This window comes from Rothia nasimurium (assembly GCF_928391935.1).
Taxonomy (GTDB): Bacteria; Actinomycetota; Actinomycetes; order Actinomycetales; family Micrococcaceae; genus Rothia; species Rothia nasimurium_D.
Map to the genome: position 1 here is coordinate 399,906 of NZ_CAKMTD010000001.1, position 57,671 is coordinate 457,576.

Below are 57,671 nucleotides of genomic sequence, written 5' to 3' on the forward strand. Positions count from 1 at the left end.
CTAGAGGAAGGGGGCCTTGGCGAAAAAGCTAGGTTAGGGTGTTACAGCCTATGCCTCGTCTGACAGGGTCAAAACACCATAGGACCAACCCTTTCGACGGTAGACCGCCGCAGGTGAACCTGTCTCCTTATCGACATACAGGAAGAAATCATGTCCCACCAGCTCCATACGATCAACAGCCTCTTCAGGGGTGAGATGGTCAGCAGGGAAAGTCTTCTTGCGGATCTCCACGGGCGAATAGGCCTCTTCATGGAGGTCATAGTCCCCTGAGAAAGCCGCTTCTTCAACCGGCACATCATTCACATGAATTTCTGCAATCGATGAGCCTTCTGCAATGACAGGCAGGGAACCTGTTGCCTCTGAGACTGACACGGGGTTCTTACCACCAGCCCGACGGGTCTTACGACGGTCACGGGCCCGACGCAAACGCTCAAGAAGCTTGACGTAGGTTTCATCAAAGACGGCAAATTTATCTTGACCGGTTGACTCAGCTCGAAGGATAGGCCCCTTACCAACAACAGTAATTTCTACCCGGATGACAGCCGGACCATTATGGCCCTCCTTGGTGAACTTGACTTCGATGTCAGTGACGTTGTCGCCCAGGGCTTCGAACTTGGTGATTTTACTTTCGACGTGTTCCTGCAGGCGTTCGCTGACTTTGACGTTGCGACCGGTGACGTTGAGTTCCACGGTTCCCTCCATTCTCAGGGGGTGTAAATACCAGGCTGCGTGAAGGCCAGATATTGGGGATTCCCTCTTCTGGGATTCCTTAAGGTAACTGTACGCCCTTTTGTGTCCTAAGTCATTAGTTTCAGCCAATGTCGAACAAGGCCAGCCGATACTTGTTTTAGGCACACAACGAGGTCTATTCTGTTGACTAATCCTGCTTTCGCTTGGGAACATAGGCTACAGTTGCCCCAGAGAGCACAGTTGCTCCTGCCTCCGTCAAAGCCCGCTTGGCCTCAGCCATAGAAGCCCCGGTTGTCACAACATCATCTGTCAGGACGCAGGGCAGCCGCGCAAGGTCGTACGTCCGGCCCAAAAAACCAAACCGGGGGCTTCTCACCGTGAGCTGCCCCTTCATTCTGGCAAAGCGGTCATGCCTGCCCAGGGCCTTTTGAGACCGTCCCCTCCCCCACGGCGTCGGCCTAGATAACCAGCTGACAGGAGTGAGGGCGTCCAGATAATACACGGGGTACCCCATACCCTGAAGCTGTTTCACGGAGTAGCGAGTTAGCTCCGGCGCTGGAGCATAGCCACGCCTACGGGTTGCTGCCCGGGTCGACGGCAGGGGAACCACAGCAATGTCAGCGTTCGAGAGATCAAGCTGATCCAGGGCCAGCTGCAGTGACCTTACCAGGGCAGGTGCTACATATTTGATGAGGTCTGTCCGGCCTGAATTCTTAAAGGCAAGCAGACACCTGGCCACTTCGTGCTCGTAGCGGGCTGCCGCAAAGACCGGAAAATCCTGCCTCTCCATACCGACAAGAGTTGGGCGGACGGTCGCCAACCCCAGCAAACGCCGACACAGGGAACATAAAGCGGACGCTCCCGTCATCGGCTCCCCATAGGCGCCACAGCTAGCGCACACCCGGGGAAAGACCAGCTCGATGGTCTGGCTGAGCGAAGAAAGAACAGTGGACCTCATGCCACCAGGGTGCCCCGAAAAACAACAGAGAGGCAAACCCTGTGGATAACCTCTGCAAACCAGGTGTTCAGCCCCGAAACCGGGTTACCTCTAGCCTGAGTAATTGACCTCGCGCAGGGAAGACTCAATACGGGTCCACCCACGACCAGCAACAATATAGAGGCCACCGTCACTCGTCATGGCAAGAGCCTGATCGACGCCATTGCCGGTCACAATCCTGTAAATGCCCTGCAAGGAGTCATACTGGGTATCGACGCCAGACAGGGAAACAATTTCAGTCTGTGACGTCTCAACGTTCCACAGAAAGACCTCTTGGTCGCTGTTCCACTCAGCACCCTGCGGGTTGATGTCGGAACCAATGCGGATCGGCTCTAGCAGCTCAGTTGGGGCGCCCTCGTCGTCCCTACGAATAGCTGACACCCAGGCAGCATAATTGGCTTCCCCAATCGAGGTAACCATCAGGGCCCTACTGCCATCGCGAGAAACGCTCAAGCTGTGTAAGGTTTCCTCCCTCAGCCAGGTATCAATCTCCCTGAGTTCACCGGTGTCCTGGCCCACCGGGTAGGCCCGAACCGTTCCAGCTCTTTCAGCAACCCACAACCAGTTCTGGTGATCAAAACTTGAGGTAAGAATCCCTTCACCCCGGAAAATCGAGCGCGAACCACCAGACGTCGCCAACCAGATTTCTGACCGAGAGTCATTACTGTAGGCGAAGAAGGTCTGGGTGTAGTTCATCGCCGGTTGGACGATACGCGCCTGGGGTGACACCTCAACCACCGTCTGCTGGCTACCCACGTCATCAAAATTATTACGGGTCACCAAACGGTTATTTTCTATTGCCACAACATAGGTGGGCATCGGTGGGTTAACCGCAGGTTCCCGATAGTTTTCAAGGGCCTGGGCATCAACAGCCTGATCATTGATGCTCAGTTCCACCTCGCTCACCGAGGGAAGGGAGGTCAGCACCTGTTTTAGCTGGGTACGCAGCCTCTCCAGGGCCAGCGCACTCGCGGTCGTGAGGGCTACCCCACCCGTCAGCTGTATCTCAGCAGTCCCGTTATTGATGGGCACGGAATTACGGGACAGGCGGGTATCTGCAGGAATAGCGGTGACAACAGCCCCTTGCAGGTAGCTGGCAGGCCCCTCAAGCAGGACACGAATCAGGGAGGTCGCTACAGTCGTTCGCTCTGCAAACCACCTGACATCAGGTACAGCATAGGTGAAGGTCGGGTCGTAGAAGTAGAGGGTATAGGGGTTGAAGATATCAGTGAACTCAGTACGGCTGAGCACGGTACCGTCCTGCACCTCAGCAATACGCCATTCCCCATCTACCTGGGTCAGTTTGACGTCAATATCCGTGTCTACCACCGTGGTATAGGAGGTCGCCAAACCCCGGTTATCAATGACGGTGTTGGTAGGAATGGTGAGAGTGAAATTCCCCCCGTCACGGTCTGTCACTGAATAGGCTGAGTTGTAAACAAGCGTCCGGCCATCAGGACGCCAGGACTCAGCTTTTTCAGGGGTCAGATACTCCCGGGCCACCTTATAGTCATCGCGAGCGCCGACACCTGCATGAATAAAACCATCGATGATTTCGGCCGGGCTAGCCCCTGGCTGGGGGCCAGAAATAGACTGGTCTGCCACCACGGGGGTTCCAGTGGTCTGGGGGTCGGCGTAGTGGTTTACTTCTCCCTTGGTGGGGATGGTGGCGCAGGCAGACAGGCCGGCGACGAGGGAGGTGAGGGAGAGCCCTAGGGCGGTTCGACGGGTGACTTTAGACATCGGTTTGCTCCTGGGCTTCTTGGGCGGTGGGCAGGGCCAGGGGACTGGAGGCAGCGATGGCTTGAGGTTCTGCAGGTACCGGCTCACCACTGATCAGCACGGGGGATTCTCCCATGGGAAGGTCCTGGTCAACGGGGATTGTCATGCGGAAGCAGGCCCCCTGCCCCTTGATTCCCCACGCTTCCAGGGTTCCCTGGTGGAGGCGGACGTCCTCAGCGGCGATGGAAAGGCCCAGACCAGTGCCTCCCAGGGTGCGTTTGCGGGAGGTATCTGCCCTCCAGAAACGGTTGAATACCTGTTCTGTTTCCTCAGGTGACAGGCCAATACCGTGGTCGCGGACAGCAATACCTAAGGTGGTATCTGTGACGTCGACGTACACGTCGATCGGCTTGCTTTCAGAGTGTTCTACCGCGTTGAACAGGAGGTTACGAAGCACTCGTTCGATACGCCGGTGGTCCATATCCACCATGATTTCTGTGTGCTCGGTGTGGACTGTCAGGGTGGTGTTGGTGCGTACTAGGTGGGGTTCTACCCCCTTCAGGACCTCGTCCAGCACGGCCATGAAGTCGCCCGAGACAATTTCAAGGGTCTGGGATCCGGCATCGAATCGGGAAATTTCTAGCAGGTCTGCCAGGAGGGAGTCGAAGCGATCGACCTGGTTATAGAGGAGCTCTGTGGATCGCTTATAGAGGGGCTCCATGTTCTCCCGGTTATCGTGCAGCATATCAGCGGCCATGCGCACGGTCGTGAGCGGGGTGCGCAGCTCATGCGACACGTCTGAGACGAACCGCTGTTGCATGGTTGAGAGCTTTTCCAGGCGGGAAATCTGATCTTGCAGGGAGTCAGCCATGCGGTTGAAGCTCATGCCTAGACGGGCCGTTTCATTTTGGCCCCGAACTAGGACTCGCTGGTCAAGGTCACCGGCGGCCAGTTTCTCGGCCGTAATTGCGATGGTTGAGATGGGCCGGACCACGAACCGAGAAATCCACCAGACGATGGTCAAGACAACGATCCAAAGGACACTAAAACCGATCCAGATGATGAGGTTGATGTACTGGACTGTGCTTTGGGACCGGCTGAGGTCGTAGATGAGGAAGAGGGTGTACTCGGGGTTCTGGGGAATCGACACCTTGGTGCCAACGACGAGGATGGGGTGGGGGCGTCCGTCCGCCCCTGTGGTCCGTGAGGACTGCCAGTAAATACCGTTCCCCTCACTCACGCTCGATACCAGGGTGGCTGGGACGTCCCCCAGGCTGACGGCTGCCCCCTGGGTCTGCTCAGCGATAAAACCCTCCGTGGGGGCATTGGGGTCTTTAAGCAGGACCCAGTGCCGGTTGGCGTCACTGGTGCTGGTTTCTAGCACGGTCAGGAAGCGGGCCACCTCTCGCTGAATTTCCGTGCGGCCGGTTGCGTCTGAACCGTTGATGAGGGTCTGGACGTTGCTGAAACCAGCTGCAGATTCTTCAAGGGCCTGGTCTAGGCTATCGCGGAAGAGTGAGTTTGCGATCTGGTGGGAGATGAAGGTTCCAGCGAAAATAAAGGCGCAAAGGAGCAGGCCGGCGGCAGCGGCAACAGCACGGAACTGTAGGGACTGTTTCCATAGCCTCCTCGCCCCGCCAAAGACGTGGCGGGGTTGAGGTCCTGACGCGGGTGAGGACGGGGTCCCCTTGGGTTTGGTCACGGTTTAGCGGGTTCCTGACGGGGCAGCCTTGTAGCCGACACCGCGCACAGTCAGCACGATTTCGGGGTTTTCGGGGTCGGTTTCAATCTTGGCGCGTAGTCGCTGAATATGGACGTTGACCAGGCGGGAGTCCACGGTCTTTTCGTAGCCCCAGACGTTTCCGAGCAGGGCCTCACGGGTCATGACCTGGCCGGGCTGGCGGGCCAGGTTGGCCAGGAGTTCGAACTCTAGCGGGGTCAGGGGAATAACCTGCCCATCGCGGCTGACGGTATGGCCAGCCAGGTCAATGACCAGGTTGCCGATGCGGAGGGGCTCGTTTGCACGGTCTTCACGGGGACGCAGGCGGGCCCGCACACGGGCGAGGAGTTCAGCGGGTTTGAAGGGTTTGGTCATGTAGTCATCGGCACCCGCTTCAAGGCCTTTGACGACGTCTTCGGTGTCGCCTTTAGCGGTCAGCATGATGATGGGCACCTCGGATTCAGCTCGAATCTGGGTGCACACCTGGATTCCGTCCATTCCCGGGAGCATGAAATCCAGCAGAATGAGGTCCGGGTGGTGAGTGACAAAAGCGTCGAATGCTCGATCACCAGCATCGCAGAAGACTGTTTCGTAGCCTTCCTGGGCTAGGACGATACCCACCATCTCTGACAGGGCATCATCGTCGTCTACGACCAGAATGGTTTCTTTCACGCTGGGCTCTCCTTCGTGGGGTGAGGGCAATCTTTGACTAGTTTAGCGGTTTTTGGTTAGCTGTCTTGGCCAATCTCAGACAGGGCACGGGCTGTTTCAGTCAGGTGGTTCAGGACGGTGGTTGCCCGGGGTGGGTCTGTGTCGGCCAGGTTGCCTCGTTCGGTGAGTACCAGCTGGTTGAGGAGGTTCTTCCCCAGGCCGAGGTCCCGCCAGGTGGTCCAGAGGGTCCGGGCGATGGTTCCGGCACTGGTTTTATGGTGGACGTCGACGACCGGCAGGTAGAGGCTGCAGCCGGTTTCGAGGTGGGCAGCGAGCGGTTCCCACGATGAGGTCGCCAAACCGGTGACGTCGATGAGGGGGGTGTCGATTACCGCCTGCACTTCGGGGTGAAGAGCCAGGTAGTCAGTTGAGATCAGGGGGCTTGCCCCCATTTCGTGTACCCCGGTGTGCAGCTGGCTGTAGGTGGATACTAGCTCGTGGCGGGGTAGGTGGCGGATGGTTCGGTAGCCGCTTGAGGTCTTGATGGTGCCTTGAGCAGCGGGTATGAGATGGGGTTCCTCGAATTGCACCAGGAGGGTGGAGCCAGGTGCAGCCTCCCGGAGTAGGCCGAGTAGGCTGTGTAGACCAGCAAGCTGGGATTCGGCCAGGTCCCTGCGGGCACCGTGGTCAGATAGAGCCCTCTCCCCGTTTGTCAGGTAGGTCTGCACCGCTAGGCTGACCGGCCCCAGCAGGCGGATCTTGAGGGTTCCGGTAGGTGTCCCCTTCTCCCGGCCCACTACATCGGCCAGGGCATTGATATCCGATGCCAGCAGGCTGGTGGCGTAGTCCCCTTCCGCTGAGTAGCCCCGGGTGAGACGCCAACCGGCGGCGGTGCCGTCCGCGCTCAAGCCCTCAAGGGCGGCAATCGACCGGGCCAGGAGGGTTGCCCGGTAGCCCCGGTCGGCCAGTTCCGGCAGGTAGCTCAGGTGGGGGTCCCCCAGTTCCCCGCGTACCCGGGTGATGGCATCCACGGGATCCTTCCCCGCCCAGGGGCCCAACCCTGTTGCCCGCACGGTGACGTGGGGGTCAAAGGTAAGGGGCTGCTCAAAGTCCTGACGGGCAGCGAGCATTTCAGCGTCGGTGGGCAGGTAGAGTTCAGGACGCGGACGGCGGGAGCGGGCGGGCACAGCTACCTTTCGTTAGGGCGGGGGCTGGTAAACGAGTTTATCCTTGAGCTTCAGCCTTAATCTGTTCGTGGTGGCGGATAACCTCAGAAATGATGAAGTTGAGAAACTTTTCAGCGAATTCAGGGTCCAGATGGGCAGCTTCAGCCAGCGAGCGCAGCCGCTTAATCTGGGCTTCCTCCCGGCCTGGATCCCCGGCGGGTAGGTTATGGGTTGCCTTGAGGTGGCCTACCCGCTGAGTGGCGCGGAAACGTTCAGCCAGGATATGAACCAGGGCCGCGTCCATATTGTCGATGGTCTGCCGCATGGTGAAGAGTTCTTCAAGGACAGCCGGGGCGACTCCGGTCATTGAGGTTGCCCGGGTGTTGAAGTCGGCGTGGGCCTGGATGTCGTGGGTATCGCTGTTGGTGCTCATGTGTTTAGTCTAAAAACCTCGGTCGGTGGTGCTCACACTTGAGCGCCAGAATTTCACGCTGTGGACTAACCGGCTGTTATGTCAGCCCGGTCCAGGTTGTAGGCACGGGCGATGGTGGACTGGCCCAGTACGCGGGTGCCCTGGTAGATCACCATGGTCTGGCCAGGAGCCACACCGCGCAGTTTCTCGTGCAGGCGCACCACGGTTTCCAGGCGCAGGGCACCGGGCTCAGCGGCTTCATCGTCAATTACCCATTCCAGGTGGGCGGTCGAGGGAACGGGGTCTGCGTGGGCTCGTACCTGGGCGGTGACGTCAAAGGACGCCGAACGGGCACCTTCTACGGGCTCTTCGGATAGGAAGGCTGCAGCTTCTTCTACGGGTAGACCGGCCCAGGTTTCGCGGATACCGCGAATCTCGTCAATTTCGAGCAGGTCCTTACCGCCCACGATGACCTCGTTGGTCTTGGGGCGGATTTCTAGTACGAAGCGGGGCTTACCGTCGGGGGCAGGGTGCCCAATGGCCAGGCCCTTGCGCTGCCCCACGGTAAAGGCCTGGGAGCCGCGGTGCTTGCCGAGCACGCGTCCGTCCGTGTCCTTGATATCACCCTCGGTCATGTCGATGTGCTCTTCGAGCCACTCGCGGGTATCGCCCTCGGGAATGAAGCAGATGTCGTAGGAGTCGGGCTTCTTCGCCACCGAGAAGCCGCGTTCGGCGGCCTCGGCGCGCACCTCGTCCTTGGAGGGGGTATCAGCCAGGGGGAACCAGGCGTGCTTGAGCTGCTCGTGGGTCAGCACGCCCAGAACATAGGACTGGTCCTTGGCCCAGGTTGCCGCCCGGTGCAGCTCCCGGTTGCCGTTCTCGTCCGTGATGACCTTGGCGTAGTGGCCGGTAACAACAGCGTCAAAGCCCAGGGCCACGGCCTTCTCTAGCAGGGCGGCGAACTTGATCTTCTCGTTACAGCGCATGCAGGGGTTGGGGGTGCGGCCGTGCTCGTACTCGGAGATAAAGTCATCAACCACATCTTCCTTGAACCGTTCGGAGAAGTCCCAGACGTAGAAGGGAATCCCCAGCTGGTCGCAGACCCGGCGGGCGTCCATGGAGTCCTCAATGGTGCAGCAGCCGCGGGAGCCGGTGCGCAGGGTGCCGGGCATGCGGGAGAGCGCCAGGTGCACGCCGACTACCTCGTGGCCAGCCTCAACGGCGCGGGCGGCGGCAACGGCCGAATCCACTCCCCCGCTCATAGCAGCAAGAATTTTCATGTGTTTGTCCTCAATATCGATAAAAGTTTGGTGGTGGGCTCGGCAGGACGCGGCCCCGACCGCGACCCTCTCGCTCCTCGCCCTGGGGGCTCGTCGCGATTCACGCCAGCCCCGAGCCAGCGGTCGGTCAGCCGCGTCCTGCCCTCGCCCAGCCGGGTTTAGTTCCAGCGTGCGGCGTCCGGGGCGTGGCCCGCCCTCGCCCGTCCGAGTTTAGTTCCAGAGGGTCCCGGCCAGGTGCCTGCCCGGCCCGCCGTCCTGCCCAGCATTCCCAGCGGTCGGTCAGCCGCGTCCTGCCCTCGCCCAGCCGGGTTTAGTTCCAGCGAGCGGCGTCCGGGGCGTGGCCCGCCATACCTGCCTTTTTGGCTTGGGCCCAGGCGGCGGGCAGGGCAGTAAGAAGGGCGGTGACGTCGTCCTCGGTGCTGGTGTGCCCCAGGGTAAAGCGTTGGGCGCCACGGGCCTCGTCCTCGCTCAGGCCCATGGCCAGCAGGACGTGGGAGGGGCGGGGCACCCCGGCATTGCAGGCTGAACCGGTGGACGACTCCACCCCTGCCATATCGAGCAGGAAAAGCAGGGAGTCTCCCTCGCAGCCGGGGAAGGTGAAGTGGGCGTTGCCCGGTAGGCGGCTAAAAGTGCCGGTTGCTCTCTCCTGGGCGCTTTCGGGGGCGGCCCCGCGTAGCTGGGCTTCAGGTATAGCTGCTAGGACGCCCTCGATCAGGCGGTCCCGTAACTCAGCCTGGCGGCTGGCTTCGGCGAGCAGGTTCTGCCCTGCTTCGGCAGCTGCTGCGCCAAAGCCCGCGATAGAGGCAGCATCAATGGTTCCTGAACGCACGGAGCGTTCCTGCCCCCCGCCGTGGAGGACTGGCATGAGCTGGGCGCTACGGGTGGCAATGAGCGCCCCGATACCCATGGGCCCACCAATTTTATGGGCTGAGATGGCCATGGTGGTGGCACCGGATTCCTTGAAGTTCACCGGCAGGGTGCCAAAAGCCTGGACGGCATCCGTGTGAAAGGGAATTCCAAATTCTGCAGCTACAGCGGCGATTTCTGCGACGGGCTGCACGGTACCCACCTCGTTGTTGGCCCACATGACGGTCACCAGGGCAACAGTCGCTGGGCTCTCACCCACAGCCTGCCGAACCGCTTCGGCGCTCACCACACCGAGGTCGTCCGGAGCGACCCAAACAACCTCAGCCCCCTCGTGATTTTCGAGCCACTCAACAGCATCACCGACAGCATGGTGCTCAATACCCGAGACAATAATGCGGGTAGCCTCCGGGTGAGCCTCTTGGCGTTTCCAAAAAAGACCCTTGACCGCCAGATTGTCAGCTTCAGTACCGCCAGAAGTAAAGATAATCTCAGCGGCATCGCACCCGGCAACCCGCGCGATACGCTCGCGGGCGTACTCAACAGTAGCGCGGGCAGAACGGCCCGCTGAATGCAGGGACGAAGGGTTGCCGCCGATTTTCATCTGCTCTACCACAGCATCAATAGCCTGAGGGAGCATGGGGGTGGTGGCGGCGTGGTCCAGGTAGACCCGGGGCATGGGCGCTGGCCTTTCCGTGGCGATTGGTCAAAACAATTCAGCCTTCCATCATACTCCCCTGGTTGCTGGCGGGGCTATGGACTGCTTCACCTTCTCAACAGCGCCCACCGCGCTTTTATTTCGCGGCGGGCGCGTACACTGGTGGGGTGTTCAAGATTCTTTTTTATACCCCTGAGATTCCGGGGAATACCGGTAATGCGATTCGTCTAGCTGCGATTACGGGTGCTGAGTTGCACCTGGTCAAACCTTTGGGCTTCAACTTTGAGGACGCCAACCTGCGCCGGGCGGGCCTGGATTACCACGATTTGGCTGTGGTGACGGTTCACGAGACTCTGGAGGACGCCTGGGAGGCCCTTGCCCCGGCCCGCGTCTTTGCCTTCACCACCACCGCCCAGAAAAATTTTGCAGACATTGAGTACCAGAAGGGGGACGTACTCATGTTTGGCCCCGAGTCGGTGGGCCTCCCTGAAGACGTCCAGAGCGACCCCCACATCACGGAGAGGGTCAAGATTCCCATGGTTCCGGGCCGTCGGTCCCTGAACCTGGCCAATAGTGCCTCGATTGCTGTGTTTGAGGCCTGGCGGCAGCACGGTTTTCCAGGGGGTAAGATCTAGGGCCACGGTGGCTTAAAACAGCCTGCCGGTAGCTTCCAAGTGAGGAAGCTACCGGCAGGTTTTTCTTGTGTATGAGGTTAGGAGTCTGCCTGGCCCAGGGTGACCTTGATGTCCTGGGTTTGGCCGTTGCGTTGAACGGTGAGGGTGACTTCTTCACCGGCAGCTGCCTGGCGGACGGTGGCGGTGAGCTCGGTAGCGTCGGTGATAGCCCGGCCGTTGACGGCAACCACCACGTCGTTGGCCTTAAGACCGGCCTTTTCTGCTGCTCCCCCGCTGCTGACTTCGCGAATCAGGGCGCCGTCGCCAAAGGCTTCGGAGGAGTCGTTGTTGGCCGGGGAGGTGGTGACGGTGGCACCGAGGAGGCCGTGGGTGGCTGAGCCGTTGTCGATGATTTCCTGGGCGACGCGTTTGGCGTAGTTGATGGGAATGGCGAAGCCCACGCCGATACTGCCGCTGGTGGAGGTGCTGCTTGAGTCGGTGGAGGCAATGGCCACGTTAATGCCGATGACTTCACCACTGGCGTTGATGAGGGCGCCACCGGAGTTGCCGGGGTTAACCGCAGCGTCGGTCTGGATCACGTTGATGGAGATAGTGGAGCTAGCTGTGGTGCTCTGGCTCTGCTGGCCGGGGATTTCGAACTGGAAGGGGGAGGACCCAAAAGGATCAGTAGACCCGGTGTCGGTTCCCTCAGGTGCAGCAGAAGAAGCCACTTCAATGGTTCGAACCAGGTTAGAAACCACACCGGTTGTGACGGTGTTAGACAGGCCCAGGGGTGCGCCAATGGCGACGGTGGTATCCCCAACGTTGAGGTTGTCTGAATCGCCCAGAGTGGCGGGGGTGAGGGTCAGGCCGCTGATGTCGTCCAGCTTGATGACGGCGAGGTCACTGGTGGGGTCAGTTCCGACGACGGTGGCGGTGCGGACGGTGCCGTCAGCCAGCTGCACTTCGATGGAGGCGTTGGCTGTAGCCCCGTCGAGGGTGACGACGTGAGTGTTGGTCAGAATGTGGCCCTCCCCGTCCAGGATCACACCGGAGCCTGAGCCGGAGGCGCTGCTGGATGCGGCGGAAATGGTGACGGTTGAGGGGGTTGCCTTAGCGGCGGCAGCCGTCACCTCATTGACTGAATCGGTGTTATTGACGATGGTGGTGCCCGAGGACACTGAGGCCAGGGTGCTGAAGCCGCTGGAGGTTGCTGAAGTAACGGCACCACCCACGCCACCGCCGATGAGGGCAGCGAGCAGGGCCAGGCCCACCAGGGTGGCGGTGGAGTGCTTCTTTTTGCCCTGTTCGGTGTAGTAGACCGGGGCCCCGTAGGCTAGGGTCTGGTCGGGGTTCTGGGTGGGCTGCTGTTCCTGGTAGAAAGAGGCCCCTGCAGCCTGCTGGTAGCTGGCTGCTGCTGCCGGGTAGGCGGCCTGGGCAGGCTGGGGATGAACGCCAGCCTGGATCTGCTCATAGGACGCGGACGCGGCAGCCCTACCCTCCTGCTGGGCCGGGTTGTAGGTGCCCATCAGCGACTCAGAGCCAGCAGGCTGAGCGGCCCCCTCGGTGGCAGCCTCAGAACCCCCTGTCGCAGAAGCCCCTGTAGGAGGGGTCTTCTGGGCGGGGAAAGGGACGGTCGGGTCGTCGGCGGCGTTTGAGGGCTGGTCCCAGGGGTTCTGTGTCATCGGGAGGTCACTTCTTTCAACTCACAGGTGGCTACTGCCAATCTTGATTTTCTCTGTAGATAACTATGCTCCACCGGTCTGTGTCTCAGATGTAGCAAAGCTGAGTGTTTGCTGTACGTGCCCTCGGTGGCCTACCCCACCGCGTCCTACCGGCCCTGTGCCCAGGGTGAACGCCCCCCACACGAAAAGCCCCAGCCCAGCTTATCCCCCGATAGAATAGGCTCACACAGTGCACCTACCACGAAGAGGTATTGATGAAACGCACACCGGCTTTGACCGCGGCCGTCCTTGCCGCCCTCAGCCTGGGAATCGCAACCCCAGCCCTTGCCGAAGAACCGTTCGACCTTGACCCCGGCGTCCGAATCAGCGACACCACCGGGGCCCTCGGCAACACCAGCCAGCTCAGCGAATCCCTGGCAGACCTCACCGCCAGCCGGCAGGTAAACCTCTTCGTCATCACCATCGACGAGTTCGAAGACCCCACCAGCTCCGCCGACTGGGCCACCCAGTTCGCCACCCTCAACAATATGGGCAGCAACGACGTCCTGCTCGTGATCGCCACCGAAGCCCGCCAGGCCTACTTCATTGCTGGGTCCACAGGCCTGCTCTCAGCCTCCCAACAAGAAGACATCTACCAGAACTACATCTTCCCCAAGCTGGCAGACTCCGACTACCTCGGGGCAGCAGAGGCAGCTGTCACCGGGATTAACGAGACGCTCTCCTCCTCAAGTGGCACCGCCGCGGCTGTGGCGGGCCGGGCCACTGAAATGGTCGGAGGGGCCGCCACCCTCCTCGGGGTTGCCGCCGTCGCAGGTGGCGGGGCCTATGTACTCTCCCGCTCCCGCAAAACCAAGCGCACCCCCGGCCCCCAGGGCCGCCCCCGTCCTACCACCGGGCCAGCAGGCCCAGCCCCCAGCCTAGAGCAGCTCCGCACCCAGGCCGGGCACCTGCTCGTCCAGACCGACGACGCCATCGCCCACTCCCTGCAAGAAGTCGAGTTCGCCCGCCTCCAGTACGGCGACGCTGAAGTGGCGCCCTTCGTCCGAGCTATCGAACAGGCCAAGGCCCACATGCAGCGATCCTTCCAGCTCCAAAAACAGCTGGACGACGAAATCCCCGATACCGAGGCCGACCAGAGAGCCTGGCTCACCGAAATTATCGGACGCACCCAGGACGCCCAAAAAGCCTTGTCAGAACAGGTAGCTAACTTCACCAAGCTCCGCAAGCTCGAAGACAACGCCCCCACAGCCCTAGCCTCCCTCCGCCAGCAGATCACCGCCGTCGAGGCTCTCTTCCCTGCCGCCCAGGCCGCCCTGGACCGGCTCGGGGCAACCTACGCTCCCACAGCCTTCGGGGTAGTAGCCGACAACGTCACCGAAGCCCGCAACCGCCTCAACTTCGCCCAAGAATCAGCCCAGGAGGCCGAGGGCCACCTGGCAAGCAATCGCAGTGCAGCCATCATGGAACTTCGCGCAGGCGAAGAAGGAATCGGGCAGGCCAAGGGCCTCCTAGAAGCCGTACACAAGGCTGAAACCGACCTGGGCTCCATGTCCGCCAGCTTGGACAACGCCCTCATCATCGCCGACCGCGACGTCGCTACCGCCCGGGAGCTGGCCCGCACCGGAGCCCCCAACAGCCCCCAACTTTCAGCAGCAGCCGCCGGGGTACAGGCCGTCCTGGGGCAGATCAGGTCAGAACGCTCCTCCGGACTCATCGACCCCTACCTGCTCAACACCCGCCTCCACGAAGTCAGGTCCGACCTCGACGCCGCCCTGGGAATCGTCCGGCAGGAACACGAAACGGTTCACAGCGCCCGCGAATCCCTCTCCCACGCCCTCGTCTCAGCCCAGGCCCAGGTATCAGCGGCCTCCGACTATGTGTGGGCCCGACGCGGAGGGGTCAAGTCAGAAGCCCGCACCCGCCTCCGCGAGGCCGAACGCAACCTCTCAGAAGCCCAGAAGCTGCAGACCACCGACCCGGTAACAGCCCTAGCCCGCGCCAACGAGGCAATCCGCCTGGCAAGTGACGCCCAGAGGATCGCCCGCTCAGATGTAGATTCCTTCAACCGCCGCAATTCCTACCGGCCCGGCCCTGTATCCGGGGGTAACTTCAACTCCGCCATGTTGGGAGGTATCCTGCTGGGCACCCTCCTAGGGGGTAACAACAACTCCAGCTCCTCTGGCGGAAGCTGGGGTGGAGGAACCTTCGGCGGAGGCTTCGGCGGAGGTGGCTTCAGCGGCGGGGGCGGCTTCGGCAGTGGCGGCGGCGCAGGAGGAAACTTCTAAGCCAAGCACTTTCGCTCACAACGTAGCACCCGCCGGTGTTTCGCACCCCCACTTTCACTTTTACTTGCCACAATAAACCTCAAGAGGTCCCAGCAATCCCGCTGCCGAACCTCAACCACCGCACCGAAAGGTAAACCCCATGGTAAAGCAGACCATCTTTAGCCGTATCGCCCAGCTCACCAAGGCCAACATCAACGCCCTGCTCGACGCAGCAGAGGACCCCCAGAAAATGCTGGATCAGATGGTTCGTGACTACACCAACAACATCGCCGAAGCTGAGCAGGCCGTAGCCCAGACCATCGGCAACCTGCGTATGCTCGAAGCAGACTACGCAGAAGACACCCGCGAGGCCACCGAATGGGGCGCCAAGGCCCTGGCCGCCTCAAACAAGGCTGACGAGTTCCGCGCAGCAGGCGACACCGCCAACGCTGATAAGTTCGACAACCTGGCCAAGATTGCCATAGGCCGCCAAATGCAGGCAGAGAACGAGGCTGCTGCTATTGCTCCCCAGATTGAGGTTCAGACCAAGGTTGTTGACCAGCTCAAGAACGGCCTGACCCAGATGAAGGAGAAGCTGGTTGAGGTCAAGCGTAAGCGCGATGAGCTGGTAGCCCGCCAGAAGACCGCTGCCGCCCAGTCCCAGGTCAATGATGCCCTCAAGTCCTTCAACGTCATGGACCCCACCAGCGAAATTGCCCGTTTTGAGGACAAGGTCCGTCGTGAAGAGGCCCGTGTCATCGGCCAGCAGGAACTTGCTGCCTCCTCTCTGGACGCCCAGTTCAACGACCTGGAAGAACTTGGCCGCCAGTCTGAGCTGGACGCCCGCCTGGCCGCTCTCAAGGCCGGTAAGTAGGCCCTAGCCGTCCTGCCCGGGGCTCTCCCCTGGGCCCACGAAAAACCCCACTGCCCAGCTGGTGCTGGCAGTGGGGTTTTTTGTTCAGTCCTGGTTCCCGGTTAGGAGGTGGGCAGGTCTAGGTGGCCGGTGATCCGGTGGAAGAGCATGTCGAGGGCTACGAGGTTGACGCCTTCGGGAATGATGATGTCTGCATGCTTTTTGGAGGGCTCAACGTGGAGCTCGTGCATGGGCTTGACGGTGGTGAGGTACTGGGCTTCGACGGATTCGATGGTTCGGCCTCGTTCGATGACGTCGCGGCGCAGGCGGCGCAGGATTCGGACGTCGGCGTCGGTATCGACAAAGATTTTGATGTCGCAGAGGTCCCGGATCTCGGGTTCTACGAAGATGAGGATCCCTTCGAGGATGATAATGGGCTGGGGTTCTACGATGAGGGTGTCGTCTGACCTGTTGTGGGCGGAAAAATCGTAGACCGGGGTTTCGATGGTCTGTCCGGCAATCAGGGCCTTGAGCTGGGTGATGAGCAAGTCGTTGTCGAAGGCTTCTGGGGCGTCGTAATTGAGCAGTTCGCGTTCCTCGTAGGTGAGGTGGTCGTTCCGCTTGTAGTAGTTGTCGTGGTAGATGACCCCGACCTTGCCGTCGAATCGTTCGATGAGGGTGTTGGTGAGGGTGGTTTTGCCGGAGCCGGTGCCACCGGCGATACCGATAATGAGGGGTTTCACGAAGCCATGCCTATCAATTGAGGATCAAGTAATTAAGCCACCCTAAGCTTACCGTTCTGGGCTGGTAGCTGAGGCAAAACCCGGCGTGAGCCTCGGCTCCCTCTCGGGCTTTCCCCCTCACTTTGGACCATCTCGAGGTCATTTTGGGGCCTGTTTTAGCAGGTTTTTGAGCTGGTTATGGTCCAAATCTAGATTGCCCCGCCAGAACTCTCAGCCACCGCAGCTGCGTTGAGGTCTGTTGTATGTCGAGAGTGCCTTCCCCCTCTGCTCCGAATCAAAAGGGCAAGAAAAAGTCGTCCCGATTGGATTCATTCCAATCGGGACGACTTATCACATAGTTGCGGGGATGGAGCAGATTTTTTCCGAGCGAGGAAGTAAAAAATCTGCGGAATGACCTGCCCCGCCCCTGGAATGTTTAAACGAAGAAACCCACTCTTTCGAGTGGGTTTCTTCATATGAGTTGCGGGGGCAGGATTTGAACCTGCGGCCTCCGGGTTATGAGCCCGGCGAGCTACCGAACTGCTCCACCCCGCGGCGACTCATTCAACTATACGCATCTTGATGGCGGTGCGCAAGCCCAGAGGGGCATTTGTGAGTGAGAGCATATTTTCTGGTGGTGGGTGTATGGGGCGGCGCCCCTCCCCTGGGTGTGGGGAGAGGCGCCGTCTGTCGATCCCTAGCCGGTGTTAGCTGGACGGGGTGGGGCTGGGTTCAGTGGAAGTTTCGCCTGGTGTGGTGTTTGTTTCACCGTCCAGGCCTTCAGCCTCGATTGCCCGCTGGAGGGCTTCGTTGAGACGTTTCTGGGCATCCCCGTAGGCTGTCCAGTCCCCGGACTTCATGGCGGCGTCGGCGTCCTCCATGGCCTTGCGGGCGTCTTGGAGGGCCCCGGTGAGGCTAGTGTCCATTGATGCAGCTGCATCTGCAGCTTGGGTATCGTCGACGCCTGCGTCCGCGGCCGTTTCAGCGCCGGATGAGCCGCTAAAGAGCTCGTTCAGGGCTTCTTCCAAGGTGGGGGCGAAGCCTACCTTTTCACCGAAGCCAACCAAGACACGGCGCAGGGAGGGGTAGGCTGCGTCGCCAGATGATTGGACATAGACGGGCTGAACGTAGAGGATACCGTCACCTACCGGCAGGGTCAGCAGGTTTCCGTTGATGACGTTCGAAGCACCCTGGCGGAGGAGGTTGAGCTCAGTGGATACGGCAGTATCTGAGTTAAAGACGTTCTGGGCCTGGCCTGGGCCGGGGACTACCGATGAACGCGGTAGCTCCAGCAGGGTGAGCTTGCCGTAGGTGTCAGCCTTCTCGCCGTCCTTGCCGGTACCTGCGTCACCGTTGGCGGCCAGGAAGCCGTACATGACGTTCCGGGAGTTGCTATCTGACTGCTGCGGGATGAAGCTGGTGGTCAGTGAGAACTGGGCTGAGTCTTCCCCCGGCATTTGCAGGGACATATAGTAGGGAGGCAGGGGGCGGCCGCTGTCGTTGGTCGGGTCGTTGGGGATGGACCAGCGGTCGTCACCGTTGTAGAGGCTGTTCGCGCTCGTTACATGGTAGGAGTTGAGGATCTCGCGCTGGACCTTGAAGAGGTCCTGCGGGTAACGCACATGCTCTATCAAGGAGGCAGACATTTCGCTGTAGGGACGGACAGTCTCAGGGTAGACCTTCTGCCAGCTCTTGAGCACCGGATCCTGGTCGTCCCAGGCGTAGAGGGTCACCGAACCGTCGTAGGCATTGACGGTAGCCTTGACGGAGTTTCGGATGTAGTTGACCTGGGTGTTTGGCAGGGCCTGGGCGGCACCGGTAGCCGTATCAGAATCTGCTGTCGCAGAGTCCAGGCGGGCAGCCTGGGAATAGGGGTACTGGTTGCTGGTGGTGTAGGCGTCGACGATCCACAGCACCTGGCCATCAACAATGGCCGGGTAGGGGTTGCCGTCCACGGTGAGGTAGGGGGCTACCTTCTTGACTCGCTCGGAGGGGTTGCGGTCGTAGAGAATCTGGGATTCAGGACGGACAGCGTCCGAGAGCAGGATGTCTGATGACTGGAACTTGATGGCATAGGACAGTCGGTTGAAGGCGTTGCCGATGTTCGGCCCTCCGTTGCCGCTGAAGGTGTACTTGGCGTCTGAGCCTTCCTTGTCATCGGCGGTCTGGGGGCGATCAAGTTCGAGGGGTTCGTCCTCTGCGCTTCCGCCGACGATGGAGTAGAGCGGGGAGCTCTGGCCAAAGTAGATACGGGGCTCGTAGTCCTCGCTGATAGCACCCGTTGCCCGGATACCGGATTGGATGAACTTGGGCTTACCGTCGGCTTCCACCTGGTTGCCGTAGGCGGCGATGACGCCGTAACCGTGGGTGTAGACCACGTGCTGGTTGACCCAGGAGGATCCTTCATTCTGGGCGGGGTTCAGCTCGCGGGCAGCGATGACAGTATCGGTTTCAACTCCGTTGATGGAGTAGCGGTCCACGGAGAGGTTCTTACCGAACTGGTAGTAGGGGCGGAACTGCTGAAGCTGGGCGAATGCCCCTGACACGACGTTGGGGTCGAGTAGACGGATGTTGGAGATGGTTTCGCTTTCGCCCCTCAGGGCTCCTGCCTGGGTGCTGGTGGTGGCGTCATAGTTCTGGACGTCAATCTGGTCAAGGCCGTAGGCCGCCCGGGTAGCGTCGATGTTGCGCTGAATGTAGGGGGCTTCAGTGGCTTGTTCATTGGGGACGACCTGGAACCGCTGGATGACCCAAGGGTAGATTCCACCGGCCACCAGGGAGGCAATCACCAGTACGGCTGTGCCAATGATGGGCAGGCGGAAGTTACCCTTGATGGCTGCAAAGATAAAGAGAGCAGCCACGAGCAGGCTTGCGATAGCCAGGATAGCGTTGACAGGGATAATGGCGTTGACGTCACTATACATAGCACCGGCCCAGGAGCCAGATTGGTCCTGGGTAGCGTTGTAGCGGGCTAGCCACAGGGTGACGGCACGCACCAGAATGAAGGCTGCACCGAGGAGGGCAAAGTGACGGCGGAAGTGAATCGTTGTGGTGATGCCCTTCTCCCCCACCACGAGACCACCGTAGAAGTAGTGGATGGCGAGGGCGGCCATGGCTGAGAACATGATGATGGTTGTCAGCAGGCCAGTAATGACGTTGAGGAAGGGCAGGGTAAAGATAAAGTAGCCTAAGTCCTTGCCGAATTCAGGATCGGTTGAGCCGAAGGTTTCTCCGTTGAGGAAGAGCAGGACGGTCTCCCACTGGGACATTGCACCAACGCCGACGAAGGCACCGACGAGGATGGGAACTACCACCAGCATGGCCTTGCGAACCTTTTCGACGCCCTGACGGTAGCGTTCCATGTTCTGGTTGAACATGTCCTGGAACTCGGCGTAGGGGTCTGGGATGGGGTTTCCGTCCGAGTCGATGCGGGGTGGGGCAGGACGGCGGGGCCCCGGGGTGGGGGGTGTTCCGTGCTTGTAGGCGTAGAAGATACTTGCCCAGACGGCTAGGCCGGTTAAAAGGCCTGCAGCCAGGAACACAGCCCCCTTGGTGAGGTTCTGGGTGATGAATACCTTGAGGTAGCCTAGCTGGTCGTACCAGAGGATGTCGGTGTATACCTGGGTCACGAACACAAAGACAACAACGAGGACGGCGATGATGGCCGCGGTGATGCCAAGAGGGGTGTTGCGGGGACTCCGAGGAGGCGTGGAACGGGGAGGGGTACTCGCGGTGTTCACAGGTTTCCTTCAGTGATGGAGAGTGGTGCTGCAGTGTGCGCACATTACTCCACCATTGTGCCAAAGATTACCTTGAGTTTCGAGGGTGCCCCCTGGGTTTTACGCTCTGGGCAGGGCCTTTGTGATAGCCCAGGGTGCCCGGAGTTCCGGGCCTGTGGCTTGGAGGGAAGCTACTGGTCTTCAGGGAGGGGGCAGGAGGCGAGGGTAGCGGGGTCAGTACCCTGACCGATGGCGGTGACGGCAGCCGCAGCTTCGTCCAGGGTAGATACCCCAATGACTGTTAGCCCCTCGGGGATGTAGCCTACGACTTCATTGCAGTTTTCAGTGGGGGCTAGGAAGACGGTTGCTCCGGACTCCTGGGCCCCATACATTTTCTGGCGGATGCCACCAATTCCGCCCACGCGTCCGTCAGAATCTATGGTGCCGGTGCCTGCAAAGTGCTTTCCGCCAGTCATCTCACCTTCAGTGATTTCGTCCATAATGCCCAGGGCAAACATCATGCCAGCGGAGGGGCCACCTACTTCTTCGAGGCCGTAGGTCACCTGCATGGGGAAGTCGAAGGAGCGGGAGAGGTAGAGCCCTAGAACGTATCGGTCGAGTTCGTCATTATGGACGGGGGTGACGGCAACCTTGTGGGTGATGCCGTCCTTTTCAAGGGTCAGGGTCACTTCTCTCCCCTTGCCCTGGTTCAGAAGGTCGACAAGTTCTGCGTAATTTTTGAGGGGGGTATCATCCAGGGCGGTGAGGATTTCACCTTCAGAGATGAGGCCTGCGCTGGGGCCGCCCTCGACTGTTCCCGAAACCTTCAGTTGTTCCCCGTACTCAATACCGAGTTGGGTGAGGGCAGCAGCTTGAGCGACCTCCTGGGAGTTGGTCATATCGGCACTATTTTGAGCACTAACGGCTTCCCGGGTCAGGGTTGGATCATAGATGAGATCGCTGGGAAGGGCAGTGGTGGACGAGCCCAACCAGGCGCTGAGGGCCTGGAAGGCTCCCATGCTTGAGTTGGGGCCGCCTGCGACTGATACCGTCGTCATATCAAGGTTGCCACTCACGGGAAAAGACTCAACACCTTCAATTTCAATCAAAGGTTTACCATTGTAGTCCCCAATCGTATTGAAGGTAGGACCGGGAGCCTCTGTCACAAAATCAACCGGAATAATAAAAGCCAGCAGGCACAAGCCCGTCGTACCCACAGCACTCACCCGCCGCATATCAAAACGACGAGAGGGCTGGACGGCAGTTTCATTCCGGCGAGAAAAAAGCATGCTACTAGATTACAAGCAAAACCACACCAGAACCTCCCCTACCCCAAGAATCAAGCAAACTCCCACTTGGCTCACGGCAAAAGCCAGAACAAGCACCCACCAAAAACAGTAGGCTAGAACCTAAGACCTAACGCGCCCCGGTGCGCCCCGGCCACATCAGAGGAACCTATTACCGTGTCACACAACCCATTTGACCCAACGTCAGGCCGCGACCCCCTCGAAGAATTCATCAAAAAACTTCGTGAACAAGGCTTCGACCCCTCAAACCTCGGCGGATCAGCCCCATTCGATGCCAACTCCTTCAACACCATGGGTTTCCCCATGGACCCCAGCATGGTATCCGGCATCTTCGCCCAGATGAATTCCATGATGAACGCCCAGCCTACCGACGAAGCTGTCAACTGGGAGATGGCCAAACAACATGCCCGTCAGGTCGTAGCCTCCGGAGATGACCCCTCCATTACCTCCACCCAGGCAGGAGCCGTCCGCGACGCCTCAGCCCTGGCAGACCTCTGGCTTGACCCCGTCACGGTCTTCGACCGCCCCAGCTTCAGTGTAGAAGCCTGGTCAAAAGCCGAATGGGTTGAAAACTCCTTCTCCACCTGGAAAGACATTTCTGGCCCTGTCGCAGAAGAGGTATCCCAGGCCATGTCAACCTCCATGCAAGGGCAGCTGCCCGAAGAACTCTCAGGCCTCCTCGGGGGCAGAAATATCTTTGCCGGAATCGGTGGGATGATGTTCGGCATGCAGATGGGCCAGGCCATCGGAAACCTCGCTGAGGAGGTCGTGTCCTCCACAGACATCGGTATCCCCCTCTCCCAAGGACGCTCTGCCCTCCTCCCCGGAGGTATCGCAGCGTTCGGCGAAGGCCTGGAAATCCCCGCCCAGGAAGTCATGCTGTATCTGGCCGTGCGCGAGGCCGCCCTCATCCGCTTACACAAGACCAACCCCTGGCTCCGCGAAGACATCATTGACCTCATCAAACGGTTCTCCCGGGGTATCCATGTTGATATGGAACGGATGCAGGACGCCGCCCAAAACATCGAGTTTGACCCCTCCAACCCCGAATCCATGATGGAAGCCCTCTCCGGAGACATGTTCAAGCCCCAGCACACTGACGATCAGAAGCTGGCCCTTGACCGCCTAGAAACCCTGCTAGCCCTCATCGAAGGCTGGGTCAGCCTCGTCACAGAACAAGCCACCGGCAACCTCCCCAAGGCCCCCCAGCTCGCTGAAACAATGGCCCGCCGCCGGGCAACCGGTGGCCCCGCCGAACACGCCTTCTCCCAGCTCGTCGGGCTCGAATTACGCCCCCGCAAGATGCGCGAGGCCCTGGCCTTCTGGCGCCACTACGACGATTCCCACGGCTTCGAGGCCCGCGACGGGCTCTGGTCCGGCCCCGAAACCCTCCCCACCAGCGAGGACCTCAACGATCCGGCCGGATTCGCCTCCCGTAGGGCCCTCCTCAACGCCAGCGAGGACGAATTCGATGCAGCCCTCGAGAAGCTACTGTCCGGCGGCTACGACGAGCCCCAAGACCAGGACCAAGCATAAATAACAAACCAGCGGTGGACCTCCCGTCCACCGCTGGTTTTCATATGCCCCACAAATTGCACCCTAATTTTGCGTGTGCTCAGCAAACTCAAGCCCCTGAAGGAAGGCCCGGGCCCGCTCCAGGTGGGGGTAGCGGGCCTCCAAGGCCCGGAAGGCCGCCGAATGGTTAGCCTGTACCAAATGGCAAAGTTCATGGAAAATAACGTAATCCACCACATACTCAGGTGCCCCCACCAGTACATTACTGACACGAATCGTCAACTGAGCAGGGGTGGCAGACCCCCAGCGACGCTTCTGGTTAGCAACCCAGCGGATTGACACCGGCTCCCGCCCCTCAGGAAGATATTCCTTCAGCAGAAAGGCCGCTCGATTCATGAGGTAATCTTCCGACAACATACGATTCCGGCCAGAATTTTTGTGAGCTTTCTGAGCCACAACCCGGGGGACGAGATCCTGGATATGTTGTTCGAGCTGGGAGTCCGACAGCAGGTCTGGAACCAGCAACCTCACCCGGCCATCAGGCAAAGACTGGGCTGCCACCGTCCTCTTCCGACGAGACGAATACACAATCTCAAGCTCAGGGTAGGACCCCGAAGCCGGTCGAATTACTCTCCTCTGGGTCATCACAAACCCTTGGGGGCAATATCGTCAAGGAACCTGGACCGTTTCCGGGCCCCCCGGCCCCCTGGCGTCCGCGACTTAGACCAGGTCAGGGTCAGATGGGTACGAGCACGGGTGATCCCCACATACAAGAGACGACGTTCCTCATCGACCTCATCAGCAGATTTCGCAAAGCTAATCGGCATGAGCCCCTCCGAAAGCCCCGCAAGGAACACAGCATCCCACTCCAGGCCCTTAGCCGCATGCAGGGAAGCTAACGTCACCCCGTTGAGGGACGGGGCGTCCTTATGCAAGGACCGCTGGTGGAGCACAGAAGCCAACTCAAAAAGCGTCAGGGCAGGAGGTAGCTCGTGGGCCCCGTTAGCCTGGGCCCTAGCCCGTTCAGCCTCCCGGTCAGCAATCAAACGGTCAGCCAAATGAACAAGGGTTTCAAGGGACTCCCAACGGGCCCTTTCCTGGCCAGAACGCTGGGGGGCAGTAGGCTTCCAGCCCAGGCTCTTGAGATTATCCCGCACCAGCTGACCCACCGAATCGGTACTATCAGCCCCCTTCGCAGCACCCTGCAACATACTCATGGCAGCCCGGACCTCAGCCCGGTCAAAGAACTTCTCGGCCCCCCGCAGCTGGTAGGTAATACCGGCAGCAGACAGGGCCTCCTCAAGGGCAGCAGACTGGGAGTTGGTCCGGTACAGGACGGCAATATTCACAGGATCAAGGCCATCCTTCTCCACCAAATCCTTGATGTCTTCAGCAATGCCCTGGGCCTCTTTTTCGTCGTCTGCATACTCAAACCATTCCGGCTTAGGGCCGCTCTTCCGCTGGGAGACCAGCTCAAGCGGCGGCGCCCAGGAGTAGGCAGTAGAATCGGCCCGAGGACGACGCGCAGCCAACAAGTCGTTGGCTAAATCAACAATCTCGGGGGTTGATCGGTAATCCCTGACCAACTTGACCACGGTAGCGTGCTCGTAGGTCCGGCGGAAATCAATGAGATGACGGCTCGTCGCACCGGCAAACGAATAGATGGTCTGGGAGGCATCGCCCACCACGCACAGGTCATCCCGGGGGCCAATCCAGGCCTGCAGTAGCCTTTGCTGGAGGGGGCTGACGTCCTGGTATTCGTCCACCACAAAGTGCCGGTACTGTTCCCTGATTTGGGCTGCGATGAGATCATTTTCCTCAATAATCGCAATGGTGAGTAGGAGGATATCTTCAAAGTCAATGACGTTACGTTCGTCTTTGAGCTCCTCATAGGTGCGGAGCAGACGGACGATATCAATGGCAGTGTAGCCGCTGGGAAGTTCCCTGCCCTTGAGACGGTTTTTCAGGGAGTCAGGGGTCAACAGATTGACCTTGGCCCATTCAATCTCGCTGGCAAGGTCTCTCACGAGCGCCCGGTCAGTGGGCAGGCCCAGGCGTCGGGCCGATTCGATGATGTACTGGCTCTTGTTCTTGATGATGTTCGGTGTGGATCCGCCGATAGCCACCGCCCAGAAGTGACGCAACTGGGCTAGGGCAGCTGAGTGGAAGGTGCGGGCCACCACACCGACAGCCCCAAGCTCCCTCAGACGCACCTTGAGCTCTTCTGCTGCCCTCGTGGTGAAGGTGAGGGCCAGGACGGCGTCGGGCCGGTACCGTCCAATAGCTATCCCGTAAGCGATTCGGTGGGTAATAGCCCGGGTTTTACCGGTTCCGGCACCTGCCATGACGCACATGGGGCCAGCTAGCTCCGTGGCAACCCGCCGTTGTTCGGGGTCAAGCCCCTCCAAGATAGCCTCAGGGTTGGGGGCAGTGGGGGCAAGGGGCTGGGCCCTCATAGCAAAATTCTGCAACCGTTTTATCCCCTTCCCAAAAATGCTGCTCTACAGCTCCCCCAGATTGTGGGCAACCGGCCCTACCAGTGTACCGGCTCGGGGCACTGCCCGTTCCCCACCCCGTCCCTCCTGATGAATCACAGGCTAGGGCGGTGCAGACCAGCAACGCAGATGAATGGCTGACTCACGATGGATCCGCAATCTAACAGTGGGTATTGATGTTACTGTCAGCAAGGATGGAGTTTCGACCTACCTGGGCAAAAGAACAGTACCAAATTGTGGGTCAAATCATGATAGGCTGCACAAGTAATAACCATGCTGAAGCCATAAGTCTAAATGTTCTTAGCAATTGGTCTTAGCAAGGCTACTCCCCGGCGTCCAGGGGGCCTCCCAACCAGTATTCAATCAGGCGGCGGGAGATGGATGCCTGCCCCGGTAGCTGCACTTCCTGAGACCGATGGGCCTCAACCAGCTCCTCTCTCGTAAACCAACGGATTTCTTCAATTTCCGCGCCATCTGCCTCAACGGCCTCTGGATTTGAAATCTCAGCAAGGAACCCACACATGAGCGAACGAGGAAAAGGCCAAGGCTGAGACCCCAGATACCGCTGGGACATCACCAAGCCACCACATTCCTCATACACCTCCCTCAGGACAGCACCTTCCAAGGACTCACCAGCGTCCACAAAACCGGCAAACGTTGAATACCGCCCCTTCCCCCACGCCCGGGCCTGGCCCAGCAGGATCTTCGGAACACCATCCACCGTAGCTGTCACAGCAGTAATGACGGCAGGATCAGTGCGGGGAAAAAGCTCCCGGCCCCCGTCCGTCACCCGAACCCAGCCGCCCCTCACAACGTAAGTAGGGGCGCCCGTCCTCTCATCAAAACCTGACGACTCGTGCCAGGCAGCCAGGGCCCCGGCTGCGGCCAGCACCTCACCCCAGCTCGACCTGTCCCCTGGCCCCACAAACCCGTGAGCAACGACGTCCCTCAACCCCAACCAGGACCCACCGGTTCGCGCCGCCAGAACATCAGCAACGGTCTGCTCCTGATTCTCAAACCCCTGAAGATTCAAGGGATCAACCCCAAAATCAAGGAAATCAGCAAACTCCCCCACCAGGGCAAGGACGGGCTGTTCACCCGGGGCAGGACAAGAGGCAGGTGCCGTCCCCTCCGACAGCTCCACCACCCGAGTCCCCGCAAAAATCAGCGACGGCCGGGTGACATCCTCGGCGGACGTATACGCCAACACTGCCTGCCGATGCAAAGCCATGCTCTGGGCAAGGTCAAGGGGAACCAAACTGTCATCCACCAAAACCCGGCCCCGATCAACCGCAATCAAGGCAGGAGCAACCCGCCAGGGATACAACCTCTCATCCAGGTCGTCCTCCCCCACCAGGGCCTTACCCAGGGAAGCAAAAAACCCCGGCAACTCCCTCAAGGTACCGGCCGTCCGCACCCGATCCGTCACCAGAGGAACCCGCCCCAAGGGCGAAAACCAGTCAGAGCTGGCCTCCACCACAGGCTCCGATAAACCCGACCCAGAATGTGGGCTGGTCGACAGTTTACTGGGATTTGAGGTAACCACCTTAAAACACCCCTTGAACTCTTGTAGGCTTGAATACGTGACTTCAACCCCGCTTCAACTTGCCGCCATAGTATCAGCTGGAGTGCCCGGCCTCTACCCCGTCGCAGCCCTCCCCTCAGCAGACGACACCCACGACTTTGACTCGGCGATCATCATCGACTCAGCCAACAAGCGGTGGCGGGTCCGCGCCCCCAAACACCCTGAAGCCAGTGTCCGCCTCGAAGCAGAGCATGTCATACTGCAATCCTTCACCCCGGGCCTACGCGCCCGCCTCCCCTTCCTCGTGCCCACCATCGTCGGCACCGTCACCCTCGATGGCCGCCAGGCCTTCATCTACTCGCATATTCCCGGCAAACTCCATGACATCGACGAGCTGACCGACATTTTCTACAGCTCCACTCCCGGCAAGCCCGGCCTTGTTCAGGACCTAGCCCACGCCATAGCAACGATTCACGTCTTCCCCACCACCATCGTCGAAGATGCTGACCTGCCGGTCTACACCTCCCAACAGGTCCGGGAACGGCGACTGGCTGAACTAGACCTGGCCGTTGCCACAGGCAAGGTCCCCTCAGGCCTGCTCAGCCGTTGGGAGCAGCAACTGACCAACCAGGATCTGTGGGACTTCCGCACCAGGGTTATTCACGGGGACCTCAACGAAGACAACCTGGTCCTGGAAAAGAAAAAAATCGTTGAGATTACCGGCTGGTCAGAAGTCTGCGTCGGTGACCCAGCCCAAGACTTCGCCTGGCTCCTGGCCTGTGAAGACCCCTCCCTCCGAGAAAAAGTTTTTGAAGCTTACCGCAAGGAAATGCCGCAGGAACCAGACCGGAACCTAGAAGCACGCGCCAACCTCTACGCAGAATTTGCGTTAGCCCAATGGCTGATTCGAGGTGTAGAGCTTGATGACCGGGTCATGATTTCCGAAGCAGTCTCCATGCTGAATCACCTCGAAGAGGAACTCACCTCAGCAGGCATGTTGCAACCACACACAACCGAGCAAAAGCCAGAACCAATCGAATAAACCAGTAACCTCCCAGAAAATACCCGATGACGGGGCTTGTACCACCTAGCCAGGTAGGCCAAGCCCCTTTCGTCGTAAGGTGCTACCCCCTGACGGGGAGCTACCCACTCAAGGGTGAAGGATTCGGGAGGCAGCCTTGCCCAGTTTCTCCGCCCGCCTGAGCTTTTTCTCCAGCTGGTCCACCTCTAGCGGCCGGTCAACCTGCTTGGTTTCACCTGTTGAGGCGTAGAAGAAACATGCCTCAACCTGCTCTTCCGGTATTCCCAGCAGGCGGGCAAAACCAATACGGTACAGGGCCAGCTGAACGGAACGGTCCTTGAACTCCTTGTCGGTGCGGGGAGGCTGACCGGTCTTCCAGTCAACCAGCTCATAAAAGGTGGTTCCGTCCTCGCTCTGGCGGGAAAAAATCGCATCCACCCGGCCGCGAATGGTAACTCCACCAATCGGAGTTTCAAGCGGGTACTCCAGGGCCCAGGGTTCACGGTTGGCCCAGGAGCTCTTCAGGAAGTTTGCCTTCAGGCCAGGCAGATTCAGCTCTTCATCGGTGTCCTCATCCTCGTAATCTTCAGCCAGTTCCAGCATGCCCAAGGTTCCAAAATGGTCCTCTACCCAACTGTGGAAGACCGTACCCTGACGGGCGGCGATACTGGGCCTTTGGGGCATGGGACGACGGATATTATCGATGACGTCCTGGGGTGAAGCCACCATGGCGACAAGCTGGGAGGCTGACAGGTGGGTCGGCAGCTCGAAGTCTTGGTGTTCAGACGGGTGGGCCAGGAGCTGGAGCAGTAGCTCTGTTTCCTCTTCCCAATCCGCAATTACCTGCTGGACTTCGGGGGCTGACTCTAGGTCTGGATGCGATAGGGCGGCGAGGGCAGCCTGATAATCAGCCTCTGTCAGACCTCCAGCAGTCACATTCAAGGCAGCCCGTTGCACAACCTCGCGGGGGGTAAGCCCCGTTTTTCTCCCCTGAGGCGCACGTGAGGCCTCCTTCATCTGCGTTTCGGTTACCTCATTGAGTTCTTCTGGTGAGGACCAGCTCAGAACCTGCGGGCCGTCAAAGGGATCAAACGGCCACAGGGCAGTTGCAATCGCCACAGCCTGGGGGTTGCTGTCACCAATCACCTCAGGGGCTATCGTGGAGACTACATCAAGCAAGGCTGCAGAGGTCAGTTCCTCTAGGAAACTGGAGAGGCCACGAGGTTTAGCCCCGGTCCCCTTCCACACAGAAGTGGACATCATGAGCTTGCTTCGGGCTCGTGTAAAAGCCACATACGCTAGGCGGCGCTCTTCATTTCGTCGGTAGGAAATTGCATCGTCCTTCAGCAGGAGCATAAACTCCCCAAAATCTGCCAGGTTCTCAAAATCAGAACGCCAGGCAGGAAGGTAGGGGGCATCACCACGCAAGGGCCAGGGCATATTATTTGACTTCTTGGTCCAGCGTTCGTCCTTGTTATCGGGGAATTCGCCTTCTGCCATTCCGGGAATATAAACGTGGTCCCATTCCAGCCCCTTAGAAGCGTGAACGGTCAAAATCTGAACGGCATCCTTGCGGGGGGCCTCAGTCACCATCTCAAGGCCGGATTCCTCATGGACGGTAGCATCCAGCCAGGCAAGGAACCCGGTAATTCCAGCAGCTGAAGCCCCGGTAGCGCTGAGGGAGAAGGTAACTGCCGAGTGCTCGTCGTCAGGCTCAAGCCCATGGGCTGCTGACTGGAGGAGGGCGGTGATTCGGGGGGCTGTGCTTTCGTACTGCGCTGCAACGTCCAGCAGGGCATCAAGGTTCCTGCGGGCGGTAGAGGCATTGACGCCGGGACGGGCGGCTAACTCGATATCAAGCAACAGGGTGCGTTCAATCTCTGTGAGGAGGGTGGTGAGATCATCGGCTGTGAATTGCCGGAGGTAGGCTAGTTCCTTGGACAGAGCATCTAAACGGTGTAGCCCCTCTGCAGTGATGGACCGTCCTGTTCGAGGTGAAACCCAGTCTGGTGAAGGAAGATTTTCCAGGGCTTCAACCAGGGAGGCCCCGTCCGTGACATCGGGTGCTGCCGCCTTCATCAGCCGCTCGTAGTCAGCCCGGTGATCAGCTGTGGGTTCTTGCTGGTCTTGGGCTTTCTGAGGCTGTTCCAGCTCGTCCAGGATCTCTTGTTCTGCTCTCAGATGGGCTGCTTGCTCTGTAATGCCGTACCGGATTTCAAGTTCCCGCTGCTTCTTCAGGAACTCAGCCCAGTCACCAAAGGCCAGCAGATCTGAGAGCCCCAGACGCCAACGGGCCCCTGCTAAAAGTCGCATGAGAGCGTCTGAACGGCCAGGATCGCTGAGGACTCTGAGGACAGCTACAGTATCAACTACTTCTGGGGTATCGAGTAGGCCGCCGAGGCCCACAACCTGGTATGGAATGCCCAATTCGTCGAAGGCCGACCGGATGGGATTCATGTAGGCCCTCTTTTTGCAAAGAACCGCCATGGTTGGCATTTCGTCAAGAGGACGGTGGGTGAACTTAGCCCTTTCCGCCTCGATGGCTGAGGCGATGTACTGGGCCTCCTGCTGGTCGGTCAGGAACTCCCCCATGAGTACTTGGCCTGTGGTCGGGTTAGGACGGGTGCGTAGCGGCGGCACTTCGATACGATGGTGGGACCTTACCCAGCTGGGCTTGATGGCAAGGGGCGCAGCTGACTTATTAGCCGCTTCAAGGATGGCAGTGTCGTTACGCCAGGCAACGGTGAGGTAGCTTGCTGTGGGATCTGCTGCCGGAAAATAGTCGTAGAAGCTGAAGAGCTGGCCGTCTGAAGCTCCCCGGAAACCGTAGATAGATTGTTTGGGGTCGCCAACAGCCATGACGGGGTGTTGATCCCGCCCCTTGGTTCCGCCGAAGAGATCTGAAAAGAGCTGCATCTGGGCGTGGGAGGTGTCCTGGAATTCATCCAGAAGCACCACCTTGAACCGTTCCCTTTCGGTTGTTGCGGCCAGGGGTACGTCTCGGGCGATGCGGGCTGCGTTGGCGATGAGGTCGCCGTAATCTAGCACCTGCATCTGTTGTTTGACCCGGATATACCGCTGAGCCAGTTCTGCGTAGAATTTCCGCATTTCCAGCCCCTGGACGAGACTACGTTGTTCGGAGGTTGCCCCCTTACTGGTGGGCTTCTGCAAGCTACTGACCCGGGCTAGGGTTTCGTCGCACCAGGCCATGACCTGGTCAGGAGTAATCAAATGTTCGGAGCACTCCCCCGCTAGAGAAATGACGTCAGAGACAATCGTTGATTTTGATACTTCTTTTTCCGGTAGCTTCCCTTCATAGTGCTCCACGATTTGGGCCACCAGCTGCCAGGTTTGGGCTCCACCCAGCATCTGGGCGTCGTCTTCAATTCCTATGCGCAGGCCGTATTGTTTGACCAGGGTGTTGGCATAGGAGTGGTAGGTCAGGATGGTGGGATCGCTTGTCACCTGGTCGTGTTCTTCACCGGGTGCTTTCTTGACTATTCCCAGGCGGCGGAGTTCTTCGAGGCGGGAGCGCATGCGTTCACGGAGTTCACCGGCGGCCTTCCGGGTGAAGGTCACACCGAGCACCTGGTCTGCTCTGACCAGCCCGTTGGCTACTAGCCAGACCACTCGATCAACCATGGTGGCGGTTTTACCTGAGCCAGCTCCAGCTACAACCAGGCGGGGGATGAGGGGGGAGGAGATGATGGCAGATTGTTCTTCGGTGGGACGAGGACGGACGAGGGTATCTGCGATGTACTCGGGGGTCATAAGTTCAGCGTCAGCAGGGAGACCGAACAGGGTGGGGTCGATTGTCATCTTTGGTTCTCCTTGGTGTTACTGGGCGGGGCGGACGGTGATGGATCGGCCTCGTGAGCAGAGGGGGCAGATGTCGGGGAGGGTGCAGCCCACGCCGAATTTTCCATCGCCTGAATGTCGGGCTTGAACAAATTCATGGGCAATGAGTTCAGCGGCTCGGGTAATGAGGTCTACAGCCCAGGTGCTGTCGGTGCTGAGGGGTTCTTGGACCTGTTCGGAGTAGCTCTTTGTGGTGTCGCCGATTTGCAGGAGGAGGGCCCCGCCGGATAGCTCCTGCAGGTTGTAGAAGGGCAGGACTGTTCTTTCCTGGGGGGCTGGCGTTGTACCGTCCTGGGCCTGCATTTCCTTACTCATCTGGTCGCCTGCTCCAGCTTCAAGCGCAACCTGGTAGGCAGCGAGTTGGGGATGCAGCTGAATGTCTGCCTTGGTTGGTTTAGACTTACCAGTTTTGATGTCAATAATGATGAACCGGCCCAGTTGGTCCACCTCGATACGGTCAACTCGGCCTGACAGGATAGCGTCCTTGGTGGGGCCGGGCACGAGTACGCTGAAGCTGCCTTCAACTCCCACAAGGCGGCGTCCCTTTGCCGGTAGTTCTCTCACGTATTCAGCAAATTTCATCACCATGGTCTCGGCCCGCTCAATAACCTTTTGGCTTTCCCATGTTGGGGGTAGGCCCAGTTCTGGCAGGCGGCGGCGTAGCTCGTTACGCAGGGTGATTCCGTCTGCCTCTGGGTAGTCTTCGCAAATGGAGTGAATGAGGGTTCCGAGGCTTCGGGAGGCATCGGTGGCGGCTTCGGCCCGGGCGGCTGAAACGAACCAGTCCAGGGGGGATCTATGTATTTTCTCGATCTGGGATGGGGAAACTGGCACTGGCCCATCGCCGTTGAAGGCTGGGTCAGTTGACGAAAGGGACAGCATGCCCCACCAGGACGAGGGATGGGCGCCAGGTAGGGGCACCCCTGAAGTTGCTTCTGGGTCGGCAAGGCGGTGCAGGAGCCTAGCTGCGGCATCAGCCTTGGCTGGGGAGAGATGTTGGGCTTCTGCCCACTGGCGTAGTTCTGCGATGAGGGAGCGAAGGGTCATGGGTCTACGCACGGTGGTGTTGGTGCGTTCCCCTCCCTGGGGTGGGGCAAAGATATCTAGCAGTTCGCTGGGGGCCTCGTCTACTGAGGAGACTGCTGTGCAGATGACCCGCTCGCTGGCGCGGGAGACTGCTGTGGAGAACATACGAATTTCGTCGAAGCGGTTTGCCTTGAGTCGGTCCAGGAGGGCCTGGCCCCGGTGGTCTGTCCCGCCCGGGGTGGAGCGTCCGGTGACGGCATCGACCAGGTCTAGGGTGCCGAGGAGGGAACCTCGGACGGTGGTGTTTGGCCATGTTCCGTCTTGGATTCCTGCGACGTAGACGGTATCCCATTGGCGGCCTGCTGCGAGCGCCGGGGTGAGGATTTCTAGGGCGTCCCGGTAGCTGGTGCGTTCTGCCAGGGTGTCCATGGGGAGGTCTTGGGAGTCGATATAGGCTAGGAATTGCTCTGCGGTAGCACCGGGCATTTGGTCGGTGTAGCGGGCGGCGGCTTCGAAGAGGCCGATCATGGCGTCGATGTCTCGGCCAGCCCGGTCTGCGCCGGTTCCCCCGGTGAGGTATTGCTTGCGCCAGATGGGGGCGAGCCCGGAGGCTTCCCAGAGGGCCCAGAGGACTGTTTCGGCGGTTGCGCCAGGCTCGTTGAGGGCTTTTTCACCGGCTGTTAGGACGGCTGCCAGGCGGCGGGCTGCTTGCCCGGCGCCTTGGGTGGGAAGCTGGTGGGGGTTCATGAGGGCTTCTACGAGGAGGGAGTCGCTGTCTCTTGTTCCTCCAGCGCGGAGTTCGTTGGCGCGGAGGCGCTGGCGGAGGCGGCGGATTTCCATGGTTGTGGCTCCTCCCAGGCGGGAGGTGAGCAGGGCGATGGCTGTATCGACGCCTAGGCCCCATGCTGCTCCGGCTTTTTCGACGTAGGGGCTGGGGGGTGGTGCCTCCTGGTTATCAGGGTTCTGGGGGGCGGGAGTGGGGGTTTCAGGGGTCGTGCTGGGGGCTGGTTGTTCCGTGGTGGAGTCGGGGTTGGCGGGGTCTTCCTCCTGGGCTCGGATGGTTCGGGTATGAAGGATGAGGCCCAGGGCGTCGAGGAAGGGGCGGACTGCTGGCTCGTCGCGGACGGGGGTCAGGGAGGCTGCTGTTTTGACGGGCAGGCCGAGGTTGATCAGGGCTCGTTTGAGACGGTTGACCTGGGTGCTATTGCGGACGATGATGGCGCTGCGTGAGTATGCTTTTCCCCGGTAGAGGTGGTCTTCGAGGATTAGTTGGGCCAGTAGTTGGTTTTCGAGTTGGGGGGTTTCGACGGTGTGGCTTTCAACTGCTGGACGATTGTCCCTAGCTTTTTCGGGGTTGAGGAGGGCGCCGTCGTCCCCCACCGGGAGGAGGGCTTCTTCCAGGGGTTCAGTTTGCGGTTGGGTGAGGGTGCGGGTGTGGATGGCGCCGGGGACGAGAGGTAACCTGCTGGCTGTTTCGGCCCAGCGGGCGGCTATGTCGGGGGCCATTCGCCAGCTGGTGTCCAGGTGGACTGTTGTCAGGTTCCCGTCGAAGAGGTCAGGTAGGGTTCCAGCCAGTTGGGGAGTTGCGCCGCGGAACCCTTGTACGACAGTATCTGTGCAGCAGGTGAGGCAAACACTGGTTGGGGCGGTGGTGCCCGTTCTGGTTGTGGTTGTTGGCCCAACGAGTATCCCCAGGAGCTGGTAGATGGAGGGGGTCAGTTCTTGGACGTCGTCGACCAGGATTAAACTGTAGCGGCCCCTTTCTTCGGTGAGGAAGTCTGGGTTGGCTTTGAGGACTTTGGCAGCTTCGTGGATGAGGGCGGCCGGATCATAGGCGTGGGGGGCTCGGAGGGCCCGAATCTGGCGGTATTCCCGGTATAGCTTGGCGAGGCTTACCCATTCGTGGCGGCCGTATGCCTGGCCAAGTTCGGCCACCTGGTCTGCTGACAGGTCGTACTCGGCCATGCGGTCAAAGAAGTCACGGACTTCATGGCGAAATCCGCGGGTTTCGATTGCCTCTTGTAAGTCGTGAGGCCAGATGAGGGCGGTGCCGTACCCCTGCCGATGACCCTCTAGTAGTTCCTTGATGAGGACGTCCTGTTCTGGACCGCTCAGGAGCTTGGGGGTGTGCTCAACTCCTGGGAGGTAGCCTTCCATTTGTGCCCGCCGCAAGACGTCGTAGGCGTAGGCTTGCCAGGCCTTGACGGGGGCTGTTGACACGGTGGAGGTGATGCTGGTGGAGAAAGCCTCACGGAACCTGGTTGCTGAGACTCGGGTGGGGGTCAGGACCAGCAGGCGGTCAGGGGCGCCACCGTCTTCTACGAAGCCAACGGCCTTGTCTAGGAGTCGTTGGGTTTTCCCTGTGCCGGGTGCTCCCAGGTAAAGGGTTGCGGTGTGTTCTGCCGGTGTGGTGTTCATGGTCTTTCCCCCAGTAGTGCTCTGCAGGTAACCTGTGCTGGTTCCCTGCCTAAGGTGGTGCATGTACCTGTATTTCATCATAGGTGGCTGACATTTTAAGAAGCTGGGAGCTTTAGCCGCCAAATATTTTTGGTGGATGCTCCTAGCGGCTACTATCGGGAGTATGACTTCTCAGATTCCTTGGACCGAGCTGCCCCGCGCCACCTTTGACCTTGAAACAACGGGTATTGACCCGAAGACTGCCCGTATCGTCACGGCTTCTTTGGTCTTGGTTTCTCCGGACGGCGAGGTCCTGCGGGCCGGGGAATGGCTGGCTGATCCTGGGATTGAGATTCCGGAGCAGGCTGCAGCTGTTCATGGGATTACCACCGAGTATGCCCGGGAGCACGGTAAGCCTGCGGCCCAGGTGGCCTATGAGGTGGCGATGGCCCTGGGGGGCCTCTTTGCAGATGGGGTGCCGGTCATCGCTTTTAATGCGGCCTATGATTTTTCGGTCATGCACTATGAGCTGGCCCGCTACGGCTACCCGCCTCTGACCTGCTACCCGGTGCTTGACCCCCTGGTCATCAATAAGCATGTGCATAAGTTCAAGAAGGGCAAGCGCACCCTGGAGGTTCTGGCACATGAGTACAGCGTTGAGCTGGAAAACGCCCACACATCGAAGGACGACGCCCTGGCTGCTGAGCGCCTACTGACGGCTATGAGCTTTGAATACGAAGAGATCGAACAGCCTGCTACAGCCCTGCACGAGCAGCAGATTACCTGGGCTGCTGAGCAGGCAGCCGAGCTGCAGGACTATTTCAACCGCATTGGCAAGCAGGCGGACGTCAGCGGAGCCTGGCCGGTGCGCACCGACTAGCCCGCCCCCGTCCGGGCCAGCAGGGCAGGCTCACGGGCAGGACGGACGTGTGGGCAGGCGGTGGCCGTAGGCACCGTCACCCTGGCCTGCTCCGTCCTTTCAGGTGTGGAAGCTACTAGATTAGAAAGAGGAAAACACCCTCTTTGACCAGGAGCTCCCGTGAGCCAGTCCCCCTCACCCCACCCGGTAACCAACAGTATCTATCTTGGGTCAACTAGAGCCCAGCACCAGGAGCTGGTTGACCAGTCAGCAGTCGTCCTCAAGTTAGGCCTGCTCCTCATGAAATCTGGGGCCAGCGCCTACCGCGTCAAAACCTCCATGTCCCGCCTGGCCAAAGCCGTAGGACTTGAAGAACACCACGCCCAGGTCCACTTCACCGAACTCTCCACCACCGCCTATTCCGGCGGCAACTTCCGCACCGAAATCGCAGAAACCCGTGTCAAGGGTATCTCCGCCTACAAAATCGACCTGCTCAGCGACTTTGTCTCGTCCCTGCCCGAGCGTATCGACCCGGCGGTAGCCGACGCAACGCTCACCCGCATTGAGAAAGAAAAGCCCCTCTACGCCCCCTGGCTCCTGGCTCTTGCTGCCGCCCTAGCATGTGCAGCCTTCGCCTTCCTCAACCGGGGCGGAGCCCTTGAGTGCGCTGTGGTTCTGGTGGCAGCCTTTGCCGGGCAGCTGCTACGCTCCACCCTCGCCCACCGGGGGCTCAACCACATGGCTGTGTGGATGCTCTGCGGCCTGCTCTCAGCCGGGATCTATGTGGGGGTCATGTCGGCGCTTATCGCCCCCGGCCTCGTCGCCGATAACCACCTGGTGGGCTTTATTTCCTCAGTCCTTTACCTGGTCCCTGGGTTCCCCCTGGTCACCGGCATGCTAGAAATAGCCCGCATGGATTTTTCCTCCGGCATTTCCCGCCTCACCTACGTTGCCCTGCTCCTGGGTAGTGCCTCCTTTTCGGTCTGGCTGATTTCCTTGGTCTTTAGCCTGCCCCTGGAGCTGGCTCCTCCCCCGCACCTAAATTTCTGGCTGCTCTTGATCCTCCAAATGCTGGCTTCCTTCACCGCCGCCTTCGGCTTCGCCATGCTTTTCTCGGCCACTCCCCTCTCCTGCGCCTGGGCGGGGGTAATTGCCGCAATCGTGAACCCGGGGCGTATCTGGCTGGTTGAAGCCGGATGGGCACCCCACCTGGCTATTGCCCTGGCCGTCTTTACCGCTGGGGTACTCTCAGAAATCGTCGCTCCTCTGCACGCCCGGAGAGTTTCCCGTGTCTCCCTGGCCGTACCGGCGACCGTCACCATGGTTCCGGGCGTCATGTTCTATATGTCCATGGCCCACTTCTCCAACGGCAATATTAGCGAGGCCCTAGCCAGCTTCGTGCAGGTCCTGCTCATCTTTGCGGCCCTGGGCATGGGCCTGGCCCTCTCCCGCCTGCTCATGGACAAGAACTGGCTCTACGACCGCGATACACAGAACCTGGCGTCCCTGCCGCAGGGGCACATGAGATAAGGAAACGTACACGCAGAAGTAGGTGAAGAAGGCACAATTATGGGCGCGGCGCACTGACCTTCGCCAACTAACCTTCTCGCTGGCTCGCTAACTGGCTCCCAAGCTCGCCAGATTCGCACCGAGATTTGTTTCCTCGCGCGCTCGGAATCTCGGTGCTCATCACTAGCGATTCATGCCAGACCCAGCCAGTTGGCTACCGGCCAGTGCGCCGCGCCCGTTGAGTATAGAAACCTAGGCTGTCGCCTCTGCCGCTGCTCGGGCGGCGTCGGGCAGGGCCGAGATGATGCGGTCCATGGCGGCATCATCGTGGGCTGCTGAAAGGAACCAGGCCTCAAAGGCGCTGGGCGGCAGGTAAACACCGGAGTTCAGCATGGAGTGGAAGAAGGCGTTGTAGCGGTAGGTTTCTGATGCCTTGATGTCTTCGTAGTTACGCACACCCTGCTCGGCGGTACCAAAGGCAACGGAGAAGAGGTTGCCTGCGGTCTGGATGGAGTGGTTGACCCCGGCGGTGTTGAAGGCTTCGACCAGGGCGGCCTGCAGCTGGGCTGAGCGGGCATCAATCGTCTCATAGACAGCAGCATCTGCAGCCTTGAGGGTTGCAAGACCAGCAGCCATGGCGATGGGGTTACCTGAGAGGGTACCTGCCTGGTAGACGGGGCCCAGCGGAGCCAGGTATTCCATGATTTCGCGCTTGCCGCCCAGGGCAGCCATGGGCATACCGCCGCCGATAACCTTGCCGAAGGTGAAGATATCGGGGGCCCAGTTGCCCTCAGCGGGTGAGGTGTAACCCCAGTAGCCTGCGGAGGAGACACGGAATCCGGTCAGTACCTCGTCGAAAATCATGAGGGCACCCTGTTCACGGGTGATCTCGCGCAGGAAGGCGTTGAAGCCCTCAGCCGGGGTGACAACGCCCATGTTGCAGGGGGCTGCTTCGGTGATGATGGCGGCAATGTCGCCGGGGTTGGCGGCAAAAGCTGCGCGGACGGCGTCCTGATCGTTGTAGGGCAGGACGATAGTTTCGGCGGCGGTAGCGGCGGTGACGCCTGCCGAGCCGGGCAGGGCTAGGGTGGCGACGCCGGAGCCGGCTTCTGAGAGCAGGGCGTCGACGTGGCCGTGGTAGCAACCGGCAAACTTAATGATCTTGTCGCGGCCGGTGTAGCCGCGGGCCAGACGGATGGCGGTCATGGTTGCTTCGGTGCCGGTGGAGACCATGCGGATCTGGTCGATGGTTCCGGGGGCGACGGCGTTGATGCGGTCAACGACGAGTTCAGCCAGCTCGGTTTCGGCGGCGGTTGAGGCGCCGAAGGAGAGGCCGTGTTCAACGGCTGCGTGCACGGCTTCGATGACGCCGGTGTGCTTGTGGCCGAGCAGGGCGGGGCCCCAGGAGCAGACCAGGTCGACGTAGTTGTGGCCGTCGGCGTCGGTCAGGTAGGGGCCGGAGGCTTCCACCATGAAGGCGGGGGTGCCACCGACGGAGTTGAAGGCGCGGACGGGGGAATTGACGCCGCCGGGGATGACACGGGTGGAGCGGGCAAAGAGGTCTTCAGAGACGGTCACAGGTAACCTTTCTGTGGTTTTCGGGGCAGGTACGTCTAGTACTCAGTCTAGTCTGCGGCTGCCGGGATTAGGCGTCTGCCAGCCAGGTGGCAGCTTCGGTGGCGTAGTAGGTCAGGATGATGGAGGCCCCGGCCCGGCGGATACCCATGAGGGCTTCGAGGGCAACAGCCTTGCGGTCGATCCAGCCAGCGGCGGCAGCGGCTTCAATCATGGCGTATTCGCCGGAGACATGGTAGGCGGCCACGGGGACGGGTGAGAAGTCGGCGACCTCCCGCACGATGTCCAGGTAGGCGGTGGCGGGCTTGACCATGACCATGTCGGCGCCCTGCTCAATATCGAGCTGAACCTCGTAGAGGGATTCGCGGCGGTTGGCGGGATCCTGTTGGTAGGTCTTGCGGTCGCCGGTGAAGGTTGAGCCCACCGCGTCGCGGAAGGGGCCGAAGAAGGCTGAGGCGTACTTGGCGGAGTAGGCCAAGATAGAGACATCGGTGAAACCGGCCTCGTCAAGGGCGGTGCGCATGGCGGCGATTTGGCCGTCCATCATGCCGGAGGGGCTGACCACGTGGGCACCGGCGCGGGCCTGGGAGACTGCCATCTTGCAGTAGGCCTCCACGGCGGCGTCGTTATCAACGACGGTGGTGCCAAAGGCGTCCTGGGTCAGCGGGCCGCAGTGGCCGTGGTCGGTGAATTCGTCCAGGCAGGTATCTGCCATGACGACCACCGAGTCGCCGAAGTGCTGGCACACAGCGCGGATAGCCCGGTTGAGAATGCCGTCCTCAGCCCAGGCAGCTGAGCCGACTGCGTCCTTATCCTCATCGCGGGGCACGCCGAAGAGGTCGATGCAGCGCACACCGGCATCCACTGCCTTCTGGACTTCACCGATGACAGTCTCCAGGGTGTGCTGGTACTGGCCAGGCATGGATTCGATGGCAACGGGCTCCTCAATGCCGTCGCGCACGAAGAGCACCTGCACCAGGTTAGCCGGGGTCAGGGCGGTTTCGGCGGTCAGGGCCCGCAGGGCTGCTGTGGTACGCAAGCGGCGGGGGCGGACCGGCAAGGCTGAGGGGGAAAAAAGATCTGACATGGTGGTTTCCTATTTCTTCTCTGAAAGGAGGCGGGCTGCTTTGGCCAGGTCAGCCGGAGCCGGGCTAGCAGATACGGTAAGGTGCGCAGGACGCAGGTGCTCAGGTAGGTCGCGGGCAGCCGCCTCGGTACTGGCACCGATAGCGACGGTGGGCGGCAGGGGGCTACCGGCGGCCTCAGCTAGGGTGCGCAGGAGCAGGGGTGAGGTTGCAACCAGGACGTCGGTTTCGGCAAGCGCGGTGACGGCTGCTTCCAGGGTCAGGGCGGTGTTATCCGGTTCGGACGCTCCCACAGGCAGTTGGCTGCAAAGGGGGTGTTCAGCCGGGTAGGGCACCATGTCGTAAACCTGTAGGGTGGCTACGGTGTAGCCGTAGTCGGTCAGCCCCTCTTCGAGAGCCGGTGAGGCGGTGGTGCCCTGGACGGCAAGCACGGTTTCGTCCATGGGGTTATCCCATTCTTCGTCTATGAGCCATTCATCGACCATGCCGGCTGCTGACTGGGTTTCGGGCACGAAGTCCACCATCAGGCCCCGGTCGGTCAGGGCCGCTTCGGTGGCCTGGCCAACCGCTGCAATCTGGGCTGCTCCCAAAAGCTCTGCCAGGCTTTGGCCTAGCCCCTGAGCTAGGGCGTCGAGGCCCAGCACCCCGTTGACCGAGGTGAAGGTGACCCAGGAGAACTCCCCGCGGATCAGGGCGAAGGCAACTTCTTCCCAGTCCTCCGGCTGGCTGCCTACCGCGTCCAAGATAGGGGCATAGAGTACCTGCGCGGCGGCGTCCTGCTCAGCGATAGCCCGGGTAAACCCAGCCGCCTTAGCCGGGGTGCGGGTCATCATATAGGTAGTCATGGGTTTAGGCGTCTCCTGTCAGTCCGGCCAGGGCAGCGGCGCCCATCTCAAGGAGGTCTTCTGCTGCCTGAACGCCCAGGGCCCCTGCTGCCTCCGCTGAAAGGGTTGGGGTCTGGACGGTGTGGCGCAGCAGGTCGGTGCCGTCGGGGTTGGCCACAGCCACCGTAAGAATGAGCTGGCCAGCCTCAAGATAGGCGTAAGCCCCAATGGGGGCAGCGCAACCTGCTTCCAGGCGGCGCAGCAGGGAACGCTCAGCGGTCACAGCCAACTGGGTCTCGGTGTGGTTGACAGCAGCGACAGCCTGCCCCAACTCAGAACCCTCAGCAACATCCTCGCTACGAATCTCAATGGCCAAAGCCCCCTGCCCCGGGGCAGGAACAACCCTGTCAACCCCCAGGTACTCGGTGATGGTCTCAGCAAGGCCCAGGCGGTGCAGACCGGCAGCAGCCAGCACAACCGCATCGCAGTCACCGGTGATAGCGCCAAGCTTCTTCTCACCGTGCAGGCCGTGCGCACCCACCCCGTAGTGCTCATTGCCAGCCACGCGGGCCAGGCGGGTGCCCACATTACCGCGGATATCAACAATGGTCAGGTCAGGACGGATAGCCAGCAACTGGGCGGCCCGACGCGGCGACCCCGTCCCCACCCGGGCGCCAGCAGGCAGGGTGTCGAGGGTCAAGCCGTCCCGGGCGCACAGGGCGTCACGGGGATCCTCCCTCAACGGGGTGGCGGCGACGGTCAGCCCCGGGCAGGGCGCACTGGGCAGGTCCTTCAGGGAATGGACGGCCACATCCACTCCCCCATCAAGCAGACGGGAACGCAGGGTCGCAGCAAAAACACCGGTACCACCTAGCTGAGACAGGGGGCCGGTGAGCACGTCGCCCTCAGTTTTGACGGTGACAACCTCCAGCTCAAGGCCAGTCTCCTCCCGCAACCGCTGGACAGCCCAGCCGGTCTGGGTCGTCGCCAGCGCCGACCCGCGCGTACCTACCGTATAAGTGTGAGCTACCAAGGAGCGTCCTTTCGTGCATTGTTGCCAAAGTAAAGTTTTCGAGTTTGGTCTTGGGAGCGGGCCCCAGGGCGTCTGCCACGCTCGCAACCATTCTCGCCCCGCCTCTGGAGCTTGCTCGCAAGCTCGCATTGTAGCTCCAGACGCTGGGGCGATTCATTGCCAGGCCCAATCCACGCTCGCTTTCGGCAGACGCCCTGAGCCCTACCGTCCTGCACTTCGCGGGGGGCAGGAAAACCTATCCCTGTGACCCCGCACCCAACTGGACTGCCGGAGGTGCGATAGCGTGCGCCGGAAGCCGACGTGGATCGGGGCTGGCGGTGAATCGTGACGAGCCCCCAGGCGAGGAGCGAGAGCGGTTGTCGGCGCGGCGCACGCTTACGCACCGCACCGGCTTGCCCCTGCCGCCTACCAGTCCAGCGAACTACCCCTTGTAATCAGCAATCACCGGCTTCTCTGAGCCGGGGCGCTGGGACTTGCAGCAGTCGGGGTTGCAGGCGTCGAACCAGCCGTTTCCGCCGCAGACGGAGACGCGGGCTGCCTCTACGCCGTCGGCGTCCTGAGCGGGGGCGGTGGAGGCGACTCGTTCGGCAATGAGCTGGCGCAGGCCCTCGACGTAGGCGGGGTGGGTGCCAGGGGTGGGGGTTCGCACGGCGGCGAAGCCGAGGTTTTCGCAGGTGGCGAGGGCTTCGGTGTCGAGGTCCCACTTGACTTCCATGTGGTCTGAGACGAAGCCGAGGGGTACGAGCACGATGCCGTCGACTTTCCCGTCGAGGGCTTCGAGGGCGTCGTTGACGTCGGGTTCGAGCCAGGGCATGGAGGGCGGGCCGGAGCGGGACTGGTAGACCAGCTCCCAGTCGACATTATCGAGGAGGGCGGGATCAACGGCCTGTACTCCGGCGAGGACGGCACGGGCAGCTTCCAGGTGTTTCTCAACGTAGGCGGAGCCGCCTTCGTAGTCGACGCCGCGGGGCCCGGCCTCGTTAGCGGCGCTGGTGGGTACGGAGTGGGTGCAGAACATGATGCGGATTTTTCCGTTACCCGCGGCAGCCTGCTGGGCGGCAGCAAGCTGGGCACGGACGTCCGCGAGCCCCTCGACCAGGCCGTCGATAAAGGGCTGGATGAAGCCGGGGGTGTCCCAGAACTGGCGGACCTTGTCGATCTGCAGTTTGCCGTCTAGGCCCAGCTTTTCGAGGGCGATTCCGTAGTCTTCGCGGTACTGGCGGCAGGAGGAGTAGCCGGGGTAGGCGCTGGTGGCCAGCACAAGAATCTTGCGTTTGCCCTCGTCGTAGGCCTTCTGGACCACGTCGTTGACGTAGGGTTCCCAGTTGCGGTTAGCCCAGGTGATGTCGATGTCCGGGCCCTTGTCGGCTAGGGCCTGGCGCAGGGCGGCCAGCAGGGCACGGTTCTGCTCGTTGATGGGTGAGACACCGCCGTTGGCCCGGTAGTGGGTGGCGACTTCTTCCAGGCGTTCGTCGGGGATTCCGCGGCCAGCGGTGACGTTGCGCAGGAAGGGGATGACGTCGTCCTGCCCCTCGGGGCCGCCGAAGGAGGACAGAATCACCAGGTCGTAGTCCTGCGGGGCGGACGCGCGGGGGCGGGTGAGGGTGCGCTCACTGGTGTAGGTGCCGATGGTGGTCTCATCGAGCACGGCCGGGCCGTTGGAGGCGGTGTTGGCCGGGTCGGTCTGGTTGGGGATGATGTCGGCAGGGAGCTGGGTAGTCATTATGCGATCACCTGGGCAACTTCGGCGGCCTCAATGCGGCGGCCGGTGTAGAAGGGGACTTCTTCGCGCACGTAGTGGCGGGCTTCGGTGTTGCGGAAGGAGCGCATGAGGTCTACGAGAAGTACCAGTTCGGGGGCTTCGAGGGCGATGAGCCATTCGTAGTCGTTGAGGCCGAAGGTGGCGATGGTGTTGGGCAGCACCTCGGGGAAGTCGATGCCCTTGAGCCCGTGGTTTTTCATGACCTCGCGGCGCTTTTCGGGGTTGATGGTGTACCAGTCGTAGGAGCGGACGAAGGGGTAGACGCAGACCCAGCGTTCGGGGGCGATACCCTTGGCGAAGGTGGGGGTGTGGCCGGCTGAGAATTCGGCGTCACGGTGTACGCCCATGGTGGACCAGACAATCTTGGTGCCTGAGAAGGCGGTGGTGCGGCGGAAGCTGCGGATTGCTGCCTGCAGGTCTTCGGGCACAGCGCCGTGAACCCAGATCATGACATCGGCGTCGTTGCGCATGGCTGAGACGTCGTAGAAGCCGCGGGTCATCACGCCCTTGGCTTCGAGCTCAGCGACCAGGGCTTCGAGTTCAGCGGTGGCTTCGGCGCTGGTGGCTGCGGGGTCGGCTGCGCCTTCGCGGGCAAAGACGGTGTAGAGGGCGTAGTGGAACTGGCTGTCGCCTTCGGCTACTTCACCGGGGCGCTGGCCCTGAATTTTGCCGGCCGCGTCCTTGGCGGTGGGCATGGGCGGACGGCCGCCGTGGGATGAACCGTGGCTGTAGGATCCGTGGCTGGATGAACCGTGGTGGGACATGGGAGTAGACCTTTCTCTTCCTGGTGGTGTGTGGGTAGCTTAGGCGACGGGCTCGGTGGGGTGCCCTGTTCCGTGAGTGAAGTTTTTGATGTGGGAGAGGGTGTCGGCGGTAACGGCGGCCAGGCCGGTTCCGGCGATCCAGGCGCCGACGGCTGTTGCCCCGGGCAGTTCTTCTAGGGCGAGACGGAAGGCTTCAACCCGCTGCTTGTGGCCGGGGCTGGTTGAGGGCAGGGCCCCTTGCCATCGGACGACGTCGGCGGCAACCAGGTGACTCTTGCTGATGGTAACCCCCATCAGCTGGCTTGCGTCGTGGAGGGCTAGGGTGACCAGCTGGTCGTCGTGGAGGGCTAAGTCTGACAGGGGGGAGGTGTCGTGCTCCTTGCCGCGCCCGTAGGAGAGCCTCACGATGTGGCGTCCTTCCCCCACTTCTTCGGCGATCCATTGCCATTTGGCGGTGGCGTGGGTGAGGGCCTTGGCGCGGACGTTGGTGGCGAGTTCGCTGACGAGCAGGCCGGTTCCGCGCGGGGCGTGGTTGAGGGCTGGCTGGTCGATGACGAGGGTGACGAGGGCGACTTCGGGTCCCGGCGTGACGGCCGGAAGGGCGGAGGAGGGCAGGTGGGGCCCGAGGAGTCTGATGGTTGTTTGGGCGTCTGTGGCAACGACGAGGAGGTCAGCCCGGCTGATAGCTGATTTTTCTCCGTACTGGGGTTGGCGTTGGATGGCGGTCCAGCCGCCGAGGGGGTCCCGGTCAACGGCAATGGTGTCGAAGCCGGTGACGATCCGGACGCGGTGGCGGAGCAGGTCGTCTACTAAAGCTTCGGAGAGCTGGTTCATGCCTCCTTTGATTCCTGCGACGAGGGACCCGGCGGGGGCGGCGGCGCGGAGACGGGAGGCTGCTGCTGAGAGGGAGCCGAGTTCTTGGAGTCCGGTGATGAGGCCGGGGGCAATTGCTGCGATGTCGAGTTTGTCGGGGTGGACTGAGTGGACGCCGGAGACGACCGGGGTTACGAGCCTGTCGAGGACCTGTTGCCCCATGCGGATCCGCACGAGTTCCCCGAGGGTTTTGGCGTGGGAACCGGCTGATCGGGGGAGGACGGTGTCGAGTTTGGCGCGTCGGTAGCCTGCCTTGCCGAGGATTTTTTTGAGGATGGGGTCGTTCAGATTGCCGGGGATTCCGAGGGTTCCGGTGGAGGGTGAGGGGAAGGGGCCTTCAGGCAGGTAGAGCCAGGAGCCGTGTCCTGCCGGTTGCACTATTTTGTTGCCGAGGCCGAGTTCTTCGAGCAGGGTGCGGACGGCGGTGGTGCGGGTGGCGAATGATTCAGCGCCGGAGTCGAGGACGACTCCGGCCAGCTGATGGGCCCCGACGGCACCGCCCAGGTGGTTTTCTCGTTCTAGAAGGGTGACCTTGATGCCGGCTTGGGCGAGTTCTCGTGCGGAGAGTAGCCCGGAGATGCCTCCGCCGATGACGAGGGCGGTGCGGTGGGTGGGGTCAGGGGCTGGGGCGGTGCTCGGTGCCATGGTGCTCTTTCCTAGCCTTTTCGGGTTTGGGTGTGGATGTAGTCAACCAGCTGGGTGAGGACGGTGGGGTCGGTGGTCGGGGGTACCCCGTGGCCGAGGTTGACCACATGAGCCGGGGCGGTGCGTCCTTCTTCAAGCACCGCGTCGGTGTGGGCTGCAAGTGCCTCCCAGCCTGAGGCTAGCAGGGCCGGGTCAATGTTGCCCTGCAGGACGACTCCCCCACCCAGGCGGCGCTGGGCTTCGGAGAGGGGTAGGCGGTAGTCGACGCCGATGACGTCTGCCCCAGCCTCAAGCATGGCGGGCAGGAGTTCGGCGGTGCCGGTGCCGAAGTGGATGCGGGGCACCCCGTAGTGTTCGACGGCGGCGAGGGTGGCTGCGGAGTGGGGCATGACGAAGCGGCGGTAGTCGGCTTCGCCCAGGGATCCGGCCCAGGAGTCAAAGAGCTGGACGGCTGAGGCACCGGCTTCGATCTGGGCAGCCAGGAACTGGGCTGAGGTGCGGGCGGCCCAGGTGCCGAGGGCTTCCCAGGCTTCGGGGTCGGCATGCATCATGGTGCGCGGCCGCAGGTGGTCACGGGAGGGGCCGCCTTCTACCATGTAGGCGGCCACGGTAAAGGGGGCTCCGGCAAAACCGATCAGGGGGGTGGAGCCCAGTTTCTCGACGGTCAGGGCCACGGCTTCCCGGATGGGGTCGAGGGCTGAGTCTTCGAGTTCGGGCAGGTTCTTAATATCGTCGAGGGTGCGGACGGGCTGGTCCAGGACGGGGCCGCGTCCGGGTACGATTTCGACGCCTACGCCTGCGAGCTTCATGGGGATGACGATATCGGAGAAGAAGATACCGGCGTCTACCTTGTGTCGGCGGACCGGCTGGACTGTGATTTCAGCGGCCAGTTCGGGGGTAAGGCAGGATTCCAGCATGGGGATTCCCTCGCGCACCTGGCGGTATTCGAGTAGGGAGCGGCCTGCCTGGCGCATGAACCAGACCGGGGCGTGCTCGGCCTCGCGCCCGGTCAGGGTGCGGATCATGGCTGACTCACCGGTGTTGGCAGTCTTGAGGGGGTGGGTGGACGGCAGGTGGGCCAGGTGCTCGTCGGTGAGCAGGGGGCGCTGGCGCAGGGCGGGAGTTTGAGTCATATACACCATTGTGCCAAGTTTCTAGACCTACTTTAGAGACAGGTTGTCGTTTGACCGGCTGATGATAGACGCCGGGGCCCTGCCCTGCCGGGGTGTTCTGCGACTGCTGCCACCTGCCGTCCGCAAAGATTACGGGAGGACGACGGGGTCTCAGGCGGACTCGTTCGCCCTAGAAAGCCGGGGCAAACCCCTCCTTAGTGACAACCTGTCAGCATTGCCCCCGCCCCCGCCTGTCTATGATAGATGCGTTGTGACAATATTTAGCCTGGTAGCCTCCCACAAGTCTGTCGATCTCACCACCGTCGCCCGACTCAGTGAGGGACTTGAAAAAATCCATCAGGACCTCGCCCACCTCGGACTGACCGGCGAGGTTATTCTGTCTACCTGCAACCGGCTTGAGCTCTACGGCGAGCTCCCCACCTACCCCGGCGAGACAGACCAGCATGCCCAGGCCGCCATCACCAAAACCACCGACCGGATCTTTGACCTGCTGACAGCCAGGTCCGGGCTCAGCTACGACATCGTCGAAAACAGCTTTGACCTGCATATTAATAAGGACGCCGCCCACCACCTCTTTACCGTGGCCTCCGGCCTGGAATCAGCCGTTGTGGGCGAACGGGAAATCACCGGCCAGGTCCGTCGCGCCCTCATTGAGGCCCAGGAACAGGGGCGGGCAACCGGCAACCTCGTCCGCCTCTTTGAACACGGGGCCCAGACCGCCCGCAAGGTCGGCCAATCCACCATGCTCGGCGCCCGGGGCCGGTCCGTTGTCTCTGTGGCCCTCGACCTAGCCGACGACACCGCCGACAAGACCTGGGAGAGCCGCCGCGTCCTGGTCTTCGGGACCGGCGCCTACGCCGGGGCTACCGTAGCTGCCCTGCACGCCCGGGGCACCCAGGACATCTGGATTTACTCCCGCTCCAACCGGGCCGAAACCTTTGCCGCCAAACGCGGGGTATCGGCCGTCCCCCACGGCCAACTGCACCAGCAGATGGAGGCCGCCGACATCATCATCGGCTGCTCCGGAGGCTCAACCCCCATGCTGCCGGTCGAAATCCCCGCCGGTAAACGGGTCATCCTCGACCTCGCCCTCACCCGCGACTTCGCCCCCGAGGTCGCCGACCTCCCCCAGGTAGACCTCATCACCCTTGAAACGGTCCGCCTCGCCGCCCCCGAAGAGACCATCGAGTCGGTCCACACGGCCCGGGCCATCGTCGACCAGGCCGCCGCTGAGTTCACCACCAAGGAAAAAGCCCGCAGCGTGGACGCCGCCATTGTCGCCCTGAGAGAACACACCATGAGCGTTCTCGATACAGAGCTAGCAAAAGTGCATAATCAATATGGGTGTACCGCCGCAACCGAACAACTAGAACTGGCCATGCGCCGCATGGTCAAGTCCCTCCTGCACACCCCCACCGTGCGGGCCAGGGAACTTGCCAAGGCGGGCAGGGCCGACGACTACATCGACGCCCTCGAAGCCCTCTACGGGATCGAAGTGCAGCAGGACGCGCCCACAGAAGCCCTGCGTCACCCCGACGCCTCCTAGGGCCCTACCCAAACCACCCAAAACCCAAACCGCCCAAGGTACCAGCCATGTCCTCCCAGCTCTTTTCAGCAGACCCCGAAGACGACGACTTCGACCCCACCGAAGACTTCGAGGAAGTAGCCCCAGCCCAGTCCATGCTCCCCAAGGAACTGCGCCGCCAGCAGCTCATCGCAACAGCCGCCCATGTCTTCTCCTCCCGCGGCTACCAGACCACCAGCATGGACCACATCGCCCAGGCCTCCCACGTCACCAAACCCGAGCTCTACCAGTACTTCACCGGCAAACGGGACCTCTACATGGCCGTCCTCGACGAGCAGGTCAATGCCCTCCTCACCCAGCTCGTCCAACCCCTCTACAACACCACCGACAACCGCGAGAGGGTTCGCGGTATGATTTCGGCCTTTTTCTCCTTTGCCCGCAATAACGCCTCGGGCTACCACATCATCTTTGACTCCGACCTGCACGCAGACCCGGCCGTCCTGGAACGCCTTGAGACAGTTCACCAGATGATCGCCCACCATATCGCTGATGTGCTTGCCCCCAACGCCGGGATTCCCCACCGCGAGGCCCTCCTGACCGCCCGCATGCTCACCGGCATGGTCCTGAGCGCCACCCGCACCATCGTCGGTGACAGCAACAACGACGAATCCCTCAGCATCTCAGAACGCGCCGTCTTCAGGCTAGCCTGGGGCGGAATCTCCCAGATTCACGAGGACTGGGAGTAGCCTGTTAGCTCAGACCGAAACTTCACCCGGTTTCCCGCCTGCTCGCGTAAACTGTGGAAGAAGAAGGAGCTAGTTGACAGCTTTACCGACGAAAGGCACCCCCTTGGATATCAAAATTGGCGTACTGAACGTACCTACCCAGGTCATGATCGATTCAGACGAAACCGCAGAAACCGTCAAGGCAAAGGTTGCAGAAGCCCTCGAAAAGGGCGGCCTGCTCGAACTCACTGACGCCAAGGGTGCAACCACCCTGATCCCGGCAGCCAACATCGGCTACGTTGAGCTCGGCACCGAGTCCAAGCCCCGCATCGGTTTCGGAATCTAGACCAGGGTCAGAAACTCCAGATTGAAAGGCACCAGCTTTCTCAGCTGGTGCCTTCCTTGTTGGCCCAATAGTCGGTAGAATGGGAACGTTAACCCGGTTGCCCGGTCGTTCCTCGAAACCGAAAAACTTTCGCAACCCTTCTTTGCTCTCCCCCAGAACCTAATACTTCATCTGAGGTTGTTAGAGCACCCACGAAAAACCACGATCGGCTCCCACCCACTGCGCCCTCCCAGGGCCTCAACAAAGGAACTCGATCCTTCGTGACAGAATTCGACACCAGTAAAACCTTCGCTGACTACGGCGTCCGCCAGGACATCGCAGATGCCCTCGCCGCAAAGGGCATCACCAGCCCCTTCCCCATCCAGGCCCTGACCCTGCCGGTGGCCCTCTCAGGCCAGGACATCATAGGCCAGGCCAAGACCGGCACCGGCAAGACCCTGGGCTTTGGCCTCCCTGCCCTCCAGGCCGTGATCGGGCCCCAGCAGGAGGGCTGGGAGAACCTGGCTACCCCCGGCGCCCCCCAGGCCCTGATTATTGTTCCCACCCGCGAACTCGCTATTCAGGTGGGTGATGACCTGGCAGGTGCTGCAGCAAAAACCGGCGTGCGGGTCGCAACCCTTTACGGCGGCCGCCCCTACGACTCCCAGGTCAAGGAACTGGAGAAGGGCGTCGAGCTGATTGTGGGCACCCCGGGCCGCCTCATTGACCTGCACCGCCAGAAGTACCTGAACCTGACCCAGATCAAGATTGTGGTGCTGGATGAGGCCGACGAAATGCTCGACCTGGGCTTCCTGCCCGATGTGGAGCGGATTCTCTCAGCCGTCCCCGAGGTCCGCCAGACCATGCTTTTCTCGGCTACCATGCCCGGACCCGTCCTGACCATGGCCCGCCGCTACATGAGCCGCCCCATGCACATCCGCGCTGAATCCGGCGAAGAAGAGACCATGACTAAGGCCTCAATCCGCCAGGTCATTTACCGGGCCCACCCCCTGGATAAGGACGAACTGGTTGGCCGTATTCTGCGGGCTGAGGGCCGGGGCCGCACCGTCATTTTCACCAAGACCAAGCGCTCTGCTGCCAAGCTCTCCGATGAACTGACCGAGCGCGGTTTTGCTGCCGGGGCGATTCACGGCGACCTCAACCAGGGGGCCCGTGAGCAGGCCCTGCGGGCCTTCCGCAACGGCAAGATTGACATCCTGGTGGCAACCGACGTGGCCGCCCGAGGTATCGACGTTGAGGACGTCACCCACGTCATCAACTACCAGTGCCCCGAGGACGAAAAGACCTACCTGCACCGGGTAGGCCGCACCGGCCGCGCCGAGAACGAGGGCACCGCTGTGACCCTGGTGGACTGGGAGGACGTGCCCCGCTGGAAGCTCATCAACAAGGCCCTAGAGCTGGGCGTGGACGAGCCGGTTGAAACCTATTCTTCTTCCCCCCACCTCTTTGCCGACCTGGGCATTGCCAAGGGCACCAAGGGCCGCCTGCCCAAGGAAGAGCGGACTGCCGCTGGCCTGCAGGCTGAAGAAGCTGAGGACTTTGGTGATAGGCCGCGTAAGGACGGTTCTGAGCGGGGTGGCCGCGGGAATCGTCGCGGCCGCTCAGGCTCCCGTTCCCCGCGTCGGGATGGTTCCCGTTCTGGCGGCGAAGGCAGCCGGGAGAAGCGGGAGGGCCGTTCCGGTGAGGAGTCGAAGCCTCGCCGTCGCCGGACCCGCAGGGTTGAGGGTGAGGCCGGGCAGGAGCGTCCGGCCCGGGAACGTCGGCAGCGGTCAGCTGAGGTTGGTGGCCGAGCAGAGGGCTCCCAGGCAGGTGAGGGCCAGCGCCGCCGCCGTCGCCGTACCCGCCGGGTCGAAGGCAACGACAGCTAACCCCTAGGTACCATTTAAATCGGAAATGACCAGCAGTCAGCTGGTCATTTCCGATTTAAATGGTCCTTTCGGATTTAGGTGGTACCTGGCCTAGCGGGTGGCGCGGGCCTGGCCTTCTGCATAGCCAGCAGCCGACTGGATACCCACCACAGCTCGCTCAGCGAACTCCTCGATGGAGGCAGCACCAGCATAGGTGAAGGATGATCGGACGCCCGAGATAATCGAATCAATCTGGTCTTCTACGCCGCCGCGGCCCTCGGGCAGGTAGATCCGGGCCGAGGAAATACCCTCTTCAAACATCTCACGGCGGGCCTTCTCAAAGGACTCGGTCTTTGAGTTGCGGTTGATGACCGCCCGGCGGGAGGCCATGCCGAAAGACTCCTTGTAGAGGCGGCCGTCGGCGTCCTGCAGGACGTCGCCGGGTGACTCGTAGGTGCCTGCGAACCAGGAACCGATCATGACGTTGGAGGCACCGGCGGCCAGGGCCAGGGCGACGTCGCGGGGGTCCTTAATACCGCCGTCCGCCCAAACGTGTACGCCTAGTTTCTTGGCTTCAGCGGCACATTCCAGCACGGCGGAGAACTGGGGGCGGCCCACGCCGGTCTGCATGCGGGTGGTGCACATGGCGCCGGGGCCAACACCGACCTTGATGATGTCGGCTCCTGCTTCTGCCAGGTCGCGGACGCCCGCTGCGGTCACCACGTTACCGGCGGCAATAGGGATGGAGGGGTTGAGGGCCTTGACCTTCTTGAGGGCCTCAATCATGGTTTCCTGGTGGCCGTGGGCGGTGTCGACCACGAGCACGTCGGCGCCAGCGTCAATGAGGGCGGCGGCACGGCCTGCCACATCACCGTTGATGCCGATAGCGACACCGATGCGGAGCTTGCCGTTGGCGTCGGTGGCCGGTTCGTAGAGGCTGGCGCGTAGGGCAGCTGAGCGGGTCAGCACGCCGACCAGCTTGCCGTCGGCGTCCACAACGGGGGCAACCTTGCGGGACTTCTCGTGCAGAATGTCGAAGGCTTCACGAGGGGTGACGGTGTCGGGCAGGGTGAGCAGTTCGGTGCTCATGAGGTCTTGTACCTGGTCAAAGTTGTCTGCCCCGCGCAGGTCCTTGGGGGTGATAACTCCGATGGGGGTTTCGCCGTCCACGACGATAGCGGCCCCGTGGGCACGCTTGGGCAGTAGATGGCGCACATAGCCTGCGGTGTGGTGGGGTTTGACAGTGATGGGGGTGTCGAAAATCAGGTGAGAGTTTTTGACCCGCTTGATGGTTTCGGCGACGATGTCGGTGGGCACGTCCTGGGGAATGATGGCAATACCGCCACGGCGAGCAACAGTTTCGGCCATGCGGCGGCCGGACACAGCGGTCATATTGGCGATAACCAGGGGGATGGTGGTGCCGGTTCCGTCGGCGGTTGAGAGGTCTACGCCCATGCGGGAGCCTACCGCAGAGCGGGAGGGAACCATGAAAACGTCGTTGTAGGTGAGGTCGGTAGTGGGGGTCATGTCGTTAAGAAAGCGCATGGTTCCCACTCTAGAAGATGGGCGGTTTCTGGGCACAACTGTTCGCCAAGAGCTGATTTTTGCACAGTCTTAGCCCATCATAAAAGGTTATTAGGTCTAGCTTACACCTGAAATTTTTTCCTGGCAAGCCCGGTAGCCGCCTCCTGCCTCAACCCCACACCCGGCCCCGTCTCCAGCTCCAAAGTCTGGCACTTTTTCCACCAGGCTCCCCAGTGCCTCCCAGGCAGGACGCCGGGGCGTAGGCTGGTAGACAGGGGCGGCTGGTCTGCCCCTCCCCTCAGAGCCCCAGCGCGAAAGGTACAACGATGACCGATTCTCAGCTCCTCGTCCCAGCCGCAGACGACCCCACCTGGTGGCGTCAGGCCGTGGTCTACCAGATTTACCCCCGTTCCTTTGCGGACGCCGACGGCAACGGGATCGGCGACCTCAAGGGCATCACGGCCAAGGTTCCCTACCTCAAAAAGCTGGGGGTCGATGCCGTCTGGCTCTCTCCCTTCTATCCCTCAGCCCTGGCCGATGGCGGCTACGATGTCGATGACTTCCGCGATGTTGACCCGAAAATCGGCACCCTGGCCGACTTCGATGAGATGGCCAGCGCCCTGCACGCAGCGGGCCTGAAGCTCATTGTTGATGTGGTGCCCAACCACACCTCCAACCTGCATGTCTGGTTCCAGGAGGCCCTGGAGTCCGCCCCGGGCTCAGCAGCCCGCGACCGCTATATCTTCCGCGACGGCCTGGGCGAGAAGGGCGAACTGCCCCCGGCTGACTGGACCTCCATTTTCGGCGGCCCGGCCTGGGAGCCGGTGGGCGACGGCCAATGGTACCTGCACAACTTTGCCGTTGAACAGCCGGATCTCAACTGGCATAACCCCGAGGTCCACGAGGACTTTAAAGAAACTTTCCGCTTCTGGGCCGACCGCGGTGTAGACGGTTTCCGTATTGACGTTGCCCACGGTATCGCCAAGGACCTACCCGAGGTGCTGCCCAGCCAGGCAGAACTCGATGCCCTACCCAAGGACGGCACCCACCCCATGTGGGACCGCGACGATGTGCACGAGATTTATAAGGAATGGCGCACCGTCTTCAACGAATACACCCCGCCCCGCACCGCCGTGGCAGAGGCCTGGGTGGAGCGAGACCGCCGCCCGGCCTACGCGTCCGCCCAGGGCCTGGGCCAGGCCTTCAACTTTGACCTGCTCACCGCCCGCTTCGAGGCGGGCGAGTTCCGCAAGATTGTGGCTGAGAACCTGGAGCTCTCGGCGGAGTCTGGTTCGTCGAGCACCTGGGTGCTGTCCAACCACGATGTGGTGCGCCACCCCACCCGCTACGGCCTGCCCTTCGTGGAGGGTAAGACTAACGAGAAGGTAGGCCACGAGTGGCTGCTCGCAGGTGGCCCGGCCGAGGAACTAGACCGTGAGCTGGGCTCCGCCCGCGCCCGCGCCGCTACCCTTTTCGAGCTAGCCCTGCCCGGTTCAGCCTACCTTTACCAGGGTGAGGAACTGGGTCTGCACGAGGTCGCTGAGATTCCTGACGCTGACCGCCAGGACCCCACCTTCTTCAACTCTCCCGGCGTCAACGTCGGGCGTGACGGTTGCCGGGTTCCCCTGCCCTGGGAGGCGGACGGCCCCTCCTTCGGCTTTGGTTCGGGGGCACCCCACCTGCCCCAGCCAGCCTGGTTCACCGACTACGCTGTAGCCGCTGAGGACGAGCAAAAAGACTCCACCCTCAACCTCTACCGGGCAGCCCTGGCCGCCCGCCGCCAGCTCCAGGGCGCCGAGGACCTGACCTGGCTCGCCACTGATTCAGCTGACCTGCTGGCTTTTGAGCGCCCCGGCGGCTGGGTCAATCTGACCAACTTCAGCACCGAGCCCGCTCCCCTGCCAGCTAACCTGGCTGACGCCGAGTTCGTCCTGGGCTCTACCCCCGGTGCCGAGGACGCCTTCGCCGCAGGTTCCGTACCCGGGTCAGCTACGGTCTGGCTCAAGAAGTAGCAAGTTCCCGAATCCTCTCAACCGTCTCGCGGGGAGTGGTGTTTTCGCCCAGGCGGTTGGGTTTGCCTGCCCCGTGGTAGTCGGATGATCCGGTGACGAGAAGGTCGTGTGTGGCTGCGGTGTCGAGCAGCCAGGCGCGGCCTTCTTCGGGGTTGTCGCGGTGGTAGACCTCAAAGCCTGCCAGCCCTGCCTCGATCATGGCATAGATGGTGTCGTTGCTGGCTAGTTTTCCGCGGGCGGACGCCTTGGGGTGGGCCATGACCGGCACGCCCCCTGCAGCCCGCACCAGCTCAACGGCTCGTACCGGGTCCACGGCATAGTGGGGCACATAGTATTTGGAACGGGTGGTCAAGATAGTTTCAAAGGCTTCTGACCTGTGGGCAACCACCCCGAGGCCCACCAGGGCGTCAGCGATATGCGGGCGACCGACCGTCGCCCCCTCGTGGACCTGGGCCTGAACCAGCTCCCAGGTAATGGGGTAGTCTTCAGCCAAGCGTTCCACCATGCGCTGGGCGCGGCCCACCCGAGAGTCCCGGGCCTTGCCGATTTCAGCCAGCAGGGCCGCGTCCGTCGGGTCGTGCAGGTAGGAGAGCAGGTGGATACTCACCCCCTGAGCCGAACACGAGATTTCCATACCGGGCAGGAAGTCGAGCCCTAAGCGTCCTGCCATCTGCTCAGCCTCAGCCCAACCAGCAGTAGTGTCATGGTCGGTCAGGGCAAAGCCGGTGAGTCCAGCGGCGGCAACATCGGCGACGAGCTCCTCAACCGGCTGGGTGCCATCAGATATGCGGGAGTGGGTGTGCAGGTCATACATACCACCAGATTACCTGCTCCCACCTGCCAGAGACCGGGGAACACCCGTAAGCTGTTCTAAAGTATCCCAGCTACTATCTTCAGCTAGACGCACCGTTACCCGGCTCACTAGACTGGTAGGCATGACTACTAGCGAAAATACTTCTACCCCCGGAGACGACCAGCCGATCGAAGAGCGGGTCACCAACCGCTCAGCAGCCCCCACCTCTGACGCCTTTACCAGCTTTATGGCCTCAAACTGGGCAGCTTCTTCCGCAGACCTCCCGGCCCGGGCCCGCGTCGCCGACTTCGCCGCTGAACGTCGCGCCAAGATCTCAGCTCTCTTCCCCGGTGAGCGCCTGGTCCTACCTGCTGGCCCCCTCAAGGTGCGCTCCAACGACACCGACTACCGCTTCCGCCCCCATTCAGCCTTTGCCCACCAGACCGGCCTGGGCCTGGATCATGAGCCGGACGCCGTCCTGGTCTTTGAGCCCGTTGAAGAGGGGCAGGGCGACAACGGCTCCAACCACGAGGTCACCCTCTACTTCCGCCCCCTAGCTGGCCGCGATACCGAGATGTTCTACAAGGACCCCCGCTACGGGGAGTTCTGGATTGGCCCCCGCCCCACCCTCGAATCCCTGGGCGCCGAGTACGGGCTTCGCACCAAGGACTTAGGTGAACTTGAGGTAGCGATCACCAAGAACGCCGGCCCTGAGGCCCTGGGCGGGGTGCGTATTCGCCTGGTACGCAATGTTGACCTGAACGTGGACGCCCTGGTGGACACCTCCCGCTACAACACCTCGGTTGATTTGGAGCAGTCAGACCTGCTCGACGCGGCCCTGACCGAGGCCCTGTCTGAGGCCCGCCTGGTCAAGGACGAGATCGAGGTAGAGAACCTGCGCCGCTCGGTTGACCTGACCGTCAAGGGTTTTGCTGAGGTTGTTAAGGCCCTGCCTGCCGCTGTGGCCCACCGTCGCGGCGAGCGCGTCGTCGAAACCACCTTCTTCGCCAAGGCCCGTGTTGAGGGCAACGACCTGGGCTACGACACCATCGCAGCCTGCGGCAATAACGCGACAATCCTGCACTGGATCCGCAACGATGGGGCGGTTGAGCCGGGTAAGCTCCTGCTCCTGGACGCCGGTGTTGAGGACGATACCCTCTACACGGCTGACGTCACCCGCACCTTCCCGGTCAACGGTAAGTTCACCGAGATTCAGGCTAAGGCCTACAACATTGTGCTCGAAGCAGCCGACGCGGCCTTCAAGGTGGCTGTGCCCGGCACCCGTTTCCGTGAGGTGCATGAGGCGGCCATGAAGGTTTTGGCGACCCGCCTGCACGAGTGGGGCCTGCTTCCTGTTTCTGCTGAGGTGTCCCTGTCGGCTGAGGGTGGCCAGCACCGCCGCTGGATGCCGCACGGCACTAGCCACCACCTGGGCCTGGACGTACACGACTGCGCCCAGGCGAAGCAGGAGCTCTACATGGACGGGATCATTGAGCCCGGCATGGTTTTCACCATTGAGCCCGGCCTCTACTTCAAGGAAGAGGATCTGGCTATCCCCGAGGAACTGCGCGGTATCGGTATTCGTATTGAGGACGATGTGCTGATCACCGAGGACGGCAATGAGAACCTCTCTGCTGCTCTGCCCCGCACCGTAGAAGGAATTGAAGCCTGGATGG

The 57,671-nt window shown here is 61.4% G+C and carries 40 protein-coding genes and 1 tRNA gene (1 of these 41 only partly in view); 13 read left to right on the plus strand and 28 right to left on the minus strand.

The genetic code is table 11. The features are described from left to right. Positions 1-48 precede the first annotated feature (48 nt). From hpf to L7A15_RS01905, 8 genes are all read right to left on the minus strand, one after another. Entirely contained in the window at positions 49-690 is a 642-nt protein-coding gene (gene hpf / locus L7A15_RS01870; protein ID WP_237187938.1) for a ribosome hibernation-promoting factor, HPF/YfiA family, read from the minus strand. Positions 691-1,738: 1,048 nt separating this feature from the next. Next, complete coding sequence (locus L7A15_RS01875) at positions 1,739-3,430, minus strand: LpqB family beta-propeller domain-containing protein (protein ID WP_237207983.1); 1,692 nt, start codon at positions 3,428-3,430, stop codon at positions 1,739-1,741. After that, positions 3,423-5,111: an MtrAB system histidine kinase MtrB gene (gene mtrB / locus L7A15_RS01880; RefSeq protein WP_237207984.1), complete on the minus strand. Its 1,689-nt coding sequence runs from the start codon at positions 5,109-5,111 to the stop codon at positions 3,423-3,425. The genes L7A15_RS01875 and mtrB overlap by 8 nt, the downstream gene beginning before the upstream one ends. Before the next feature lie 3 nt (positions 5,112-5,114). Then, positions 5,115-5,801 (minus strand): MtrAB system response regulator MtrA, encoded by a 687-nt coding sequence (gene mtrA, locus L7A15_RS01885; protein WP_237187935.1) that lies wholly within the window; start codon positions 5,799-5,801, stop codon positions 5,115-5,117. 56 nt (positions 5,802-5,857) lie between these two features. Beyond that, the gene (locus L7A15_RS01890) at positions 5,858-6,967 is read right to left on the minus strand and encodes a hypothetical protein (RefSeq protein ID WP_237207985.1); all 1,110 of its coding nucleotides are present in this window, start codon (positions 6,965-6,967) and stop codon (positions 5,858-5,860) included. Positions 6,968-7,004: 37 nt separating this feature from the next. Further along, positions 7,005-7,379 (minus strand): chorismate mutase, encoded by a 375-nt coding sequence (locus L7A15_RS01895; protein ID WP_237200366.1) that lies wholly within the window; start codon positions 7,377-7,379, stop codon positions 7,005-7,007. 65 nt (positions 7,380-7,444) lie between these two features. Further along, on the minus strand, positions 7,445-8,638 hold the full coding sequence (gene mnmA, locus L7A15_RS01900) for a tRNA 2-thiouridine(34) synthase MnmA (RefSeq protein WP_237207986.1): 1,194 nt from the start codon (positions 8,636-8,638) through the stop codon (positions 7,445-7,447). A 310-nt stretch (positions 8,639-8,948) separates the two neighbouring features. Further along, on the minus strand, positions 8,949-10,181 hold the full coding sequence (locus tag L7A15_RS01905; RefSeq protein ID WP_237207987.1) for a cysteine desulfurase family protein: 1,233 nt from the start codon (positions 10,179-10,181) through the stop codon (positions 8,949-8,951). Positions 10,182-10,327: 146 nt separating this feature from the next. Here L7A15_RS01905 and L7A15_RS01910 point away from each other — a divergent pair, with 146 nt between their 5' ends. Beyond that, positions 10,328-10,795 carry a tRNA (cytidine(34)-2'-O)-methyltransferase gene (locus L7A15_RS01910; RefSeq protein ID WP_237207988.1) on the plus strand — a complete coding sequence of 156 codons (468 nt, stop codon included), beginning with the start codon at positions 10,328-10,330 and terminating at the stop codon, positions 10,793-10,795. Between the two features lie 77 nt (positions 10,796-10,872). On the opposite strand, the gene L7A15_RS01915 is transcribed toward L7A15_RS01910, so the two are convergent. Then, positions 10,873-12,459: a S1C family serine protease gene (locus L7A15_RS01915; RefSeq protein WP_237207989.1), complete on the minus strand. Its 1,587-nt coding sequence runs from the start codon at positions 12,457-12,459 to the stop codon at positions 10,873-10,875. 254 nt (positions 12,460-12,713) lie between these two features. Between L7A15_RS01915 and L7A15_RS01920 the strand changes: the two genes are divergently transcribed. Continuing rightward, complete coding sequence (locus L7A15_RS01920) at positions 12,714-14,744, plus strand: TPM domain-containing protein (RefSeq protein ID WP_237207990.1); 2,031 nt, start codon at positions 12,714-12,716, stop codon at positions 14,742-14,744. 139 nt (positions 14,745-14,883) lie between these two features. Further along, the gene (locus L7A15_RS01925) at positions 14,884-15,597 is read left to right on the plus strand and encodes a PspA/IM30 family protein (protein WP_237207991.1); all 714 of its coding nucleotides are present in this window, start codon (positions 14,884-14,886) and stop codon (positions 15,595-15,597) included. A 101-nt stretch (positions 15,598-15,698) separates the two neighbouring features. Here the strand turns inward: L7A15_RS01925 and udk are convergent, their stop codons facing one another. The 4 genes from udk to L7A15_RS01945 form a co-directional block, all read right to left on the minus strand. Continuing rightward, positions 15,699-16,319 (minus strand): uridine kinase, encoded by a 621-nt coding sequence (gene udk / locus L7A15_RS01930; RefSeq protein WP_237207992.1) that lies wholly within the window; start codon positions 16,317-16,319, stop codon positions 15,699-15,701. A 460-nt stretch (positions 16,320-16,779) separates the two neighbouring features. Then, positions 16,780-16,853 (minus strand) — tRNA-Met (locus L7A15_RS01935). A gap of 152 nt (positions 16,854-17,005) precedes the next feature. Continuing rightward, positions 17,006-20,038: a UPF0182 family protein gene (locus L7A15_RS01940; RefSeq protein ID WP_237207993.1), complete on the minus strand. Its 3,033-nt coding sequence runs from the start codon at positions 20,036-20,038 to the stop codon at positions 17,006-17,008. Positions 20,039-20,208: 170 nt separating this feature from the next. Then, positions 20,209-21,306 (minus strand): YlbL family protein, encoded by a 1,098-nt coding sequence (locus L7A15_RS01945; protein ID WP_237207994.1) that lies wholly within the window; start codon positions 21,304-21,306, stop codon positions 20,209-20,211. A gap of 174 nt (positions 21,307-21,480) precedes the next feature. Between L7A15_RS01945 and L7A15_RS01950 the strand changes: the two genes are divergently transcribed. After that, a complete protein-coding gene (locus L7A15_RS01950) occupies positions 21,481-22,860 on the plus strand; it encodes a zinc-dependent metalloprotease (protein WP_237207995.1) in 1,380 nt (459 codons plus the stop codon). A 63-nt stretch (positions 22,861-22,923) separates the two neighbouring features. Here the strand turns inward: L7A15_RS01950 and L7A15_RS01955 are convergent, their stop codons facing one another. The 3 genes from L7A15_RS01955 to nudC all read right to left on the minus strand — a co-directional run bounded on the left by L7A15_RS01955 (position 22,924) and on the right by nudC (position 26,880). Next, positions 22,924-23,484, minus strand: a complete 561-nt coding sequence (locus L7A15_RS01955; protein ID WP_237207996.1) for a M48 family metallopeptidase — start codon at positions 23,482-23,484, stop codon at positions 22,924-22,926. Then, positions 23,484-25,295, minus strand: coding sequence for an ATP-dependent helicase (locus tag L7A15_RS01960; RefSeq protein ID WP_237207997.1), 1,812 nt, complete (start codon positions 25,293-25,295; stop codon positions 23,484-23,486). The genes L7A15_RS01955 and L7A15_RS01960 overlap by 1 nt, the downstream gene beginning before the upstream one ends. Positions 25,296-25,656: 361 nt before the next feature. After that, positions 25,657-26,880: an NAD(+) diphosphatase gene (gene nudC, locus L7A15_RS01965; protein WP_237207998.1), complete on the minus strand. Its 1,224-nt coding sequence runs from the start codon at positions 26,878-26,880 to the stop codon at positions 25,657-25,659. A gap of 37 nt (positions 26,881-26,917) precedes the next feature. Between nudC and L7A15_RS01970 the strand changes: the two genes are divergently transcribed. After that, complete coding sequence (locus L7A15_RS01970; RefSeq protein ID WP_237207999.1) at positions 26,918-27,901, plus strand: phosphotransferase; 984 nt, start codon at positions 26,918-26,920, stop codon at positions 27,899-27,901. 108 nt (positions 27,902-28,009) lie between these two features. Here the strand turns inward: L7A15_RS01970 and L7A15_RS01975 are convergent, their stop codons facing one another. Beyond that, positions 28,010-31,699, minus strand: coding sequence for an ATP-dependent DNA helicase (locus tag L7A15_RS01975; RefSeq protein WP_237208000.1), 3,690 nt, complete (start codon positions 31,697-31,699; stop codon positions 28,010-28,012). Positions 31,700-31,717: 18 nt separating this feature from the next. Beyond that, positions 31,718-35,182 (minus strand): UrvD/REP family ATP-dependent DNA helicase, encoded by a 3,465-nt coding sequence (locus L7A15_RS01980; RefSeq protein WP_237208001.1) that lies wholly within the window; start codon positions 35,180-35,182, stop codon positions 31,718-31,720. A 163-nt stretch (positions 35,183-35,345) separates the two neighbouring features. Here L7A15_RS01980 and L7A15_RS01985 point away from each other — a divergent pair, with 163 nt between their 5' ends. Continuing rightward, on the plus strand, positions 35,346-36,041 hold the full coding sequence (locus tag L7A15_RS01985; RefSeq protein ID WP_237200351.1) for a 3'-5' exonuclease: 696 nt from the start codon (positions 35,346-35,348) through the stop codon (positions 36,039-36,041). Positions 36,042-36,200: 159 nt separating this feature from the next. Then, on the plus strand, positions 36,201-37,550 hold the full coding sequence (locus L7A15_RS01990) for a threonine/serine ThrE exporter family protein (RefSeq protein ID WP_237208003.1): 1,350 nt from the start codon (positions 36,201-36,203) through the stop codon (positions 37,548-37,550). A gap of 231 nt (positions 37,551-37,781) precedes the next feature. On the opposite strand, the gene hemL is transcribed toward L7A15_RS01990, so the two are convergent. The 8 genes from hemL to hemE all read right to left on the minus strand — a co-directional run bounded on the left by hemL (position 37,782) and on the right by hemE (position 47,223). Beyond that, positions 37,782-39,107 (minus strand): glutamate-1-semialdehyde 2,1-aminomutase, encoded by a 1,326-nt coding sequence (gene hemL, locus L7A15_RS01995; protein WP_237208004.1) that lies wholly within the window; start codon positions 39,105-39,107, stop codon positions 37,782-37,784. A 67-nt stretch (positions 39,108-39,174) separates the two neighbouring features. Beyond that, the gene (hemB, locus tag L7A15_RS02000; RefSeq protein ID WP_237208005.1) at positions 39,175-40,191 is read right to left on the minus strand and encodes a porphobilinogen synthase; all 1,017 of its coding nucleotides are present in this window, start codon (positions 40,189-40,191) and stop codon (positions 39,175-39,177) included. Between the two features lie 9 nt (positions 40,192-40,200). Continuing rightward, the gene (locus tag L7A15_RS02005) at positions 40,201-41,034 is read right to left on the minus strand and encodes a uroporphyrinogen-III synthase (RefSeq protein ID WP_237208006.1); all 834 of its coding nucleotides are present in this window, start codon (positions 41,032-41,034) and stop codon (positions 40,201-40,203) included. Positions 41,035-41,038: 4 nt separating this feature from the next. Then, positions 41,039-42,046 (minus strand): hydroxymethylbilane synthase, encoded by a 1,008-nt coding sequence (hemC, locus tag L7A15_RS02010; protein WP_237208007.1) that lies wholly within the window; start codon positions 42,044-42,046, stop codon positions 41,039-41,041. Between the two features lie 421 nt (positions 42,047-42,467). Then, a complete protein-coding gene (locus L7A15_RS02015) occupies positions 42,468-43,769 on the minus strand; it encodes a ferrochelatase (RefSeq protein ID WP_237208008.1) in 1,302 nt (433 codons plus the stop codon). Beyond that, entirely contained in the window at positions 43,769-44,572 is an 804-nt protein-coding gene (gene hemQ / locus L7A15_RS02020) for a hydrogen peroxide-dependent heme synthase (protein WP_237189924.1), read from the minus strand. The genes L7A15_RS02015 and hemQ overlap by 1 nt, the downstream gene beginning before the upstream one ends. A 39-nt stretch (positions 44,573-44,611) precedes the next feature. Continuing rightward, positions 44,612-46,090, minus strand: a complete 1,479-nt coding sequence (gene hemG, locus L7A15_RS02025; protein ID WP_237208009.1) for a protoporphyrinogen oxidase — start codon at positions 46,088-46,090, stop codon at positions 44,612-44,614. Between the two features lie 11 nt (positions 46,091-46,101). Beyond that, positions 46,102-47,223 (minus strand): uroporphyrinogen decarboxylase, encoded by a 1,122-nt coding sequence (gene hemE, locus L7A15_RS02030; protein ID WP_237208010.1) that lies wholly within the window; start codon positions 47,221-47,223, stop codon positions 46,102-46,104. 250 nt (positions 47,224-47,473) lie between these two features. Here hemE and L7A15_RS02035 point away from each other — a divergent pair, with 250 nt between their 5' ends. The 4 genes from L7A15_RS02035 to L7A15_RS02050 all read left to right on the plus strand — a co-directional run bounded on the left by L7A15_RS02035 (position 47,474) and on the right by L7A15_RS02050 (position 51,687). Continuing rightward, positions 47,474-48,769 (plus strand): glutamyl-tRNA reductase, encoded by a 1,296-nt coding sequence (locus L7A15_RS02035; RefSeq protein ID WP_237208011.1) that lies wholly within the window; start codon positions 47,474-47,476, stop codon positions 48,767-48,769. Positions 48,770-48,816: 47 nt separating this feature from the next. Then, a complete protein-coding gene (locus L7A15_RS02040) occupies positions 48,817-49,494 on the plus strand; it encodes a TetR/AcrR family transcriptional regulator (RefSeq protein ID WP_237189713.1) in 678 nt (225 codons plus the stop codon). A 103-nt stretch (positions 49,495-49,597) separates the two neighbouring features. Beyond that, the gene (locus L7A15_RS02045; protein WP_237200342.1) at positions 49,598-49,819 is read left to right on the plus strand and encodes a DUF3107 domain-containing protein; all 222 of its coding nucleotides are present in this window, start codon (positions 49,598-49,600) and stop codon (positions 49,817-49,819) included. A gap of 260 nt (positions 49,820-50,079) precedes the next feature. Next, the gene (locus L7A15_RS02050) at positions 50,080-51,687 is read left to right on the plus strand and encodes a DEAD/DEAH box helicase (RefSeq protein WP_237208012.1); all 1,608 of its coding nucleotides are present in this window, start codon (positions 50,080-50,082) and stop codon (positions 51,685-51,687) included. A 90-nt stretch (positions 51,688-51,777) separates the two neighbouring features. Here the strand turns inward: L7A15_RS02050 and L7A15_RS02055 are convergent, their stop codons facing one another. Next, positions 51,778-53,211 carry a GuaB1 family IMP dehydrogenase-related protein gene (locus tag L7A15_RS02055; RefSeq protein WP_237208013.1) on the minus strand — a complete coding sequence of 478 codons (1,434 nt, stop codon included), beginning with the start codon at positions 53,209-53,211 and terminating at the stop codon, positions 51,778-51,780. 305 nt (positions 53,212-53,516) lie between these two features. Between L7A15_RS02055 and L7A15_RS02060 the strand changes: the two genes are divergently transcribed. After that, on the plus strand, positions 53,517-55,202 hold the full coding sequence (locus L7A15_RS02060) for a glycoside hydrolase family 13 protein (protein WP_237208015.1): 1,686 nt from the start codon (positions 53,517-53,519) through the stop codon (positions 55,200-55,202). On the opposite strand, the gene L7A15_RS02065 is transcribed toward L7A15_RS02060, so the two are convergent. Further along, positions 55,192-56,016 (minus strand): PHP domain-containing protein, encoded by an 825-nt coding sequence (locus L7A15_RS02065; RefSeq protein WP_237208016.1) that lies wholly within the window; start codon positions 56,014-56,016, stop codon positions 55,192-55,194. The genes L7A15_RS02060 and L7A15_RS02065 overlap by 11 nt on opposite strands. A 121-nt stretch (positions 56,017-56,137) precedes the next feature. On the opposite strand from L7A15_RS02065, the gene L7A15_RS02070 reads away from it, so the two are divergent. Beyond that, a protein-coding gene (locus L7A15_RS02070; protein ID WP_237208017.1) for an aminopeptidase P family protein crosses the window boundary here: on the plus strand, positions 56,138-57,671 show its 5' portion. Its footprint extends 17 nt past the window's final position; the window shows 1,534 of its 1,551 coding nt (coding positions 1-1,534); the start codon lies at positions 56,138-56,140; its stop codon lies off the right edge, out of view.

Coding starts and splice junctions, on each gene's coding strand:
- L7A15_RS01875 (WP_237207983.1), bottom strand. CDS start 3,430: ATGTCTAAAGTCACCCGTCGAACCGCCCTAGGGCTCTCCCTCACCTCC.
- L7A15_RS01895 (WP_237200366.1), bottom strand. CDS start 7,379: ATGAGCACCAACAGCGATACCCACGACATCCAGGCCCACGCCGACTTC.
- mnmA (WP_237207986.1), bottom strand. CDS start 8,638: ATGAAAATTCTTGCTGCTATGAGCGGGGGAGTGGATTCGGCCGTTGCC.
- L7A15_RS01905 (WP_237207987.1), bottom strand. CDS start 10,181: ATGCCCCGGGTCTACCTGGACCACGCCGCCACCACCCCCATGCTCCCT.
- L7A15_RS01915 (WP_237207989.1), bottom strand. CDS start 12,459: ATGACACAGAACCCCTGGGACCAGCCCTCAAACGCCGCCGACGACCCG.
- L7A15_RS01920 (WP_237207990.1), top strand. CDS start 12,714: ATGAAACGCACACCGGCTTTGACCGCGGCCGTCCTTGCCGCCCTCAGC.
- L7A15_RS01925 (WP_237207991.1), top strand. CDS start 14,884: ATGGTAAAGCAGACCATCTTTAGCCGTATCGCCCAGCTCACCAAGGCC.
- L7A15_RS01945 (WP_237207994.1), bottom strand. CDS start 21,306: ATGCTTTTTTCTCGCCGGAATGAAACTGCCGTCCAGCCCTCTCGTCGT.
- L7A15_RS01955 (WP_237207996.1), bottom strand. CDS start 23,484: ATGACCCAGAGGAGAGTAATTCGACCGGCTTCGGGGTCCTACCCTGAG.
- L7A15_RS01960 (WP_237207997.1), bottom strand. CDS start 25,295: ATGAGGGCCCAGCCCCTTGCCCCCACTGCCCCCAACCCTGAGGCTATC.
- L7A15_RS01975 (WP_237208000.1), bottom strand. CDS start 31,699: ATGACAATCGACCCCACCCTGTTCGGTCTCCCTGCTGACGCTGAACTT.
- L7A15_RS01980 (WP_237208001.1), bottom strand. CDS start 35,182: ATGAACACCACACCGGCAGAACACACCGCAACCCTTTACCTGGGAGCA.
- L7A15_RS01985 (WP_237200351.1), top strand. CDS start 35,346: ATGACTTCTCAGATTCCTTGGACCGAGCTGCCCCGCGCCACCTTTGAC.
- hemB (WP_237208005.1), bottom strand. CDS start 40,191: ATGTCAGATCTTTTTTCCCCCTCAGCCTTGCCGGTCCGCCCCCGCCGC.
- L7A15_RS02005 (WP_237208006.1), bottom strand. CDS start 41,034: ATGACTACCTATATGATGACCCGCACCCCGGCTAAGGCGGCTGGGTTT.
- L7A15_RS02015 (WP_237208008.1), bottom strand. CDS start 43,769: ATGACTACCCAGCTCCCTGCCGACATCATCCCCAACCAGACCGACCCG.
- hemQ (WP_237189924.1), bottom strand. CDS start 44,572: ATGTCCCACCACGGTTCATCCAGCCACGGATCCTACAGCCACGGTTCA.
- hemG (WP_237208009.1), bottom strand. CDS start 46,090: ATGGCACCGAGCACCGCCCCAGCCCCTGACCCCACCCACCGCACCGCC.
- hemE (WP_237208010.1), bottom strand. CDS start 47,223: ATGACTCAAACTCCCGCCCTGCGCCAGCGCCCCCTGCTCACCGACGAG.
- L7A15_RS02040 (WP_237189713.1), top strand. CDS start 48,817: ATGTCCTCCCAGCTCTTTTCAGCAGACCCCGAAGACGACGACTTCGAC.
- L7A15_RS02055 (WP_237208013.1), bottom strand. CDS start 53,211: ATGCGCTTTCTTAACGACATGACCCCCACTACCGACCTCACCTACAAC.
- L7A15_RS02060 (WP_237208015.1), top strand. CDS start 53,517: ATGACCGATTCTCAGCTCCTCGTCCCAGCCGCAGACGACCCCACCTGG.
- L7A15_RS02065 (WP_237208016.1), bottom strand. CDS start 56,016: ATGTATGACCTGCACACCCACTCCCGCATATCTGATGGCACCCAGCCG.